At 62.5% G+C, this 55,607-nt stretch carries 53 protein-coding genes and 3 pseudogenes (1 of these 56 running past the window's edge); 25 read left to right on the forward strand and 31 right to left on the reverse strand.

Features of this window, described 5'->3' with window-relative positions; genetic code table 11:
• The 5 genes and pseudogenes from BLQ55_RS32315 to BLQ55_RS25190 all read left to right on the forward strand — a co-directional run.
• Positions 1-256 (forward strand): annotated as a pseudogene (locus BLQ55_RS32315) (IS481 family transposase); the annotation flags it as partial.
• A 497-nt stretch (positions 257-753) separates the two neighbouring features.
• The gene (locus BLQ55_RS25175; protein ID WP_092257912.1) at positions 754-2,769 is read left to right on the forward strand and encodes a ribonucleoside triphosphate reductase; all 2,016 of its coding nucleotides are present in this window, start codon (positions 754-756) and stop codon (positions 2,767-2,769) included.
• Positions 2,770-2,800: 31 nt separating this feature from the next.
• Positions 2,801-2,962 (forward strand): anaerobic ribonucleoside-triphosphate reductase, encoded by a 162-nt coding sequence (gene nrdD, locus BLQ55_RS25180; RefSeq protein WP_092174522.1) that lies wholly within the window; start codon positions 2,801-2,803, stop codon positions 2,960-2,962.
• Positions 2,959-3,654, forward strand: coding sequence for an anaerobic ribonucleoside-triphosphate reductase activating protein (locus BLQ55_RS25185; RefSeq protein ID WP_256326648.1), 696 nt, complete (start codon positions 2,959-2,961; stop codon positions 3,652-3,654). The genes nrdD and BLQ55_RS25185 overlap by 4 nt, the downstream gene beginning before the upstream one ends.
• Positions 3,655-3,766: 112 nt before the next feature.
• The gene (locus BLQ55_RS25190) at positions 3,767-5,386 is read left to right on the forward strand and encodes a methyl-accepting chemotaxis protein (protein ID WP_092257918.1); all 1,620 of its coding nucleotides are present in this window, start codon (positions 3,767-3,769) and stop codon (positions 5,384-5,386) included.
• A 151-nt stretch (positions 5,387-5,537) separates the two neighbouring features.
• Here the strand turns inward: BLQ55_RS25190 and BLQ55_RS25195 are convergent, their stop codons facing one another.
• Genes BLQ55_RS25195 through BLQ55_RS25210 form a run of 4 tightly spaced genes read right to left on the reverse strand, consistent with a single transcriptional unit; the run spans position 5,538 to position 8,632 of the window.
• Positions 5,538-6,905 (reverse strand): 4Fe-4S binding protein, encoded by a 1,368-nt coding sequence (locus BLQ55_RS25195; RefSeq protein ID WP_092257921.1) that lies wholly within the window; start codon positions 6,903-6,905, stop codon positions 5,538-5,540.
• Entirely contained in the window at positions 6,893-7,747 is an 855-nt protein-coding gene (locus BLQ55_RS25200) for an FTR1 family iron permease (RefSeq protein WP_092257924.1), read from the reverse strand. The genes BLQ55_RS25195 and BLQ55_RS25200 overlap by 13 nt, the downstream gene beginning before the upstream one ends.
• Before the next feature lie 22 nt (positions 7,748-7,769).
• Complete coding sequence (locus BLQ55_RS25205) at positions 7,770-8,099, reverse strand: cupredoxin domain-containing protein (protein WP_092257927.1); 330 nt, start codon at positions 8,097-8,099, stop codon at positions 7,770-7,772.
• 2 nt (positions 8,100-8,101) lie between these two features.
• Positions 8,102-8,632, reverse strand: a complete 531-nt coding sequence (locus BLQ55_RS25210; RefSeq protein WP_092257930.1) for an iron transporter — start codon at positions 8,630-8,632, stop codon at positions 8,102-8,104.
• 204 nt (positions 8,633-8,836) lie between these two features.
• Between BLQ55_RS25210 and BLQ55_RS25215 the strand changes: the two genes are divergently transcribed.
• Positions 8,837-9,064 (forward strand): DUF3079 domain-containing protein, encoded by a 228-nt coding sequence (locus tag BLQ55_RS25215; protein ID WP_060742110.1) that lies wholly within the window; start codon positions 8,837-8,839, stop codon positions 9,062-9,064.
• Positions 9,065-9,209: 145 nt separating this feature from the next.
• Here the strand turns inward: BLQ55_RS25215 and BLQ55_RS25220 are convergent, their stop codons facing one another.
• The 3 genes from BLQ55_RS25220 to BLQ55_RS25235 all read right to left on the reverse strand — a co-directional run bounded on the left by BLQ55_RS25220 (position 9,210) and on the right by BLQ55_RS25235 (position 14,987).
• Positions 9,210-10,949 carry a dipeptidase gene (locus BLQ55_RS25220; RefSeq protein WP_092257933.1) on the reverse strand — a complete coding sequence of 580 codons (1,740 nt, stop codon included), beginning with the start codon at positions 10,947-10,949 and terminating at the stop codon, positions 9,210-9,212.
• A 350-nt stretch (positions 10,950-11,299) separates the two neighbouring features.
• Positions 11,300-13,300 carry a peptidase U32 family protein gene (locus tag BLQ55_RS25230; RefSeq protein ID WP_092257938.1) on the reverse strand — a complete coding sequence of 667 codons (2,001 nt, stop codon included), beginning with the start codon at positions 13,298-13,300 and terminating at the stop codon, positions 11,300-11,302.
• Positions 13,301-13,418: 118 nt separating this feature from the next.
• The gene (locus BLQ55_RS25235) at positions 13,419-14,987 is read right to left on the reverse strand and encodes a sensor domain-containing diguanylate cyclase (RefSeq protein WP_092257941.1); all 1,569 of its coding nucleotides are present in this window, start codon (positions 14,985-14,987) and stop codon (positions 13,419-13,421) included.
• A gap of 127 nt (positions 14,988-15,114) precedes the next feature.
• Between BLQ55_RS25235 and BLQ55_RS25240 the strand changes: the two genes are divergently transcribed.
• From BLQ55_RS25240 to BLQ55_RS25255, 4 genes are all read left to right on the forward strand, one after another.
• Positions 15,115-15,573, forward strand: coding sequence for a metallophosphoesterase family protein (locus BLQ55_RS25240; RefSeq protein WP_092198467.1), 459 nt, complete (start codon positions 15,115-15,117; stop codon positions 15,571-15,573).
• Positions 15,574-15,694: 121 nt separating this feature from the next.
• Complete coding sequence (locus tag BLQ55_RS25245; RefSeq protein WP_092257945.1) at positions 15,695-16,312, forward strand: chalcone isomerase family protein; 618 nt, start codon at positions 15,695-15,697, stop codon at positions 16,310-16,312.
• Complete coding sequence (locus BLQ55_RS25250; RefSeq protein ID WP_092257948.1) at positions 16,257-16,796, forward strand: DUF3833 domain-containing protein; 540 nt, start codon at positions 16,257-16,259, stop codon at positions 16,794-16,796. Before BLQ55_RS25245 ends, BLQ55_RS25250 begins: the two co-directional genes overlap by 56 nt.
• A complete protein-coding gene (locus tag BLQ55_RS25255; RefSeq protein ID WP_092257951.1) occupies positions 16,793-17,098 on the forward strand; it encodes a DUF6482 family protein in 306 nt (101 codons plus the stop codon). Before BLQ55_RS25250 ends, BLQ55_RS25255 begins: the two co-directional genes overlap by 4 nt.
• Before the next feature lie 20 nt (positions 17,099-17,118).
• Here BLQ55_RS25255 and BLQ55_RS25260 read toward each other — a convergent pair whose 3' ends face one another.
• From BLQ55_RS25260 to BLQ55_RS25295, 8 genes are all read right to left on the reverse strand, one after another.
• Positions 17,119-17,607 carry a DUF2878 domain-containing protein gene (locus tag BLQ55_RS25260; protein WP_092198479.1) on the reverse strand — a complete coding sequence of 163 codons (489 nt, stop codon included), beginning with the start codon at positions 17,605-17,607 and terminating at the stop codon, positions 17,119-17,121.
• A 6-nt stretch (positions 17,608-17,613) separates the two neighbouring features.
• A complete protein-coding gene (locus tag BLQ55_RS25265) occupies positions 17,614-18,876 on the reverse strand; it encodes an SAM-dependent methyltransferase (protein ID WP_092257954.1) in 1,263 nt (420 codons plus the stop codon).
• Positions 18,848-19,663 (reverse strand): DUF1365 domain-containing protein, encoded by an 816-nt coding sequence (locus BLQ55_RS25270; protein ID WP_092257957.1) that lies wholly within the window; start codon positions 19,661-19,663, stop codon positions 18,848-18,850. The genes BLQ55_RS25265 and BLQ55_RS25270 overlap by 29 nt, the downstream gene beginning before the upstream one ends.
• Positions 19,660-20,907, reverse strand: coding sequence for an NAD(P)/FAD-dependent oxidoreductase (locus tag BLQ55_RS25275; RefSeq protein ID WP_092198488.1), 1,248 nt, complete (start codon positions 20,905-20,907; stop codon positions 19,660-19,662). The genes BLQ55_RS25270 and BLQ55_RS25275 overlap by 4 nt, the downstream gene beginning before the upstream one ends.
• Before the next feature lie 3 nt (positions 20,908-20,910).
• On the reverse strand, positions 20,911-21,666 hold the full coding sequence (locus BLQ55_RS25280) for an SDR family NAD(P)-dependent oxidoreductase (protein ID WP_092198490.1): 756 nt from the start codon (positions 21,664-21,666) through the stop codon (positions 20,911-20,913).
• Positions 21,663-22,085 carry a nuclear transport factor 2 family protein gene (locus BLQ55_RS25285; protein WP_092257960.1) on the reverse strand — a complete coding sequence of 141 codons (423 nt, stop codon included), beginning with the start codon at positions 22,083-22,085 and terminating at the stop codon, positions 21,663-21,665. The genes BLQ55_RS25280 and BLQ55_RS25285 overlap by 4 nt, the downstream gene beginning before the upstream one ends.
• Before the next feature lie 181 nt (positions 22,086-22,266).
• Positions 22,267-23,352, reverse strand: a complete 1,086-nt coding sequence (locus BLQ55_RS25290) for an alkene reductase (RefSeq protein WP_092257963.1) — start codon at positions 23,350-23,352, stop codon at positions 22,267-22,269.
• Between the two features lie 50 nt (positions 23,353-23,402).
• The gene (locus BLQ55_RS25295) at positions 23,403-24,242 is read right to left on the reverse strand and encodes a pirin family protein (protein ID WP_092257966.1); all 840 of its coding nucleotides are present in this window, start codon (positions 24,240-24,242) and stop codon (positions 23,403-23,405) included.
• A 123-nt stretch (positions 24,243-24,365) separates the two neighbouring features.
• Between BLQ55_RS25295 and BLQ55_RS25300 the strand changes: the two genes are divergently transcribed.
• The 6 genes from BLQ55_RS25300 (at position 24,366) to BLQ55_RS25325 (ending at position 30,333) form a co-directional block, all read left to right on the forward strand.
• The gene (locus BLQ55_RS25300; RefSeq protein ID WP_092257969.1) at positions 24,366-25,280 is read left to right on the forward strand and encodes a LysR family transcriptional regulator; all 915 of its coding nucleotides are present in this window, start codon (positions 24,366-24,368) and stop codon (positions 25,278-25,280) included.
• A gap of 248 nt (positions 25,281-25,528) precedes the next feature.
• Positions 25,529-26,854: a flavin-containing monooxygenase gene (locus BLQ55_RS25305; RefSeq protein ID WP_092257972.1), complete on the forward strand. Its 1,326-nt coding sequence runs from the start codon at positions 25,529-25,531 to the stop codon at positions 26,852-26,854.
• Positions 26,854-27,264: a RidA family protein gene (locus BLQ55_RS25310; RefSeq protein WP_003182257.1), complete on the forward strand. Its 411-nt coding sequence runs from the start codon at positions 26,854-26,856 to the stop codon at positions 27,262-27,264. The genes BLQ55_RS25305 and BLQ55_RS25310 overlap by 1 nt, the downstream gene beginning before the upstream one ends.
• A 10-nt stretch (positions 27,265-27,274) precedes the next feature.
• On the forward strand, positions 27,275-27,949 hold the full coding sequence (locus BLQ55_RS25315; RefSeq protein ID WP_092257975.1) for a DUF1028 domain-containing protein: 675 nt from the start codon (positions 27,275-27,277) through the stop codon (positions 27,947-27,949).
• The gene (gene argE, locus BLQ55_RS25320) at positions 27,942-29,111 is read left to right on the forward strand and encodes an acetylornithine deacetylase (protein ID WP_092257978.1); all 1,170 of its coding nucleotides are present in this window, start codon (positions 27,942-27,944) and stop codon (positions 29,109-29,111) included. The genes BLQ55_RS25315 and argE overlap by 8 nt, the downstream gene beginning before the upstream one ends.
• Positions 29,112-29,292: 181 nt before the next feature.
• The gene (locus BLQ55_RS25325; RefSeq protein ID WP_092257981.1) at positions 29,293-30,333 is read left to right on the forward strand and encodes an ABC transporter substrate-binding protein; all 1,041 of its coding nucleotides are present in this window, start codon (positions 29,293-29,295) and stop codon (positions 30,331-30,333) included.
• Between the two features lie 154 nt (positions 30,334-30,487).
• On the opposite strand, the gene BLQ55_RS25330 is transcribed toward BLQ55_RS25325, so the two are convergent.
• From BLQ55_RS25330 to BLQ55_RS25365, 8 genes are all read right to left on the reverse strand, one after another.
• Positions 30,488-31,399 (reverse strand): LysR family transcriptional regulator, encoded by a 912-nt coding sequence (locus BLQ55_RS25330; protein ID WP_092198517.1) that lies wholly within the window; start codon positions 31,397-31,399, stop codon positions 30,488-30,490.
• Between the two features lie 210 nt (positions 31,400-31,609).
• Positions 31,610-32,812 (reverse strand): NAD(P)/FAD-dependent oxidoreductase, encoded by a 1,203-nt coding sequence (locus BLQ55_RS25335; RefSeq protein ID WP_092257984.1) that lies wholly within the window; start codon positions 32,810-32,812, stop codon positions 31,610-31,612.
• 231 nt (positions 32,813-33,043) lie between these two features.
• Positions 33,044-33,418 carry a response regulator transcription factor gene (locus BLQ55_RS25340; RefSeq protein ID WP_092198523.1) on the reverse strand — a complete coding sequence of 125 codons (375 nt, stop codon included), beginning with the start codon at positions 33,416-33,418 and terminating at the stop codon, positions 33,044-33,046.
• 187 nt (positions 33,419-33,605) lie between these two features.
• Positions 33,606-34,424, reverse strand: coding sequence for a helix-turn-helix transcriptional regulator (locus tag BLQ55_RS25345; RefSeq protein ID WP_092257987.1), 819 nt, complete (start codon positions 34,422-34,424; stop codon positions 33,606-33,608).
• Between the two features lie 5 nt (positions 34,425-34,429).
• Positions 34,430-34,969 (reverse strand): kinase inhibitor, encoded by a 540-nt coding sequence (locus BLQ55_RS25350; protein ID WP_092198529.1) that lies wholly within the window; start codon positions 34,967-34,969, stop codon positions 34,430-34,432.
• 101 nt (positions 34,970-35,070) lie between these two features.
• Positions 35,071-35,730: a response regulator transcription factor gene (locus BLQ55_RS25355; protein ID WP_092257990.1), complete on the reverse strand. Its 660-nt coding sequence runs from the start codon at positions 35,728-35,730 to the stop codon at positions 35,071-35,073.
• Entirely contained in the window at positions 35,727-37,178 is a 1,452-nt protein-coding gene (locus tag BLQ55_RS25360; RefSeq protein ID WP_092257993.1) for a sensor histidine kinase, read from the reverse strand. The genes BLQ55_RS25355 and BLQ55_RS25360 overlap by 4 nt, the downstream gene beginning before the upstream one ends.
• A gap of 325 nt (positions 37,179-37,503) precedes the next feature.
• On the reverse strand, positions 37,504-38,514 hold the full coding sequence (locus BLQ55_RS25365) for a GlxA family transcriptional regulator (protein ID WP_092258066.1): 1,011 nt from the start codon (positions 38,512-38,514) through the stop codon (positions 37,504-37,506).
• Between the two features lie 204 nt (positions 38,515-38,718).
• Here BLQ55_RS25365 and BLQ55_RS25370 point away from each other — a divergent pair, with 204 nt between their 5' ends.
• The 5 genes from BLQ55_RS25370 to BLQ55_RS25390 all read left to right on the forward strand — a co-directional run bounded on the left by BLQ55_RS25370 (position 38,719) and on the right by BLQ55_RS25390 (position 44,576).
• On the forward strand, positions 38,719-39,726 hold the full coding sequence (locus tag BLQ55_RS25370; protein ID WP_092141298.1) for an ABC transporter substrate-binding protein: 1,008 nt from the start codon (positions 38,719-38,721) through the stop codon (positions 39,724-39,726).
• A gap of 111 nt (positions 39,727-39,837) precedes the next feature.
• Positions 39,838-40,830, forward strand: coding sequence for a helix-turn-helix domain-containing protein (locus BLQ55_RS25375; protein WP_092257996.1), 993 nt, complete (start codon positions 39,838-39,840; stop codon positions 40,828-40,830).
• Positions 40,831-40,899: 69 nt separating this feature from the next.
• Positions 40,900-41,832, forward strand: coding sequence for a SphA family protein (locus BLQ55_RS25380; protein WP_092198541.1), 933 nt, complete (start codon positions 40,900-40,902; stop codon positions 41,830-41,832).
• A gap of 12 nt (positions 41,833-41,844) precedes the next feature.
• The gene (locus tag BLQ55_RS25385; protein WP_092257999.1) at positions 41,845-43,101 is read left to right on the forward strand and encodes an MFS transporter; all 1,257 of its coding nucleotides are present in this window, start codon (positions 41,845-41,847) and stop codon (positions 43,099-43,101) included.
• Positions 43,102-43,118: 17 nt separating this feature from the next.
• Positions 43,119-44,576: an amidase gene (locus BLQ55_RS25390; RefSeq protein ID WP_092198547.1), complete on the forward strand. Its 1,458-nt coding sequence runs from the start codon at positions 43,119-43,121 to the stop codon at positions 44,574-44,576.
• A 317-nt stretch (positions 44,577-44,893) separates the two neighbouring features.
• On the opposite strand, the gene BLQ55_RS25395 is transcribed toward BLQ55_RS25390, so the two are convergent.
• On the reverse strand, positions 44,894-46,381 hold the full coding sequence (locus tag BLQ55_RS25395; protein WP_092258002.1) for an aldehyde dehydrogenase family protein: 1,488 nt from the start codon (positions 46,379-46,381) through the stop codon (positions 44,894-44,896).
• 628 nt (positions 46,382-47,009) lie between these two features.
• Here BLQ55_RS25395 and BLQ55_RS32995 point away from each other — a divergent pair.
• Positions 47,010-47,549 (forward strand): annotated as a pseudogene (locus BLQ55_RS32995) (PAS domain-containing methyl-accepting chemotaxis protein); the annotation flags it as partial.
• Positions 47,550-47,613: 64 nt separating this feature from the next.
• Here BLQ55_RS32995 and BLQ55_RS25405 read toward each other — a convergent pair.
• Positions 47,614-48,179: pseudogene (locus BLQ55_RS25405) on the reverse strand (hypothetical protein); the annotation flags it as partial.
• Between the two features lie 323 nt (positions 48,180-48,502).
• Here BLQ55_RS25405 and BLQ55_RS25410 point away from each other — a divergent pair.
• From BLQ55_RS25410 to feaR, 3 genes are all read left to right on the forward strand, one after another.
• The gene (locus BLQ55_RS25410; protein ID WP_072347849.1) at positions 48,503-50,002 is read left to right on the forward strand and encodes an APC family permease; all 1,500 of its coding nucleotides are present in this window, start codon (positions 48,503-48,505) and stop codon (positions 50,000-50,002) included.
• The gene (locus tag BLQ55_RS25415) at positions 49,947-50,567 is read left to right on the forward strand and encodes a DUF3156 family protein (protein ID WP_176814252.1); all 621 of its coding nucleotides are present in this window, start codon (positions 49,947-49,949) and stop codon (positions 50,565-50,567) included. Before BLQ55_RS25410 ends, BLQ55_RS25415 begins: the two co-directional genes overlap by 56 nt.
• Before the next feature lie 123 nt (positions 50,568-50,690).
• The gene (gene feaR, locus BLQ55_RS25420) at positions 50,691-51,653 is read left to right on the forward strand and encodes a transcriptional regulator FeaR (protein ID WP_092205217.1); all 963 of its coding nucleotides are present in this window, start codon (positions 50,691-50,693) and stop codon (positions 51,651-51,653) included.
• A 172-nt stretch (positions 51,654-51,825) separates the two neighbouring features.
• On the opposite strand, the gene BLQ55_RS25425 is transcribed toward feaR, so the two are convergent.
• The 6 genes from BLQ55_RS25425 to BLQ55_RS25450 all read right to left on the reverse strand — a co-directional run.
• Entirely contained in the window at positions 51,826-52,593 is a 768-nt protein-coding gene (locus BLQ55_RS25425; RefSeq protein ID WP_092258005.1) for an SDR family oxidoreductase, read from the reverse strand.
• Complete coding sequence (locus tag BLQ55_RS25430) at positions 52,586-53,386, reverse strand: SDR family NAD(P)-dependent oxidoreductase (RefSeq protein ID WP_092258008.1); 801 nt, start codon at positions 53,384-53,386, stop codon at positions 52,586-52,588. The genes BLQ55_RS25425 and BLQ55_RS25430 overlap by 8 nt, the downstream gene beginning before the upstream one ends.
• Complete coding sequence (locus BLQ55_RS25435) at positions 53,379-54,200, reverse strand: molybdenum cofactor biosynthesis F family protein (RefSeq protein WP_092258011.1); 822 nt, start codon at positions 54,198-54,200, stop codon at positions 53,379-53,381. The genes BLQ55_RS25430 and BLQ55_RS25435 overlap by 8 nt, the downstream gene beginning before the upstream one ends.
• Before the next feature lie 79 nt (positions 54,201-54,279).
• Positions 54,280-54,936, reverse strand: a complete 657-nt coding sequence (locus tag BLQ55_RS25440) for a helix-turn-helix transcriptional regulator (protein WP_092205213.1) — start codon at positions 54,934-54,936, stop codon at positions 54,280-54,282.
• 49 nt (positions 54,937-54,985) lie between these two features.
• Positions 54,986-55,351, reverse strand: coding sequence for a cupin domain-containing protein (locus tag BLQ55_RS25445; RefSeq protein WP_053122428.1), 366 nt, complete (start codon positions 55,349-55,351; stop codon positions 54,986-54,988).
• 44 nt (positions 55,352-55,395) lie between these two features.
• Positions 55,396-55,607 carry the final stretch of an NAD(P)/FAD-dependent oxidoreductase gene (locus BLQ55_RS25450; RefSeq protein WP_092205212.1) on the reverse strand. The gene runs 1,087 nt beyond the window's last position, so only the last 212 of its 1,299 coding nucleotides appear in the window; its start codon lies beyond the right edge, outside the window; it ends in the stop codon at positions 55,396-55,398.

The raw sequence follows: 55,607 nt of genomic DNA on the forward strand, positions 1-55,607 counted from the left end.
TCGAGCTTATCCGGAGAAGCTACCGGAAATGGGGTATGCGAGCCACATTGAGTGTTACCTGGCAGATGGTAGCGGAATTATTAATCGAGCCGGTCTGCGGATATACGTGGGGAATCTGCTCAGGCATCAGAACATTGGAATGGAGATGATCAAGGACGGGGTATGGAATGTGATCTTCGGTCCGGTGATCCTAGGTCACGTCAATGCCAGGGACGCAAAGAACGGCTATGTTTCAATAAAAGTGTCACCTATGTGAATGCACTTTTTTGTAACCCATGTGGTTGTCCCGTACATGCCCCACCACTCGGTGCCTCGCCTAGGCTCGGCATGCCCTCTCTCCGGCATTGCTCCGTGGGCCGCCGCGAAGGGCCATCCATGGCCCAGCGCGGCTACCTCGGCATCCATGCCGAGGTGCCCACTACGCAATGCCTGCGTTCGGCCAGCGTGGTCAACGGGGCCCAGATCAAAAGCCAGCGCGAGGCGGCCTGCCAGCCGGCCTGGCTCTCACTGTCGTGCTCCGATCCAACTGTGGGAGCGAGCTTGCTCGCGAATGCGGCCTTATAGCCGACCTCGTTCTCACGGTCGTGCTCCGAGCCCATTGTACGAGGCGCATTGCCCACCCTTCCAAGCGGGTTGGCAGTCGCCCCCGATTCTTGATATCGATCAATTGCATCTCGAACATTTAGCCGTACTCTCCACTGCATATTGTGTTTATACGAATTAAAAAGCCTATATGTAGTATCTGGAGCCAAAATGCAGAGCACGTTGATCTCAGTAGGGTGTAACCGCTTGCACAAGCGCGATGGCAGTGTGGTCGCTTTTGATGCGGACAAGATCCGCCAGGCGCTGATCGCCGCCGGCAAGGCCACCGATGAGTACGCCGAAGCTGAGGCCGAAGGGTTACTCGAGGCGGTATTGGCGCGGCTGGAAGGGCAGACGCGGTTGAACGTCGAGCAGATCCAGGACCGCGTCGAGCGGGTTCTGATGGACGCCGGGTATTTCCTATCCATGCGTGCCTACATCGTCTATCGCGAGCAACACGGACGCCTGCGTCGGGATCGCCGTACACTGGTGGAAGTCGCCACTTCGATGAACGAATACCTGGATCGCGAAGACTGGCGCGTGCAGGCCAACGCCAACCAGGGCTATTCCCTCGGCGGGCTGATTCTCAACGTATCGGGCAAGGTCACCGCCAATTACTGGCTCGACGAAGTCTACAGCCAAGCCATCGGCGAGGCGCACCGCGAGGCGGACCTGCACATCCACGACCTGGACATGCTCGCCGGCTACTGTGCCGGCTGGTCGTTGCGCACCCTTTTGCATGAAGGCCTCAACGGCGTGCCAGGGCGGGTCGAGGCCGGGCCGCCCAAGCACCTGAGCAGCGCCCTGGGACAGATGGTGAATTTCCTCGGCACCTTGCAAAACGAATGGGCCGGCGCCCAGGCGTTCAGCTCGTTCGATACCTACCTGGCGCCTTATGTGCGCAAGGACCAGCTCAACTACGACCAGGTTCGCCAGTCGCTGCAGGAGTTCATCTACAACCTCAACGTGCCGTCGCGCTGGGGCACGCAAACCCCGTTCACCAACCTGACGTTCGACTGGGTCTGTCCCCAGGACCTGCGCGAACAGATCCCGGTCATCGGCGGTGAAGAAATGCCGTTCGCCTACGGTGACCTGCAAGCGGAAATGGAATTGATCAACCGCGCCTACATCGAGGTGATGCAGGCCGGCGATGCGAAAGGCCGGGTCTTCACGTTCCCGATCCCGACCTACAACATTACCCATGACTTTCCGTGGGACAGCGAGAACGCCGACCGGCTGTTCGAAATGACCGCCCGCTACGGCTTGCCGTATTTCCAGAACTTTCTCAACTCGGACATGCAACCCAACCAGGTACGGTCGATGTGCTGTCGCCTGCAACTGGACGTGCGCGAGCTGCTCAAGCGCGGCGGCGGCCTGTTCGGTTCGGCGGAACAGACCGGGTCCCTGGGCGTGGTGACGATCAACTGCGCGCGCCTGGGCTACCTGTACAAAGGCAACACCAGCGGGTTACTGCAACGCATCGATACCCTGATGGAACTGGCGAAAGAGAGCCTGGAGGTCAAGCGCAAGGTCATCCAGCATCACATGGACGCCGGTTTGTATCCCTACACCAAGCGCTACCTCGGCACGTTGCGCAATCACTTCTCCACCATCGGCGTGAACGGCCTGCATGAAATGCTGCGCAATTTCACCGATGACCAGCAAGGCCTGCACATCGAGCAGGGACGGGCGTTCGCCCTGAAACTGCTGGATCACGTTCGGGCCACGTTGCTGCGCTTCCAGGAGGAAACCGGCCACCTCTACAACCTGGAAGCCACGCCCGCCGAAGGCACCACGTACCGCTTCGCCAAGGAAGACCTCAAGCGCTACCCGGATATCCTGCAGGCTGGCAGCCCGGTCGCGCCGTATTACACCAACTCGTCGCAACTACCAGTGGGGTTCACCGAAGATCCGTTCGAAGCCCTGGAGCTGCAGGACGAACTGCAATGCAAATACACCGGTGGCACTGTGCTGCACCTGTACATGGCCGAGCAGATTTCCTCGACCCAGGCTTGCAAGCAACTGGTGCGCAAGGCCCTGGGCCGGTTCCGCCTGCCGTACCTGACTATCACGCCGACCTTTTCCATCTGCCCGGTGCACGGCTATCTGGCCGGCGAACACGAGTTTTGCCCCAAATGCGACGAGGCCTTGCTGCTGCAACAGCAGTTGGCAGGCAGCGTTCACTGATCCGATCCATCGACCGCAAGGAGCTTCACCCATGAATGCATCACAAAGCCTTCCACCCGCACAGCGTCAACGTTGCGAAGTCTGGACCCGCGTGATGGGTTATCACCGCCCGGTGGCGGCCTTCAACCCTGGTAAGCAATCCGAGCATCGTGAGCGGGTGCACTTCACCGAACGCGCGGCCGGGCGTCCATGAGTCGAGTGCTACGGGTCGGGGGCATGGTGCCCCTGACCACCCTCGATTATCCGGGCCAACTGGCCTGCGTGCTGTTTTGCCAGGGATGCGCCTGGCGTTGTCGTTATTGCCACAACCCGCAACTGATCCCACCGCGTGGCAGCGAGGAGGTGGAGTGGTGCCGGGTATTGGCGTTCCTGCAACGCCGTCAGGACCTGCTCGACGCAGTGGTGTTCAGCGGTGGCGAACCGACCTTGCAGGACGGCCTGGCGCCAGCGATGGAGGAGGTGCGGCAAATGGGGTTTCGCATCGGCCTGCACAGCGCCGGTATCAAGCCGGCGGCCTTCGCCAAAGTGGTCGGGCTTGCCGACTGGGTGGGGTTTGACATCAAGGCCTTGCCTGAAGATGCCTTGGACGTGACACGGGTCGAAGGCAGCGGCGCCGCCAACTGGCGCAGCCTCGACCATCTGCTGGCCAGCGGCGTGGATTATGAGTGCCGCACCACTGTGCACTGGCATCTGTTCGATCCCGAACGCCTGTTGGCCCTGGCCCGACGTTTGAGCGAGCGCGGCGTCACCCGGTTTGCCGTGCAACTGGTGCGCACGGCGCGGATGCTCGATCCGCATCTTTCCAGTGTCTCGGCACACGCCTTGCAACCAGAGTTGTGGGCCGCCCTGCGCGAGCTGTTTCCTTCGTTCGTGTTGCGCAGTTGACCGAGCGTTGGCACGAGCGACCGACAGCGGCCCGGGATGACCGGGCCACTCTTTTTTCATGGTTTTCAAATGCGCTGCCAGTCGGCAGGTAATTGAACAGGGAGCATTTGACATGACCAGATTCACCACCGCCCAACGCATCGTGATCGGCTTCACCATCGCGCCACTGGCCTTGATCGCTTTGGCCTTGTACGCCTTGAACGACCTGGCGATGCTGCGCGACCAGGCTGTGCAGATCGTCAAGCAGGATTGGCCGAAGATCGACCCGATCATGGTCATCGCTACGGGCGTGCGCGATAACGCCAGGAACACCCGGGACTTGTTGATCGACAAGAACAATACGCAAGTGCAGCAGTCCATCGACGCCACCCGGCAACGGATTACCCAGGCTTTCGCCACGCTGGAACCGCTGTTCGATCAGCCCGAAGGCAAAGCCGCGTATGCCGAGCTGAAGAAGCGCCGCGAGGCCTACGTGGCGGCGTTCGTCCAGGTGCAGGCGTCGATCCGCCAGGGTGCGACGGAGGCGGCGCTGATGCAGCTCAAGCAAGGCGTGATCCCGGCGGAGCTTGAGGTGTACAAAAGCCTCGAAGGCATGATGGCGATGCAGGGCAGGGTTTTTGTCGAACGTGAACAGCAGGCTTCGGCGCGATACAACGATGCACGGCGCAACGTGCTGGCGCTGGTGTTGGGTTGCCTGGTCCTGGTGAGTACCGTCGCGTTGCTGGTGACCCGCAGCGTGACCCGCCCACTGGGCGGTGAGCCCAATGATGCGGCGCGGCTGCTAAGTCTCATCGCCCAAGGTGACCTGACCATCCGGGTGCCGGTGGGGATTGGCGCGAACGACAGCTTGATGAGCAACATGCACGACATGCAGCAGAGCCTCAACGCCATGGTCCGGCACATTGCGGCCTCGGTGGATCGGGTGGCCAGTTCTTCCGAAGAACTGAGTGCTGTGAGCAGCCAGACCAACAGCACCTTGCAGTTGCAAGGGCTGGAAATCGAACAGGCTGCAGCGGCGGTGAACCAGATGACCGCTGCAGTGGATGAAGTGGCACGCAATGCCGTAAGCACTAGCGAAGCTTCACGAGTGTCCGAGCAAACCGCCCACCGCGGCCGTGAACAGGTTCAGGAAACGGTGGCTTCCATTTCGGCGCTGGCGGACGGTGTGACGGACAGCTCAGGGCGAATCCAGCAACTGGCCGGACGCGTCCAGGACATCAGCTCAGTCTTGGATGTGATCCGCAGCATTGCTGAACAAACCAACCTGCTGGCCCTGAACGCCGCCATTGAAGCGGCCCGTGCCGGTGATGCCGGGCGTGGTTTCGCGGTTGTGGCCGACGAAGTCCGGGCGCTGGCCCATCGTACTCAGGTTTCGACCCGGGAAATCGAGGGCATGATCGGCAGTATTCGCTTGGACAGTGGGCAGGCAGTGACCTCGATGCAAAACAACAGCGAACTGGTGCAGGCCACCCTGCAGGTGGCCCAGCGCTCCGGCGATGCCCTGGATGAAATCGCCCATTCGATCTCGCAGATCAACGAGCGCAACCTGATGATCGCCAGCGCCACGGAACAGCAAGCCTTGGTGGCTCGAGAGGTGGACCGCAACCTGGTGGGCATTCGCAACTTGTCCGAACAGGTGTTGCTGGGTGCCCGGCACACGGATACAGCGGGGCAGGACCTGGCACAGATGGCCGGTTCGCTGCATGAGACGGTGGCGCGGTTCAAGGTGTAGCCGGTATGGCACCAGAACGCTACAGCAATTGACCTCGCCGCTAAATTTCCTGTGGGAACGGGCTTGCTCGCGAAAGCGGTGGGGCAGCCACAGTGATGTTGGCTGTGCCGACGTCATCGCGAGCAAGCTCGCTCCCACAGGATCTAGTGTGTCACCACCCCCAAAACTGCAACCACCACCCATAACCCACCCAACCGCTGGCCGCTATCAGGCAGGCCGTGGCGACCAGTCGCCGAACGGGCGATGCAGTCGTCTGCGCCAGGCGTTTCCAGCCCAGCCACAGGCTCCAGGTCATCGCCGCCACCAACACCCCGGCTCGAGCCGGCTGCACCCATGCCAGCAACAGCCCTTCATAGCGCAGCAATTTGACGGTGGTGGCCGACAGACCGAGGAACAGGCCTGCACCCCCAAGGGGCGTCAGGGTGATGGCTAAGGGCCAATATTGTGCGGAATCGCCCACGAGTCGTGCTGCCAGGCGCATCAGCAGCATCAGCGAAGTCCCCAGTAACAGGGCACTCATGCCCAGATAGCCGACGATGCAAAAGCCATCGAGCCAGCTGAAGCTGTCGTTGAGTTGCGGATAGTGCGTCAGCAACCACCAGGGCGCGTTGTCTTGTAGCGGCCAGAGCAGGTCGTGTGCCACCAGCCATTGCGCCAGTGCCTGCTTCAGGGCGATGAACCAGGGGCTGACGGTCCATTGAAAGGCGCCCATGGCCAGGCCGATGACGCCGAACAGCAGCAGGCGCACATCCCAGGGCGAGAGTGTGGTGGGCGTTGACTGAAGGATTTCCTGGTTGCTGGAGCGGGCGATCAGGCGCACCGCATCACGCTGGCCGCTGCAGCGACCACAGGCGTGGCAATCGGTGGCCCCGCGCAGGCGGCGGATGTCCAGCAGTGGCGCGCAGTTGGGGGCAGGGCGCCGGGGTGCCGGGTTTTCCAGCCAGCGTTGTTCGTCCACCTGAAAGTGCACCGGGGCCAAGCGGGCGAGCAGGGCAAACACACCACTGACCGGGCACAGGTAACGGCACCACACCCGCTTGCCCCGGGCGAACAACAGGCCGACGACCACCGCGGCGACGGTCGAGCCACCCAGGATCAGCAGCGCCGCCTGGGCATAGTCGTAGACGCTGATGAGTTGCCCATAAATCGTCGTCAGGCAGAACGCCAGGGTCGGCCAGCCGGCCCAGCGCACGCTTCTCGGCACACCCAGGCCCTTGCCGTAGTGACTGGCCCATTCACTCAAGGCGCCTTCGGGGCACAACACGCCGCACCAGAGCCGACCGAACAGCACGATCGAGAGCAATACGAACGGCCACCACAGGCCCCAGAACAAAAACTGCGCCAGCAGCGTGAGGTTGTCGAACAGGTGTGCCTGATTGCTGGGCACTGGCAACAGGGCGGGTATCACCAGCAGCACCGCGTAGAACAGCACCACCGCCCATTGCACGGCGCGAATGGTCGCGCCGTGGCGCCGCATGCCGTCGCCCAGGCGCTGGAGCCAGGGATTCAGGTGGGGCATGGCAGGTTTTGCGCCTTGCTTGGCCGCAGCCATCCCGCGACGGTCAGCCAATAGCCTATCCACACCAAGAGTGTCAGCGCGCTGGGGCTGGCGCGATACCCGGCGAAATCGGCGAGGAATCCGCCCAAGCCATGGCCGTCGTCCAGTATCGCGCTGCTGTTCCACAGTGCATCGCCAATGCCACGGTACACCGGCTCGGGCCAATCCATCGCGAGCAATTGCCCGCCGATCCGCTCGATGCCGCTGACCAGCAACGCCGCACCCAACAGCAGCAGGATCGCTTCGCTGATGGCGAAGAAACGCGGCCAGGAGATGAACCGGCGACTGCCGTGGAGCAAGGAAACGGTCAGCAGCGCCAGCACCAGGCCAGCGATTGCACCCACGGCGAACAGGCCCAGTGACGGCCCTTGCAAGCGGGCGCCGGCGCCGTACAGGAAGACCACGGTTTCACTGCCTTCGCGGCTGACCGCCAGTAACGCCAGCACCATCAGGCCCAGGCCACCCTGGCGGTTCAGGCGCTGGTCGGCTTGGCGCGACAGGTCCTGCTTCAGTGTCCCCGCGTTGCGATGCATCCAGCCGACCATTTGCACGATCAACAGACTCGCGATCAACGCCAGCGAAGCCTGGAACCATTCATTGGCGCTACCGCTCATGGCTTCGCCGGCCAGCAGGATCAAACCCGCCAGCACGCCCGACAACAGCAAACCCAGGAGTGCGCCGCTCCATAGGTACCGCAACAGATGGCTGGCCTGTTGTTGCCGGCTGACCCAGGCCTGGAGAATCCCGATCACCAACAACGCCTCGACGCTTTCGCGCCAGACAATAAACATCGATTGAGTCATGCAAATGCCTCCTGCAGGCCGATCATTGGGCGAGAATCCCGCCCTCGGGCAGTTGCGGGTTGAATTCATCGAAAAACGGATAGTGCCCGGGGCGCAGCGGATGGATGACCACGAAGGTCGTGACGCCGGGCGAGAGCACTTTTTCGACGCGCAATGGCGTGCTTTCGAATTCCGCAGGGCCCTGGCCGACATTCTTCAGCACGATCTTGAAGCGTTGCCCGGCCGGCACTTCCAGCTGCGACGGCGTGAAATGCCCGTCGCGCATGCTCAACTCATAGGTGGGCAGTTCGGCCTGGGCGATTGACGGCAGCAGCAGCCAGGCCAGGCATGACAGCCAGGGGCGGCGGCGCATGTTCAATACCCGCCTTTTTTACCGATCCCGGCGTAGACGAATTCGTAATGCAGCTCGCAGCGTTCGAACCACGGCGCCACGCCGGTTTCCTTGTCGGTATGACGACCGAGGGACGCATGGCCAGCCGGTGGCAGGACGGTGAAGGTCAATTGGTATTTGCCAGGGCCGAGCAGCTTGACGTTGTCACCGTAGTGCGGCCCGTCATTGGCGACCATGGCGTGGAAGCCGCCCTTGAGCTCGGTGTCGTTGCCTTGTTTTTTCAGCTGGAACGACACGTTGAGATAGGGTACGAAACTGCCTTCCTGAAAGCCTTGCTGGTTGTCCGCCGTGGCGCGGATGTCGGCTTCCAGGTGCACATCCGAATCTGCGGTGGCGCGCATCATGCCGGCGGGGGCCATTTCGATCGGTTGCAGGTACACCGCACCGACTTCCAGCCCCGGGCACAGTTGCGGTTCGCCGATGGGGTATTCCTTGGCTTGGGCCAGCGGTGCGAGCAACAGCAGGGCGAGGGACAACGGAGCAACGGAGCGCATGATGACTTCCTGGTTGGCTAAATGATGGCGCCGAGTCTAGGAAGCTTCGCTGCGAATAATAATGATTCTTGTCAATTTCCAGCGCGAAATTCTGCTCGGGGAGCATCCGTTCGCTCCCGCGCGGGTGTTCTTGATCGGGATCAAGGGTGGCGCTGTCCCGACGGGGTAGGGTACGAGCACACCCATCTGTTATGCGGGGTCGCCATGGCAAAGCCTTTTCCCATCAGTCCCAAACATCCCGAGCGTATTTGCTGGGGCTGTGATCGTTACTGTCCGACCACTGCGTTGGCCTGTGGCAACGGTGCCGATCGAACCATGCACCCGGCCGAGATGATCGGAGATGACTGGTACTTGCATGGTGATTGGGGGCTGGAGCTGGTCGACATTACCGCCAAGGTCATCGACCCCAGCGCCACTCACATGAAGGAATGAAGTAACCCTGTGGCGAGGGGATTTATCCCCGCTGGACTGCGAAGCAGTCCCCAGAATTTTGCGGTCGCTGCGCAACCGAGCGGGGATAAATCCCCTCGCCACATTAGAACCAGAAAACCTCACTGGCTTTCCCGAGCAGGGATATTTACAACTTCGGCAACTGCCCGATCCGCCCCATCATCTCGGTCACGATCTGCAAGTCCAGCAGGAACTGCTCCACCGTCTTGAACTCGTTGTCGTTGTGGCCGGTGTACTTGACGTCGGGCATCGCCAGGCCGAATTGCACGCCGTTGGGCAGGTCATGGACCGAGGTGGCGCCGGCGGAGGTGCCGTATTTGTGTTCCATGCCCAGGTTCTCGCTGGCCACGGCCAACAGCGCCTTGACCCATTCTCCCTCGGGGTTGCGGTACATCGGCTCGTCGATGGAATAGTCGAAAGCCACCGCAATGTGGGATTTCTTGCTCCAGGCGGCCAGCTTGTCGGCAATGTCAGTCTTGATCTCTTCGGTGGGCTTGCCGACCGGTACCCGCAGGTTGACCGCCAGTTTGAAGGTCTTCTCATCCATCCCGACGAAGGTCAGGGATGCGGTCAGCGGGCCCATGAAGTCATCGGAAAAGCCAATCCCCAGTTTGTTGCCCAGATAGTCCAGGCCCCAGTTGTCGGCGGCGTAGCGGGCGGCGTCGGTGATGTGGTTGTGTTTGAGCGCGACCTTGCCGTCCAGGCCATTGATGAAGTCCAGCATCCGCGCGACCGGGTTGACGCCTGACTCGGGCTCGGAGGAGTGGGCGGATACGCCGGTGAAGGTCAGTTGCACGTCCTTGCCGACGACCTGGGTGCCCACTTCGAAATTGCCGCCGTTGCGCTTGGCATAGTCGGTCGCGGCCTTGAGCAGCTCGGCAGCCAGTTCGGCAGGCTTGTCGCTGGCGAAGGTGGCCACGGAGGTCGATGGAATCTGATTGGTCGCCAGGCCGCCGGTCAATGCGGTGATTTGCGCGCCCTTGCCCTGTGCCGTACGCCGGGCGAAGTTCGCCATGACGGTGCCGTAGCCTTTCTCGGCAATCACCACCGGGTAGCCGCCATCCAGCGCCAGGTTGTAGTTGGGCGTCGGGTTGCGCTCGAAATAATAGGGAATGGCGTCGCCGGTGGTTTCCTCGGTGGTGTCGACCAGCAGCTTGAAGTTGCGCGCCAGTGGCAGTTTTTCTTCCTTGATGATCTTCATGGCGTAGAGGGCCACGACGATGCCGTTCTTGTCGTCCTCGGTACCTCGGCCATACATGCGGTCGCCCACCAGGGTGACCTTGAACGGATCAAGGCGGGTGCCGTCTTTCAACACCCAGTTTTGCGGCGTGACCGGCACCACGTCGGCATGGGCATGGATACCGACGACTTCGTCACCGCTGCCTTCGAGGGAAATCTCATAGACGCGGTTGTCGATGTTGCGGAAGTTCAGCTTGAACGCCTCGGCCAGGCTCTTGATCTTGTCGGCGATCTTGAGGAATTCCGGATTCTCGTGCTGGGCTACACCGTCCTTGCGAAAGGTCGGGATGGCGACCAGTTCCTTCAGCGTCTCGGTGGCGGCTTTGCCGTATTTCACCCGGGCGTAGAGACCCAGCAGGCGATGGATTTCGTTCTGTTGTTCAGCCGACAGGGTTTTGTTGTCCTGGAAGGCGCTGATGGCCGGGCCCAGGTTCGCGGTTTTGGCGAGGTCGCTTTTGGCCACTTCTGCGAGGAACTGCCGGAAATCGGTGACGGAAGTGTCGGAGAAGGTTTTGACGAGGGTCGCGCTTTGTTGTGCGGTGATATTGGCGTTGGCCGACATCGCGAATGACGACAGGCTGGACAGTACGAGGGTGGCAACGGCAAGACGCTTGAACGGAAAGTTCATGTTGGCAGGCATTCCTTTGCAGGGGAGAAGTGTCGGTTGATGAAACAATCACTTACAACCTAACACCCCGAACCCGCGGCGGGGGAGCCCTTGAACAGAATTTGTCGCCCGGAAAAGCGAAAACGGCGCAGAAATGAAAAATCCATTCCAACCAGCCGACACTCAGTGTGGGAGCGGGGCACACGCTTTGTGAACACCCGTAACCCAATGTGGGAGCGAGCTTGCTCGCGATAGCGGTGGGTCAGCTTGCATCCATGCTGATCCTGTTGACGCCATCGCGAGCAAGCTCGCTCCCACAGGGTATCTGTGGTGGGCACCCACTCCCACAAGGAAAACGGGGGGGTAATGGTTTAATGCGGTGCGCGTGGAATTGTCTTGAGCAGATCTTCAGGGCTGATATGGCCCACCACGGGCTGCGCCGTGCTGCCGGGCAATGGCAGGTCAAGGATGTGTCCCTTGATCTTGCCGACCACATGCATCTCGCAGGGTTTGCAGTCGAACTTCAGCGTCAGCACTTCATCGCCGTGTATCAGTTGCATCGGCGCGACCTTGGTGCGCACGCCGGTGACACCCTTGGCCTGCTTGGGACAGAGGTTGAACGAGAAGCGCAGGCAGTGCTTGGTGATCATCACCGGCACTTCACCGGTTTCCTCGTGGGCCTCGAACGCCGCGTCGATCAGCTTGACCCCGTGGCGATGATAGAAGTCCCGGGCTTTCTGGTTGTAGACGTTGGCCAGGAACGACAGGTGCGACTCCGGGTACACCGGCGGCGGGCTGGTCTCGGCCTTGCGGCCACCGCGTGGGTGGGCTTCGATGCGGGCGGCGGTCAGGGCTTCGATGACTTCGCGGCGCAATGCCTTGAGCTGCGAGTTGGGAATGAAGAATGCCTGGGGCGCATCCAGCTCGATGGCGGTGGCGTGGTATTCGGTGGTGCCCAGTTGGCCGAGCAGGTCGTGCAGTTGCTCCAGGGCCTGTTCCGGCTTGTTGGCCAGGCCGAACGGCCCGTCCAGGGCGATGCTGGCGCTGATGCCTTCCTCGCTGGTGGCGGTCAGTTCCAGGCGCTCTTCCCGCAGGCGCGCGACCCAGGCCAGGCCGACCCGGCGCTCGGAGGAGGTCTTGAGCAACGCTTGCTGCCAGTTGTGATCCAGGTTGCGGCTCAACGGGTGGTTGGGACGCAGCTGGTACATGCCGGCCGGCATTTCGTTGGGTTCGACGCGGTAGCGGTAGCGCTTCTGGCCGTCCTCTTCGAATTCACCCTTGGGCTCGGCGATGTTGGCGCGGAAACCGACCACTTCGCGCTTGACCAGCACGTTGAGACCGTCGCCGTTGGACAGCGGATCGAAGGTCACCACTTGCAGGTCGCGCTTGCCGACTTTTTCCACCACGCCCACCGGCACGCCGGTAAAGGTTGGCGAATCAAAGGCACCGATGTCGATCTTGCGCTCGCTGACGAAATAGTCGGTGCTGCCGCGGTGGAAGGTCTTGTCCGGGTCGGGGACGAAGAAGTGCGCGGTGCGGCCGCTGGACGCGCGGGCCAGGTCCGGGCGGTCTTCGAGGACATCGTCCAGGCGCTGGCGGTAATAGGCGGTGATGTTCTTCACATAGCCCATGTCCTTGTAGCGCCCTTCGATCTTGAACGAACGTACGCCGGCTTCGACCAGGGCACGGATGTTGGCGCTCTGGTTGTTGTCTTTCATCGACAGCAGGTGTTTTTCATAGGCGACCACCCGGCCCTGGTCATCCTTGAGGGTGTAGGGCAGGCGACAGGCCTGGGAGCAGTCGCCACGGTTGGCGCTGCGGCCGTTCTGGGCGTGGGAGATGTTGCACTGGCCGGAAAAGGCCACGCACAGCGCACCGTGGATGAAGAACTCGATGGCCGCATCGGTCTCGTCGGCGATGGCGCGGATTTCCTGCAGGTTCAGCTCACGGGCCAGGACCAGTTGCGAGAAACCGGCCTGGTCGAGAAACTTTGCCCGGGCCAGGGTGCGGATGTCGGTCTGGGTGCTGGCGTGCAGCTCGATGGGCGGGATATCCAGCTCCATCACCCCGAGGTCCTGGACGATCAACGCGTCGACGCCGGCGTCGTACAACTGGTGGATCAGCTGGCGGGCCGGCTCCAGTTCATTGTCGTGCAGGATGGTGTTGATGGTCGTGAACACACGGGCGTGGTAGCGGTGGGCGAACTCCACCAGCCGGGCAATATCGCCCACCTCGTTGCAGGCGTTGTGACGCGCGCCGAAACTCGGGCCACCGATGTACACGGCGTCGGCGCCATGCAGGATGGCCTCGCGGGCGATGGTCACGTCGCGGGCGGGGCTGAGCAATTCCAGATGATGTTTGGGCAAGGACATTTGTTTTTAGTCAGGCTGGTCACGGTCGAAGCGCGCATTGTAGCCGCCAGGCGCCTCGCCGGCACCTGTGGACTTGGTTTTGCACGATCCTGACCGATGCGCGGCGCTCCCGCGGCGTTCACCCCGGCGTCGAGTCGGCGCTGCACCAGCGGTTTCGCCCGGTGTTTTTCGCCAGGTACAAGAAGGCGTCTGCGGCCTTGATCAGCATGGCCGGGGTAACGTCCTCGCCGCTTGGCTGGCAGGTGGTGATGCCCGCGCTGATGGTCACGATGCCCAAGGGATGGTCGCCATGTTCAATGTTCAAGGCCCTGACCGCTTCGAGGATCTGCTGCGCGACCTTGATGGCCCCAGTGCTGTCGGTGTTTGGCAGCAGCACGGTGAACTCTTCACCGCCGTAGCGGACCGCCAGGTCGCCCGGCCTTTTGATGGTCTGCCCGAGCGCGGCTGCAATCGCCCGCAGGCAATCGTCCCCGGCGGCATGGCCGTATCTGTCGTTGAAACGCTTGAAGTAATCGACGTCGAGCATGATCAGGGCCAGGGACGAACCCTGGCGCCTGGCCAGGCGGAGCTCATCGGCCAGGGCGATGTCCAGCCGCCTGCGGTTGCCCAGCCCGGTCAGGCTGTCGGTCAGCGCCATGTCGCGCATGGCCTGGTGGGCGCTGCGAATCTGCTTCTCCATGGCCATGCGATAGCGCAGCTGGCTCAACACGATGAGCCCGAAGCCCACCAGGATCGCGATCAGGAAAATCAGCACCAGACCGGTCTTGAATAGGTCGCGGCGCCAGGGCGCGATGATCGATTCGCGGGACAAGCCGGCTTCCACCACCAGCGGATAAGTGGTCAGGGCCCGGTAGCCGTACAGGCGCTCGGTGTCGTCGACGACGGCCTTGGCTTCGGCGACCCCTTGGTTGGAGGTGGGTAAATGTTCCCTGAAAATCACGCTGTTGACGAGGCTCTTGCCAATCACCGAAGCGACGAAGGGACGTCGGACCAGGATCGTTCCGCTGCGCTTGGCCAGGACCAGTGCGCCTTTGCCATCGATTTTGAAGTCGCCGTAGTAGTCGACGAAATAGCTGACCTTCACGGTTCCCAGCAATACGCCGGCAAACGAGCCATCAGGGTTGTTCAGGCGGCGGGAAATGGGAATGATCAAGTCGTTGGTGGAGCGGCTCTTGACGACGTCACCGATGCGCACGCCTTGATCCTCGTGGGTACGGTGGTATTGGAAGTAGTCGCGGTCGGCGTTGTTCGCCATTTCCGGGATCGTTTCCTTGTCCGTCACCAGCCATTGGCCGTCCGGGCCGTAGATAAACAACCCGTGCAGTTGCGGCATGATGGCGGCCTGCTGCACCAATAGCTTATGGATGCGCGGGATGTCCATGTTCTGCAGGCCATCGCCCTCCACCCGTTCGGCGAGGGCGGCGGTGACCACATCCACTTGTCGAATGGTATCTTCAGCGTGCTGGGCCGTCGCCCGCGCCAGGTTCGTCACCGAATCCCGGGCAGACGCAAAAGCGGCGCGGTAGTCGCGCCAGGCCCTCCAGCCTTCGACGGCCAGGAAGGCGATGACGACCACGAGCATGAAACTCACGGTCAGCCGGAATGCCGCTCCTGCCCGCACGGCTTGCTGGGAGAAGGCCTCATCGGGGCTTTCGATCTTGGGCTCTGGCTGCTTGCGTCCGAGCATTGACGTATCCTTTCCACGACGGGTCCGCACTTTTCACGGCGCAGCCTATCCTATTCGAATTCAGCATGTTAGCTGACTGCGACGAGGCAGGTACGAGCGGCGACACACGATTGGGGAGAAAGGTTTCATGAAAGTCGGTGTCATTTCCGATACCCACGGCCTGCTACGCCCCGAAGCGCTTGCCGCGCTGCAAGGCTGTGAGCGGATCATTCATGCCGGTGACATCGGCAGCCCCGATATTCTGGCGCAACTGGCATGCCTCGCTCCGTTGTACGTGGTGCGTGGCAATAACGACCGGGGTGCCGAGTGGGCGGGGCAGCTTGCCGATCGCCTGCAATTCGAACTGGACGGCTGGCCGGTCCTGTTGGTGCATGACATCGCCGATGTCCAGGCGGCACTGGACCCGGCCGTGAAGTGGGTGATTACCGGCCATTCCCACAAGCCGAGCATCGAATGGCGCGGCGAACGGCTTTACCTCAACCCCGGCAGCGCTGGCCGGCGGCGTTTCAAGCTGCCGGTGACGCTGGCGTTGGTTGAGGTGGAGGCTGGGCTGATCGAGCCGCGGATCGTTCAGTTACTGGAATGACCGGCGGAGTCTTGCCTGAAGGCGTGTAGCCCTCGTCTTTTCTCGTTGGCACAGAAAAGCTGTACAAATACATATCCATGTACAATTATTGGGGCGTCCTCGAGAAACTGGTGGCGTGCCCATGATCAGGTCGTTCGCGTTCAGGAAAAGCCTGGTCCGATGCATGGTTGGCCTGCTTGTACTGTATTGCGCCCATGCCTTGTCCGATTGGCGGGCCGCACTGCCGGGCACACGGCTGGTCGGGCAGGCCGATTTCACCTGGTTCGGGTTCGAGGTGTATCAGGCGCGATTATGGAGCGCAGCCTTGCAGCCCGGCCTTGAAACGGCGTTTGCCTTGGAACTCGATTACCGGCGCGCCATCAGCGCGCAAACCCTGGTCGAGACCAGCCTTGCGGAAATGCAACGCATCAGGGGCGCGCCCTTGGACGCCGGGCGTCTGGAAGCATGGCGAGGTCACATGCAGCAGGCCTTTGTCGACGTAAAGCCGGGAAGTCGCATTACCGGCGTCAACCTGCCGGGGCGCGGTTGCCGTTTCTATGTGAATGGGCAGCTGTCCCACGAGGTAATGGACCCAACATTCGCCCGAGCCTTCTTCGCCATTTGGCTTGACCCGGCGAGCAAGGATAAAAAGCTTAGGAGTCAGCTACTTGGGCTTCAAACTTCACGTGATACAGGAGTCGCCCATGACCCGTTTTATGTTGGCGTTGCTGGTGATGTTGGGTCTGACCAGTTGCGGTAATGTCGATGTCGACCGCTACGCCGACCAGCAACCCCGGTTGGACCTGGCGCATTTTTTCAGTCAGCCCGTCAAGGCCTGGGGCATTTATCAAAAACGCTCGGGTGAAGTGATCAAGCGTTTCGAGGTGGACATTGCCAGCCACCACGAGGGGGATCGATTGATCCTGGATGAGCGTTTCCTCTACAGCGACGGCACACGTCAGCGGCGGGTCTGGACGTTGACACCCGAGGGGGCCGGACGCTGGCGCGGGCGTGCCGACGACGTGATCGGTGAAGCCCGGGGAGAAGTGGCCGGCAATGCACTGCGCTGGCAGTATCGATTGAACCTGCCGGTGGACGGTTCGACCTATGAAGTGACCTTCGATGATTGGATGTACCTGATGGATGACGACACGCTGATCAACCGTTCGAGCATGAGCAAGCTGGGTGTCGAGTTGGGCCAGGTGACCCTGTTTTTCCGGCGTCAGGCCGCAGGCATGCCATGACCTTGCAGGACTTGACCGACCTGGCCGTTGATGGCCGGATCCACGAACTGGAACTCTTGTCCCTGGAAGGCGGGCTCTACGTATTGCTCGCCCGGATGGACAGCGGATGGCATAGGCTGCTCGACGAGTCGGGCAAGACGTTGCCGGTACGCTCCACCACCCACCTGAGGGAATTGCTGCGTTTCGTGCCGCGCCTGCCGTGCATGTTGGTGCAACAGGTGGTCCATGATGAGATGTGTGGTCAGCGTGAGGGCGTCGTCGAGCCATTGCGCATCCCGTTGTTTCTGGACGAACCCTGGTAGCGTCTCGCTGGCGCCCTGGGTCAGCGCGATTCGGCCAGGCGCAACGCCAGCGGCAGCCATAAGCCCCACAGTGGTGCCAGGAGCAGAGCGGTTGCGAGGGGGCCGAGGGGGAGCGTTACCCCGGCCAGCGGCGCGCCCACCCAATAGGCCAGCGGCCCGCCAACCATCCCCGCCAGCACACCGCGCCAGGCCGGTCTTGTGGCCCAGGCCAGGCTATGGCGCAAACCGGTGGCGAAGACCAGCCAGAGCAGCGCCAGCCAAAATGGCAACGGACCTTGCTCGAACACGAACACGCCCAGCGCACCCAGGCTCCAGTCCAGCAACATGCCGCAGAGGCCGACGCTGATCACCGCGTGGCACTCGGCCCTGGGCGCCGGGCTGAATGCCAGGTGGGCGAGCAGGCCACCGGCTACAGCCAGCAGCCAGCCCGGCTGATGGGCACCGGCCACGCAGCCCCACCAGCCCAGTTGCAGCCAGAGCGCGTTGATCAGCAGGCCGCTGCGGCTCATCGGGCTTTACCGTTGTTCCGGCAGGAACGACGGGCGGGCAGCGGGACCGGCGAACAACAACTGGGCAACGCCGATGGCACGTTCCTGGAAGCCCCCTTCGCAGTAGCACAGGTAGAACTCCCACAGGCGCTGGAAGGTTTCGTCATAGCCCAACTCCGACAAAGCCTGGCGCGATTGGCGGAAGTTCTCGTGCCAGTGGCGCAGCGTGCGGGCGTAGTGCGCACCGAAATCCTCGAGGTGCAGCAGGTTGAGTGGCGTCTGTGTGCTGGCGGTGCTCAACAGGATCGACAGCGATGGCAGGGCGCCGCCGGGAAAGACATGGCGCTGGATAAAATCCACCGAGCGCCGGGCTTGGGCATAGCGCTGGTCACGGATGGTGATCGATTGCAGCAACATCAAACCGTCATCCTTGAGTCGTGCGGCGCAGCAGCGGAAATACTCAGGCAGGTAGCGATGCCCGACGGCCTCGATCATTTCGATGGACACCAGCTTGTCGTAGCGTCCCTGCAAGTCGCGGTAGTCCTGGCGCAGCACCTGCACACGGGGTTGCAGGCCCAGCGCCTCGACACGCTGCAACGTATGGCGGTATTGCTCGTCGGACAAGGTCGTGGTGGTGACCTTGCAACCATAGTGTGTCGCCGCATGGATCGCGAGGCTGCCCCAGCCCGTACCGATTTCCAGCAAGTGGTCGCCGGGACGCAGGTCAAGCTTGCGGCAAATGCGCTCCAGCTTGTTGCGCTGGGCGTCTTCCAGGCTCTGCTCGGGGCTTTCGAACAGCGCGGCGGAATACATCATGGTGGGATCGAGCAGTCGTTCGAACAACTCATTGCCCAAGTCGTAGTGAGCCATGATATTGCGCCGCGAGCCTTGGCGATTGTTGCGGTTGAGCCAGTGCAACCCACGCATCAGCGGGCGGCTGAGGCGTGCCAGGCCGCTGTCCATGGCGTCGAGCACTTCCAGGTTGGCCACGAACAGGCGTGTCACGGCGCTCAGGTCGGCGCTGCGCCAGTAGCCGCGGATATAAGCCTCGCCGGCACCGATGGAACCGTTGCCGGCGATCATGCCCCAGGTGGCGTCGTCGAGAATCTCGACCTCGGCCACCAATGGGCTGGCGAGGTCGCCGAAACTCAGCGGCGCGCCATCGACCGTCAGGCGCAGGTGGCCGTGACGCAGGCGGCGCAATTGGCCGAGCACGGCCTGCTTGAAGAAGCCGCCGTTGAACAGGCAGAAGCTGCCGGCCTTAGTGACGCTCAGGGTGGGTTCGGGCATGGTCGGAGTCCTTGTGGGCTGTTTCGCCAATACTCAGGTCGCCCTGGCTGGCCTGGTGTGCGTGCAGGGGGGTGCGTTTGAACAGCAGGCGCAGGGCCTGCCAGTAGATGGCGCTGACGGTGCGCAGGCTCATCCATGGGAATGCCAGGACATGACGGCGCAGCGACCGGCCATCGAGAGGCTGGCGCTCGAGCGTGAGGTGGGCCTCGAACACTTTGTGCCCGGCGCGCCAGTTCTCCATGTGCACACGGATACGGGCGTCCTGGACCAGGAAACGCATGCGGTAGTCCATGTCCCGGGGCAGGAACGGTGAAACATGGAACGCCTTGGCCACCTGGAATGCCTGGGGCTCGCCCGGGCGCACGGGCAGCACATAGTGGTAGCGTTCGCGCCATGGGGTATTACGCACTTCGCAGAGGATCGCTGACAGGCGGCCATCGGTTTCGTGGCAGAAATAAAAACTCACCGGGTTGAACGACAGGCCCCAACTGCGTGGCTGGGTCAGCAGGTGGATCGCACCTTGCGGAGCCGTGCCCAGGCTTTCGGCGAGGATCTCGCGTACGGCGTCGACCAGGGGGACGCCCAGGTGGGTGCGCGCTGGCAGGTAATCGCGCTCGCGCCAGCACAGCGGCGCCAGGATCCATGGTTGCAGCAGGCGCGACAGGCCCAGCACGTTCTGCTGTTCGGCGAGATCCAGGTACAGCATCCCGATCGGATAACGAAAGGCGTGGACGCGCGGGGTATGACGCCGATGGTCGATCCAGCCGCGACACAGGCTGCTGTTCACAGGTGCTCTCCGAAATGCTCCGCGACGTGGAGTGCGCTGACCACACCGTCTTCATGAAAACCGTTGGCCCAATAGGCTCCGCAGAAATAGCTGTGCCGCTGCCCTTGCAACTCACCCTGGCGGACCTGTGCGGCGACGCCGGCGAGGCTGTACTGGGGATGGGCGTAATCGAAGCGTGCGAGCACCAGGGCCGGGTCGACCGCATCGCTCTGGTTCAGGCTCACGCAAAAGGTCACCGGCGCGTCCAGGCCCTGGAGGATGTTCATGTTGTAGGTCAGCGCGGCCGGTGCCTGGGGTGGTCCGCCGAGGCGGTAGTTCCAGCTTGCCCAGGCCTGGCGCCGCCTTGGCAATAGTCGGGTGTCGGTGTGCAGCAGCACTTCGTTGCTGGCGTAGGCCAAGGCACCGAGGACCTCGGTTTCTTCAGCGCTGGGAGCCTCGAGCAGGGCGAGGGCCTGATCGCTGTGGCAGGCGAACACCACTTTGTCGAAGCGCTCGGTGCCTGCGGCGCTGGTCACACTGACCCCGGCGGCGTCCCGGCTGACGCATTGCACCGGGCAGTCGAGTCGGATGTGTTGGCGGAACCCGGCGCACAACGGGGTGATGTAACCGCTCGAGCCGCCTTCGATCACGCGCCATTGCGGACGGTGGTTGACTGACAGCAGGCCGTGGTTGTGGCAGAAGCGCACGAAGAATTGCAGTGGAAACTCCAGCATCCGGGCCGGCGACATCGACCAGATCGCCGAACCCATGGGCACGATGTAGTGATCGATGAAACGCTGGCCGTAACCGCGGCTGTGCAGGTAGTCACCGAGCCGCGTGGCGCCGTCGATGCGTTGCGCCTGCAGATCGGCCGTTGCCTGCCGGTTGAACCGCAGGATGTCTCGCAGCATGCCCCAGAAACCGGGTGACAGCAGGTTGCGTCGGCGGGCGAACAGGCTGCTCAGGGTGTGGCCCTTGTATTCCTGCCCGGTGGCCGGGTCGTGCACCGAGAAACTCATTTCCGTAGGGCGCGAAGCGACACCCAACTGGTCCAGCAGGCGAATGAAGTTCGGGTAGGTCCAGTCGTTGTACACGATGAAACCGGTATCCACGCCATAGCGTCGGCTTTGCCAATCGACCTCTACGGTATGGGTGTGGCCCCCGATCCGGCCGTCGGCCTCGAAAAGGGTGATCTGATGGCGACGGTTCAACAGGTAGGCGCAGGTCAACCCGGAAATACCGCTGCCGATGATTGCGATGCGCATGTCTCAAGATTCCTTGGAGGGGCGTGCCAGGCGCCGGCCCAGGGCCAGCCGCCAGCGGGCGGGCAACTGTCCGAGCAGGCGCAGGACGGCGGTGAAGGCCCAGGGAAATGCGATGTCCAGCGGCCGTGCCGGCAAGCGCCGGGCGATATGCCGTGCGGCCCGTTGCGCTGACCAGCGCATGGGCATGGGGAAGTCGTTGCGCCGGGTCAGCGGGGTATCGACGAAACCGGGGCTCACCAGCGTGACGTCGATGCCTTCGGCGGCCAGGTCGATGCGCAGGGATTCCACCAGGTAGCGTAACGCCGCCTTCGAGGCACCGTAGGCGCCAGCGCGCGGCAGGGCCAGCCAGGTGACCGCGCTGCCCACCACCACCAGATGCGGGCGTTGGCCCCGGCGCAACAAGGGCAAGGCCGCCTCCAGGCAATGGCTGGTGCCGAGCAGGTTGGTGGTGATGACACGTTCGACGAGGCGGGTATCGAAATACCCAGGCTCCAGGTATTCGCAGGTCCCGGCGTTGAGGATCACCAGATCCAGCGTCAACCATTCACGCTCGATCTGCTGGCAGACCAGGGCGACCTGGCTCGGGTCGGTCAGGTCGCCCGGCAGTGCCAGCACGTGGTCCGGATAGCGGGCCGCCAACGCCTGCAAGGGTTCTGCCTGGCGCGCGCTCAATGCCAGGTGATGGCCTTGTTCCAGCAACTGCGCCGCGAGGGCCGCGCCAATGCCGCTGCTGGCTCCGGTCAGCCAGATGCGGCTCATGCCAGCCTCCGCTTGAGCCAGCGGACCGCCGGTCCCAGCAATGGCAGGTGTTCGTAGAGCAGGGCGCCGGCGTCGAAGAAATCCTGGTGATGGTAGACACGATCCGTCCAGCGCAAATGGCTGCAGCCCTGCAAGGCAATGGGGGCGCCGCCTGCCAGGCGTGGGTGCCGAAAATGCAAGGTCCAACGCAGATAACCTTCACCGGAATCGACCTCATCGAACGCGTGGAAGTCGTAGCGCACGTCACTGGCGTTGGCATACAACTGCGCAAAGTACTCACGCAAGGCGGTCAGGCCTTCGATCCGGTGCAAGGGGTCCTGGAAATGGATGTCGACGCTGTAGAGCTCATCGAGCTCGCCGAGGCGACTGGCGTCCAGCTTGGCGAAAGCCTGGGCGAAACGCTGGAGATAGGCGGACATGCTAGGCTCCGAAATATTGTACAGAAGACTATTTCTGTACAAGTTTTAGCAGCCTACTTCAGGGGTTGTACATTTGAAAGTTTTTTGTACAAGAAAATGCAAATTTGTACAATTCTAGTCGAGACAGGAGCAGGGCGCCGCAAGCCCTGCTTTGCGTCTTGCGGGCTCCCGTTCTACTGGATCATTGCGCCCGGGCTTCGGCCAGGGTCGGATAATCCGTGTAGCCACGTTCTTCGCCTTGGTAGAAGGTCGCTGCGTCGGGTGTGTTCAATGACTCACCCTGTTTGAAGCGCTCCACCAGGTCCGGGTTCGCCAGGAATGGGGTTCCGAACGCGACCAGGTCCGCTTCGCCACGACCGATGGCATTGCCCGCACGTTCCGCGCTGTAACCGCCGTTGGCAATGTAGGGGCCACCGAAGCGGCGCTTGAGTTCGAGGAAGTCGAACGGGCCTTCACCCAGTTCCACGATGTGCAGGTAGGCCAGGCCATAACGGCTGAGCATCCGGGCTGCGTATTCGAATGTCGCCTGTGGGTTGCTGTCGCTCATCGAGAAGTAACTGAAGATCGGCGACAGGCGTACGCCGACCCGGCTGGCCCCGAAGACTTCGATCACCGACTCGACCACTTCCTTGAGGAAGCGGGCACGATTCTCGACCGAGCCGCCGTAGGCATCGGTGCGTTGGTTGGTGCCGTCACGCAGGAACTGGTCGATCAGGTAGCCATTGGCGCCATGGATCTCCATGCCGTCGAAGCCGGCCAGCTTCGCGTTGACAGCGGCCTGGTGGAAGTCGGCCACTACTTCGCTAATTTCATCGAGGGCCAAGGCCCGTGGCAGTTCGTAGGGCTTGAGGCCTTCGGCGGTGTAGATCTCGCCATCGGCCTTGATCGCCGAGGGCGCTACCGGCAGTGCGCCGTCCTGCTGCACCAGCGGATGGGAGAGCCGGCCCACATGCCACAGCTGGAGGAACATCTGTCCGCCTTGGGCGTGGACCGCGTCGGTCACTTGCTTCCAACCGGCGACTTGTTCGCTGGTGAAGATGCCGGGCGTTCGCAGGTAGCCCTTGCCCTGGGCCGAGACCTGGGAGCCTTCGCTGACGATCAGGCCGGCGCTGGCGCGTTGGCTGTAGTACTCGGCCATGAGCGGCGTGGCCACGTCACCCGCACCTGCACGGCTGCGGGTCATCGGCGCCATGATCATGCGGTTTTTCAGGGACAGCTTGCCGAGTTGGACACGGGACAGCAGAAGATCGAGACCGATGTCAGTCATGATGCACCTCTAAGGAATGGGGGATGGACAGGTATTGAGTCGAGGGTCGGTCAGCCCAACCGACCCTCTTGCTGCAAAAGGGCGCCGATGCGCTGGATTTCTTGCTCGCCTTTTTCCAGGGCTGCCTCGCTGGTGTGCACGGAGTAATCACCCATCACCAAGTCGTGGGGATGCTTGACCGCCGAGCCGAGCACGAAGGAGGTCGCGCCCCGGGCAATGATGTCGATGGCTGCGCCGGACTCTTCGAAGACCACTATTTCCCCGGCATTGACGCGACCGCCGGCGTCGAGGCTGCCGTCGTTGACCGCCAGCCAGGCAACGGTGTGCCCAGCCGGTGGCGTATAGCGCCAGCGTTCCTGGTCTTTCAACTGCACGGCCAAGTAGTTCATGCCCGCCGGGGCTGCAACGCTGCTGCGAGCCGCGCCATGTTGACCGAGCAACACCCGCGCCGGACCTTCCCGGGGGATATCGGCGGGTGCCAGGTAGACGCTGTGGGCTGGAGCGTTTTCTGCAGCGGCCGGTAGTGCGACCCAAAGCTGGAAGCCATGGATCGACGAGCTGCCGACCGGCCGGGCGTCGTGCCATACGCCGTTACCGGCTTGCATCCACTCCATGCCACCGCTGGGCAGTACACCCGATTGCCCGGTGGTGTCTTCGTAGGCCACCTGACCTTCGATCATGTAGGTCAGCGTCGCGATCCCGGAATGCGGGTGCATGCCGAAACCTCTGTGCATGGCGTCGGCCTTGAAGGCGAAGAGGTCGAGAAACACAAAGGGCTTGCAGAGTTGGCCGAGGTCGCCCGGACTCATGAGGCGGGTGATCGGCCCGTGGCGGTTGCCCCGGGTGCGGTGGACGATGGTGCGCGATGGTGCTGCGACGATGCTGTTCATGGGTGACCTCGGATGCTTGAGCGTTGGTGGCCTCGATGCGAGCAGGATAAGTGCCTGGAAATAGATTGATTAGTCGATACAATCGGATTGAACTCATCCAAGAAATGAAGGAATGGCGACCTGATGCTCGATCTGAATGATGTCGCCCTGTTTGTCCAGGTGGTGCGCAGCGGCAGCTTTGCCGAAGCCGCCAGGCGGCTGGGCATGCCGTCCAATACCGTGAGCCGGCGCGTCCAGCAGTTGGAGACGCAATTGGGGACGCGACTGCTGCAACGCTCCACCCGCAAACTCACGCTGACTCAGGTGGGGCAGGGGTTCTATGAGCGCTGCGTCGGCGCTGTGGACGGGTTGACCGAGGCGGGGCAGGAACTGATGAAGGGCAGCGATGAGCCCAGTGGCCTGGTGCGTATCGCGGCGATGGCGGATTTCTTCGATTTTTTCCCGATGCAATGGGTGGCCGATTTCCTCGCTGCCCATCCGCGAGTGCAATTGGATTTCGTCCTCAGCGACGATCGTGTCGACCTGATTGCCGACCGCATCGACGTGGCCTTTCGCGGCGGCCCGCTACAGGACTCCGGCTATGTCGGTCGCCAACTGCTGAGCAACGAAGGCGACGGCATGGTCGCCAGCCCTGCCTACCTCGCCGCACGGGGAATGCCTGCGGCGTTGCAGGACCTGGCTCACCATGACAGCGTGAGCTTCGCCCATCCCAGCGGCTTGAGTCACTGGCGGCTCATTGGTCCGGACGGCACCGAAGAGGAGGTGCAGGTCCCCAGCCGTTTCAACGCCAACACCGCTCAAGCCTTGCGCAAGGCGGCGGTGGCGGGCCTGGGCATCGCCGTGCTGCCTTCGGCGGTGAGCAGCGTCGACCTGGAAGCCGGAAGGCTGGTGCGTGTACTGCCACAGTACCGGCGCATCGGCTTTGGCCTGAATGTGCTTTACCCCAGTCGGCGGCAATTGCCCCTGGCGGTCTCGGCGTTCATTGCGCTGGTGATGGAAAAGCTGGAGCTCAAGGCGTTTCCGGCGCGGTTGGAGTAGGCCGGTCAGTAACATCCATTCCCTTCAGATCTTGACCCCTCTTGAAACGCCTGATCCCTCGTCGGGCGTTCACCCAGTTTTTTCCTTCCCAGCAACGATAAAAACCCTCGTTTCGCAAATTCCCGCCTGCCAACACAATCGCCTCGACACCTCATCTCGATAACCGCAACCGCGGAACAACAAGAACACCGAACCCGAGGCGGCGCCATGCCGGCCTGAATCGAACCTATTGTCGGAAGTGCACAGACATGCCTGTTGAAACTCTACACATCGATACGCTCGTCATAGGCGCCGGCCAGGCCGGCGTGGCCATGAGTGAGCACCTGAGCCGGCAAGGCGTGCCTCACCTGGTGGTCGAGCGCGACCGGATTGCCGAGGCCTGGCGCACGGCGCGTTGGGATTCGCTGGTGGCCAATGGGCCGGCCTGGCACGACCGCTTTCCGGGGTTGGAATTCGAAGGGCTCGACCCGGATGCCTTCGCGACGAAGGACCAGGTGGCCGATTACTTCGAAGCCTATGCCCGTCAGTTCAACGCACCGATCCGTACCGGCGTGGAGGTCCGGGGCGTCGAGCGCAATATCGGCCGTCCTGGCTTCACCGTTGAAACCTCCGAAGGCCTGATCGAAGCGATCCACGTGGTCGTCGCTACCGGGCCCTTCCAGCGGCCGGTGATTCCACCGATTGCGCCGGACATGGCGACGGTCACCCAGCTTCACTCGGCTCAATATCGCAACCCCGGGCAATTGCCCGAGGGGGCTGTGTTGGTGGTGGGTGCCGGGTCGTCAGGGGTGCAGATCGCCGACGAACTGCAGCGCGCCGGCAAGCAGGTCTATCTCTCGGTAGGGGCTCATGATCGTCCGCCCCGGGCTTATCGCAACCGCGATTTTTGCTGGTGGCTGGGCGTGCTCGGCGAATGGGATGCGGAGGCCGTCAAGCCTGGCAAGGAGCACGTCACCATCGCGGTAAGCGGTGCCCGTGGTGGGCATACCGTGGATTTCCGTCGGCTGGCCCACGAAGGCATCACCTTGGTGGGCCTGACGAAAGCGTTCAAGGGCAGCGTGGTGACCTTCGAAGACAACCTGGCCGAGAACATCGCCCGCGGCGACGAAAACTACCTGGCGCTGCTGGATGCCGCCGACGCCTACATCGCCCGCAACGGCCTGGACCTGCCGCTTGAACCTGAAGCTCGTCACCGGCTGCCTGATCCGCAATGCCTGACCCAGCCGATCCTGGAACTGGACCTGGTCGCCGCCGGCGTGACCAGTGTCATCTGGGCCACCGGCTACTCGGTGGATTACAGCTGGTTGAAGGTCGACGCTCTTGGCGCCAATGGCAAGCCTCGGCATCAGCGTGGTGTTTCCAGTGAACCGGGCCTGTATTTCGTCGGCTTGCCCTGGCTGTCGCGACGGGGTTCGGCGTTCATCTGGGGCGTCTGGCATGACGCCCGGCATATTGCCGACCACATCGTGAAACAACGCATTTACCTCGCCTATCAAGATGCTGCCCAGCGCCAGGCTTCGGCACTCGACAGCGATTCACACCGTTCGAAAACCGGTCTCACGGGAGTTCGTTGATGCCTACTCACACGCGTATTCGCATGTTCAATACCAAGGACACCTACCCGAACCAGACGCTGGACAACGACCTGTGCCAGGCCGTGCGCGCCGGCAACACCGTCTATGTGCGCGGCCAGGTCGGCACCGATTTCGACGGCCAGTTGGTGGGGCTGGGCGATCCTCGCGCCCAGGCCGAGCAGGCCATGCGCAACGTCAAGCAATTGCTGGAAGAGGCCGGCAGCGACCTGAGCCACATCGTCAAGACCACGACCTACCTGATCGACCCGCGCTATCGCGAGCCGGTGTACCAGGAGGTCGGCAAGTGGCTCAAGGGCGTGTTTCCGATTTCCACCGGCCTGGTGGTCAGTGCCCTGGGCCAGCCGCAGTGGCTGATGGAAATCGACGTGATCGCGGTGATCCCTGAGTAAGGAACGGAACATGACCTTTTCCATCGTTGGGCGCTGTGCCGAAACCGGCCAGTTGGGCATCGCCATCAGTTCCTCGAGCATTGCCGTCGGTGCCCGTTGCCCCTGGTTGCGCGCGGGCGTCGGCGCGGTGTCGAGCCAGAACATTACTCTGCCGGCCCTGGGCCCGCAGGTTCTCGATGAACTGGCGGGCGGCCTGGCGGCGCAAGCGGCGCTGGAGCGGACCTTGGCGCGCAACGGCTACAGCCAATACCGGCAAGTGGCGGTGATCGATGCCGAGGGCCGCACGGCGATTTTCAGCGGCGAGCATACCCTGGGCACCCACAACGCCGTGACCGGTGAGCAATGCGTGGCGGCCGGCAATCTGTTGGCCAACGCTGCGGTGATCGAGGCCATGGTCACGGCCTTCGAACAGAGCGGTGGTTGTCTTGCCTCACGCTTGATGAGCGCGTTGCAGGCCGGGCAGGCGGCGGGCGGGGAGGCCGGGGCGGTGCATTCGGCGGCGCTCTCGGTGGTCGATGACCTGACCTGGCCCATCGTCGATCTGCGGGTGGATTGGGCCGAGGAAAATCCCATCGGCGAGCTGGAAAAACTCTGGCTCGCCTATCAGCCGCAATTGCAGGATTACCTGACCCGTGCGCTCAACCCGACCCTGGCGCCGAGTTATGGAGTGCCGGGCGATGAGTGAGCCGCGCAGTCGCGCGCTGCTGGCCGAGCTGGTGAGCTTTGCCACGGTCAGCCGCGATTCGAACCTGGCCTTGATCGAGTTCGTGCGCGACTACTTGCAAGGGCTGGGCGTGAACAGCGAGCTGATCTACAACGCCGAGCGAACCAAGGCCAACCTGCTGGCGAGCATTGGCCCGGCGGTGCCCGGTGGCGTGGTGTTGTCCGGGCACACCGATGTGGTGCCGGTGGACGGGCAGGCCTGGACGGTCGAGCCGTTCTGCCTGACCGAGATGGACGGTAAATGGTTCGGGCGCGGCACGGCGGACATGAAGGGTTACCTGGCCTCGGTGCTCGCGGCGGTGCCGGTGTTCTTGTCCAGCCCGCTTCGGCGACCGGTGCACCTGGCGTTTTCCTATGACGAAGAGGTGGGTTGCCTGGGCGTTCACAGCTTGCTGGAGGCGTTGGTCCGGCGGATTGCACAACCGGCCCTGTGCCTGATTGGCGAGCCCACCCAACTCCGACCGGTGCTGGGGCACAAAGGCAAGCTGGCGATGCGTTGTCATGTCCGGGGGGCGGCTTGTCATTCGGCCTATGCCCCTTACGGGGTCAACGCCATCGAACAGGCGGCGCGCCTGATCGGACGGTTGGGCGAGATCGGCGCGCAGCTGGCCGAACCCTCGCGGCACGACCCGCGCTTCGACCCGGCGTTTTCCACAGTGCAGGTCGGGGTGGTCCACGGCGGCACGGCGCTGAACATCGTTCCGGCGGACTGTCGTTTCGATTTCGAGGTGCGCGCCTTGCCGGATTTCGATCCCCTCGTGGTGGCTGAGCAGTTGCAAGGTTATGCCGAGCAGACCCTGCTGCCGGCCATGCGGGCGGTGGCGGGGGATACGGCGATCCGCTTCGAACCGTTGTCGGCCTACCCGGGCCTGGCCACTTCGCCTGACAGCGCGGCCGCCCGACTGGTTGCGCAACTGTGCGGCAGCGACGCGTTCGGCACCGTCGCCTTTGGCACCGAAGGCGGCCTGTTCCATCAGGCCGGGGTGCCGACGGTGGTCTGTGGCCCCGGCAGCATGGACCAGGGGCACAAGCCCGACGAATACGTGAGCGTTGAGCAAATGGCCGCCTGCGACCGCTTGATGGATCGGCTGGCGAGCTATCTCTGTGAGCCCAATGATTGCTGACCGCAAGGTGCCTGAGGAGGACGATTTCAATGGAAGGAGATTCCTCGCGGTCAGCCAGGCGACACCTATGAACAGGCCGACAAGAGCCTTTGCTGTAGACCTTGCCGCCCGTATTTACGGTCACTTTTGAGTCCCGTCACCGGCTCGTGCGGGCGAGCCGGTATTTTCGAGGAACCGCTTCATGTCCAGATCCTTGCGTTGCAATATTGCGTGTGCCCTGGCGTTGCTGAGTACCAGTGTCCTGGCCGCGCCACAGAGCCTGACCGTGATTTCCTTCGGCGGCGCCACCAAGCAGGCCCAGGACAAGGCCTACTTCCAACCTTTCAACGCCAGTGGCGCGGGAAACATCGTGGCTGGCGAATACAACGGTGAATTGTCGAAGATCAAGGCCATGGTCGCCGCCGGCCACACCAGCTGGGACGTGGTCGAAGTGGAAAGCCCCGAGCTGTTGCGCGGCTGTGAGGAGGGGCTGTTCGAGAAACTCGACCTGGCCGGCCTTGGCGACCCGGCGAACTATGTACCGGGAGCGCTCAATGAATGTGGGGTCGCCACCTACGTCTGGTCGATGGTCCTGGCCTATGACCAGAGCAAGCTCGCCAAGGCACCCAAGTCCTGGGCGGACTTCTGGAACGTTGCCGAGTATCCGGGCAAACGCGGCCTGCGCAAGGGCGCCAAGTACACCTTGGAAATCGCCTTGCTGGCCGACGGGGTCAAGGCGCAGGACGTGTACAAGGTGCTGAACACCCCGGAAGGCGTGTCCCGGGCATTCGCCAAGCTCGACCAGATCAAGCCGAACATCCAATGGTGGGAAGCCGGCGCGCAACCGGCCCAGTGGTTGGTGGCGGGGGACGTGGCGATGAGTGCGGCCTACAACGGGCGCATCGCGTCGGCGCAGAAAGAAGGCATGAAACTGAGCATCGTCTGGCCGCAGAGCCTCTACGACCCGGAGTACTGGGCCGTGGTCAAGGGTACGCCGAACAAGGCCCTGGCCGAGCAGTTCATTGCCTTTGCCAGCCAGCCGCAGACCCAGAAGGTGTTTTCGGAAAACATCCCTTATGGGCCGGTGCACCGCAAGACACTGGCGCTGTTGCCGACGGCGGTACAGGAACAGTTGCCCACCGCCGAGGCCAACCTGGCTGAAGCCCAAGCCGTGGACGCGGAGTTCTGGGTCGACCATGGCGAGGAACTGGAACAACGCTTCAACGCCTGGGCGGCTCGCTAGACACCGAACCGAGCTTGCTCGCGCAGGGACGCGCAGAGGTCGTGTAGGAGCTGTGTAGGAGCTGACGAGTGCAACGAGGCTGCGATCTTTCCCCAGACACTTGAATCTCAAGCGAAAGATCAAAAGATCGCAGGCTTCGCCAGCTCCTACGCCCTCAGGCCAGCCATTGCCTGAACTGTTCCTTGCAGTAGTCCACAAATAACTGCGCCGGTTTGGTGAGGTGCGCGCGCTTGAGCCAGCCTGCCACCAGCGCCGAACCGGTCACGTCCTCGGCGATGTCGACGCACACCAGGTGTTGCCCATCGTAGGTGCAGGCGGACTGCGGCCGGGTCACCAGTACGGCAAAACCAAAGGACTGGCCGACCATGCCCCGCACCATCTCGATGGACGGCGAGCTGAAGACAATGTTGGGCGTCAGGCCCAGCTCCTCGAAAATGCTCACGAAATAGGTGCGACTGGGCTGCACGTCCAGCAGGATCATCGGTTCGAGGGCCAGGTCGCGCAGCGATACCTGGGCCTGATCGGCGAAGCGATGCCCCGCCGGCAACAACGCGTAGGGGCGTTGCGGCGCCGTCAATGCTTCGGTCTCGATGGTACTGTCGAGGTCGTGTTCATAGAAAATCGCCAGGTCGAAACGCCCCCCCGTGAGGCCCTGCACCAGCTCCTGTTGCTCGCCATCCTGCACGCGGATTTCCACCCCCGGGAAGCGCTGGCGAAAACCCGCGATCAGCCGTGGCAGGTAGAGCGGGGCGACGGTTTCGAAGCAGCCGATGTCGATCTGCCCGCTGACCACATCGTTATCGGCCAGTGCGTTCTGCTCGAACTCCCGGGCCATGCGCAACAGCTCCTGGGCCTTGCGATAGAAGCGCGCGCCGCCGGGCGTCAGCGATACGCCCTGGGCGTGATGACGAATGAGCAATTGCACACCGAAACTGTCTTCCAAGCCCTTGATGGCGGAGGCGATCGACGGCTGGGCGATGTACAGCTTGCGAGAGGCTTCGGCGACGCTGCCACATTCGACGGTGGTGACGAAGTACTTCAGCTGACGCAAGGAATAGGACGCCACGGCACACCTCGATCCGGATGATTTCTGCCTACCTTACCTTGTGCACGGAGGACGGTGGGCGGGCATTGATACGGATTTTGCTGGGCAGTGACGATATTCAGGCTGGCTTGGTGACGAGCGCCGAAAAAAACGCCTGCCCAAGGATCGTTGGCAGGCGTCCGGGAAAGACCGGCGCAGAAAGGAGGGACTGGCCGGGGGCGGAAACGGGTTTCAGGCTACCGGGATCGACGGGTCGGCGGCGGCCAGGGCGGTTGCGCGATCAGCCGCGGGCGGGTAGATCCACACCGTGTTGATCCGGGTCTTGAGCTCCTTGGCTTCCTGCCCGACCAACTTGAGCTGGCGATCCCAGCCTTCCGTGTACACCGCGCCCCAGGCACCTAGGTCCAGGCAGGTCACATACTTGGGTTGGCTGTAGGCCATCGGCGCGACGCCCAGCAAGTCGGCCGCGACGTTGTTGCCGGCATAGCGGCCCAGGGCGATGGCGTGCTGGCAGGACATCACCGCATAGTTGCCCAGCGTGTCGGTGGCGGCGTAGGCCACGTCACCGCTGGCAAATATGTCGTTCTGGCCCAGGACTTTCAGGTTGGCATCGACGTGCAGGCGACCCTGGCGATCGCGGGTGGCGGGTACCTGCTGGGTCAACGGACTGGCGCGGAACCCCACGGTCCAGATCACGGTATGGGACTCGATACGCTGGCCGCTCGACAGGGTGACACCCCTGGCGTCCACCGATTCGACCGAGGCGTTGAGGATCCACTCGATACCCAGGTGCTCGGACGCTTCGACAATGGATGGACGTATGCCGTCGCCCAACGCTGCGCCAATCTGCGGCCCGCGATCCACCACGATGACCCGGATGTCCGCGTCTTCGCCGAGGACCGCGCGCAGGCGTGCGGGCATTTCGGTGGCGGTTTCGATCCCGGTAAAGCCGCCACCGGCCACCACCACGGTGTTACGGGCCGGGCTGTCCGGCAGATTTTTCAGCGACTTGATATGGGCTTCGAGACGGGTAGCCTGTTCGATTTCATCAACGTCGAAGGCATGCTCGATCATGCCTTCAAGTTCGGGACGAACCAACTGGCTGCCCGCCGCGAGCACCAGTCGGTCATAGCCCAGGGTGCCCTGGGTACCGAACACATCCACATAGCCCACCCGTTTGTTGTCGACATCGATACTGCTCGCCGAGCCTTGTACGAATTTCACGCCCACCGCGTCGAACAGACTACCCAGCGGCGCAGCCATGGTGTGAACGTCCGGCTCGTAGAAACGAGGACGAATGCGCAGTTCAGCCTGGGGGGCCAGGACACTGATCTCCACGTCATGACGACCGTGTCGGTCCAGCAGCCGGGCCGCGCTCAATGCGCTCCAGACCCCGCCGAAACCTGCGCCGACGACCAGAATACGTTGTTTCATGATGAGCTCCCGAAGACAAAATCGTTGAATGGTTCAACTGTTTCAGCGTGACCGTGTCGCGAAGTACTCCAAAATCGCCTGGCTGCAATGAGTTGCCATCGAGCACATTCAGTTTCGGTTCGCTGTAGGGAAGCTTATTGGCAGGACCTGTGGTTAACACTTCTACATAAGGTCATCGCGCCTATGCCTGGGTAGGAGGGATCTATACGAAGGTATGAGGGCGCGACGCAGTCAAGCAGACCGGGCAAGTACCGCTTCGATGCAGGCGATCAATTCGGCGCAGTCGAAGGGTTTCGGGAAAAACGCCACCGGCTCGGGTGTACCGGCGCTGACACGGGGGGGCACGCCAGGGTATCCGGTGATGAAGATGATCGGAGGATGAATGCCCAGGGTCGACAATCGATCGTACATCTGGATGCCCGTCATGCCAGGCATTTGAATATCCGATATCAGGCACGCTGTGTTTTCAAGTTCGCAGGAAGATAAGAAATCCAAGGCGCTGGCGTATGTTTTAACCCGATATCCGTGGGAACGTAACAAACCATCCAATGCAATTCGAACTGACTCATCGTCATCAATGATTGAAATGATTGCAGTGCTGGACATGTCGATACCTGGAGTTTGATATCAGGTAGCCATAAAGGCGCCCGTGTCACTGCAAGATACGCTGTCCAATGGCCCCGCCAAGTATACGTGTGTATGAACTTTCAACTGCTCGCCGCGCCATTCCCCCGCCCCGAAGATACCGATGGTGGGCCCGGTTATGTCGAGCGGAGGAATCTCACTGGAATGCTTAAATCGTTGCCCGCAATTCACGTGGCGACAGGCCATAGCGTGAGCGAAAGCGCACCGCAAAACGTGAGGCCGAGGCGTAACCGCAGGCTCCGGCAATTTCACCGATGGGACGAGACGTCGTTTGCAACCATTGCAATGCCGTCGCCAGTCGAACGCCCTCCAGGATGCTCCTGAAACTGTCCCCTTCATTCGCCAGTTGGCGGCGCAACGTCGACTCGCCCAGGTTAAGTTGCTGTGCAACGCTCGCAACCGTCCAGTCTCTCTCCGGGCTGCCCATCACCATCTGTTGCACACGTTCGCAAATGGGATCGTTGCGACCCATCAGCAGAGGGCCGATCTGGCCACCAAGGCACAGGCTCAGAAGAACCGCTTCCCCATAGAGCGTGCGTAACGCGCCCGGCGCGTTCCCATTGATAGAGACCAACAGCTGATTCCATGCCTGTGTCGTGTGCTTGTCCAGAGGGATGCATAGATCGGTCTTCAGTGCACCGCGACGGCTGATGATCTGTTGGCTGTATCGGCTGCTGAAGTTACGCAGTGTCGAGAGGGGAAAGGTGATCGCATCGGCGATGTAGTGGCCGTGAGGGCCGGGGAAGTTCGAGATACCAAGCTCGCGTCCGGCCGGCATCAGAATCAGATGTTGCGGCCCCGCGCGCATCTCCCGATCATCCCATTGCAACAGTTTTTCCCCCTGTCGCACTCGACACAGGGTGGTCACGAACACCGGTACCCTTGATAAGGTAAGGGGCTGTCGCGCCTGTATGACACACGCATCGATAATGTTTTCCCGGTGCTGTATGCCGTCACAAGGGCGCATCGTTTTTAACGTCCGTAAGTTGAAGTGATCGTCGCTTTGGCCAGGACGTTGGCATTGAGCATGTACCCAACCAAGGCGCCACTGGCCTCGCCGTCGAGGGGTAGCTTATCGACTTTCAATGCCCATACGGTGAATTGATAGCGATGGGGTTTATCCCCTACAGGTGGGCAAGCCCCGCCAAATCCTGGCTGGCCATAATCGGTTCGCCCTTGTACTGCACCGGCAGGCAGGTTCGCTCCCACTCCGCTTGGCAAGCTATGGGTAGAAGTGGGCAGGTTAACCACCGTCCAATGCCACCAACCGCTCCCAGTCGGCGCATCGGGATCGTAGACCGTGATCGCGTAGCTTTTGGTTCCTGCGGGGGCGTTTGTCCAGGAAAGTTCAGGGGACGTGTTGCCACCTTCGCAACCGAAGCCCTGGAACACTTCGCGACTGGTCAGCGGACGGTTGTCGGCAATATCCCGGCTGGTCAGTGAGAAGTCGGCAGCGTATCCACTGAATGCTGCTGCCAGGGTAAGTGCAGGCAGGATTGATCTGATTTTCATCGTGATTCCATCCGGGTCTTGAGTGAAATTCGAGTCTAGGCTGAACAAAGAGTGGTTACTGTGCCGAAACGCTCGGACAAAGTGCCGAAATGCTCGATTGACTATCGGCCTTTGTCAGCCGGGCGCCATTCCAGCACCTGGGCCATGCGTACCAGATCGGCAAACGAGTGTGCGCACATCTTGCGCATGGCCTGGCCACGGTGAATCTTGACCGTGATTTCACTCAAGCCCAGTTCCCCGGCGATCTGCTTGTTCATCAGGCCTGACACCGCCAGTGCCATGACCTGCTGCTCCCGGGGCGTCAATGTGGCGTAGCGGCCAAGCACTTGCTGATGGCCACGTTCGGCGTCGCGCCGCTGGCGGTCCTGGTGATGGGCGGCAGTCACCGCGTCGATCAGGTCTTGTTCGCGCAACGGTTTGGCGAGGAAATCCACGGCACCGGCCTTCATCGCTCGCACGGTCATGGCGATGTCACCGTGACCGGTCATGAACACAATCGGCAGTCGAACGTTGGCGGCGGCCAGCTCCCGCTGGCAATCCAGGCCGCTGGTGCCTTGCAGGCGCACATCCAGGACCAGGCAACTGGGCTGGTCGGGCCTGGGATGGTTCATGAACTGCGCGACCGAACCGAACAGATGGACCTGCAAGCCGATGGAGCGCAGCAGGCTGCCGAGGGATTGGCACAGCGGTGCGTCGTCATCAACGATATAGACGATGGGGGCGTTGTCGATGATCGGGCTTGAGGACTGTCTGGAGGTCATAGTCCGCTCCCCGACAGAACGGTGCCGGTGAGCCGCGGCAGCGCGAACCTGAACGAGGTGCCCTGGCCGGCCTCGCTGGTTGCCCAGATCCTGCCGTCATGGAAGTCGATGATGGACCTGCAGATGGACAGGCCCATGCCCAGGCCGTTTTCCTTGGTGGTGAAAAACGCATTGAACAAGGACGGCAGGTCCTCGGGGGCAATGCCGGTTCCGTGGTCAGTCACCTCCAGCAGCACTTCGTCACTCTCCGTCCAGGTGCGTATATGCAGGGTTCGTGCGTGTACCCTGACCCCGTCCATGGCATGACAGGCATTGATGATCAGGTTGATGATCACTTGCTGCAGTTGCACCCGGTCTGCGCTGACCTGGTCGTTTGGCGCTGCCAGGTCCACCTTGGCCCGGACTTTATGATGAGCCAGTTGCTGCTGGACCAGGTTCAGGGTCTCGCAGACGATGTCGTCCAGTCGCTCGGGCTGGCGCAACGGGTCGCACTTGCGCGACAGCGCCCTGATACCGCTGATGACCTCGCTGGCGCGACAGCCGTTGGCGACGATTCGGTCGAGGCAATCCAGGGCTTCCCCGAGATCGGGTTCCGGGCGTTTGAGCCAGCGGCGACAGGCCTCGCCGCTGCTGGTGATGGCCGTCAGTGGCTGGTTGACCTCATGGGCAATGGACGCGGCCATTTCCCCCAGGGAGGTCAAGCGAGTGACATGGGCCAGTTGGCTCTGGGCGCGAAACAATGCTTCTTCGGCCTGCTTGCTGGCCGTCACGTCCATGAGTGCGCCGAGATACTGGAAACGGCCATGCTGGACGAGCAGGGGGCTGGCGATCATGTGGATGTGCTTGATCCGCCCATCAGGCATCAGCAGCCGCAGCTTGACCTCGATCTGCGGTTCGCCAGCGATGGCCTGCTGGAAAACCCCGCGTGCCAACTCCAGGTCTTCAGGATGGGTGCGCTCCAGCATCATCGACACCGTTGGCGTCTTGCTGGGCGGGTACTCGAAAATCCGTGCCGATTCCTCCGACCAGGACAACGTTTGTCGATCACCGCGAAAGCCCATGCTGCCGGTCTGGCTCAGGCGCTGGGCGCCGGTCAGGTAAGCCTCGTTGTGCCGCAGGCTGTCGGAAGCCTGCTTGCTGCGCAGGGCCAGGAAAGCAATGGCGGACAGTGCGGTCAGGCAGCGGAAGAAGCCGGTGGTCGATTCCCAGCGGTGATAGCCGCCGTTGAACAGGAACATCGCGGTGAGCAAGCCCATGCACATCAGCGCGACGGTGATCACCAGATTGATGGAGAACAGGTTGGCCGCCATCAACAGCAAGGTGATGTACAGCAGGGTTGGCGCCAGGTCGGAATGGGTTTGGGAGTTGATGATGACAATGCCGCAGGCCACCACTAGGCCCACCGCCCAGCCGAGGGCGTTCACCAGTGGGTGGGTGCTGATTCCCATCGACGGCCGAGGCCCGCTCTGGCTTGGGCTGTATCGAAGGCTGTCATAGACGTTCTTGAGCATCGCGGAGGGTAGGGGCACGCTGGCAGACCTTTGGTTTTTTACGTGGTCTCGCTCTGGGATGTCGGGGCGACAGAGCATCGGTTCGTATCTTAGAAGCGCCGCTTTGCCTGAGGTAGGACATAAAACCCTGAAATCCCGCCAAGCGGTGCCAAAGAGAGGGGACCGCTGCGCGGCCCGGCGGGAGCAAGCTCCCTCGCCACTTCTGCCGTCGGCCCCAATCCAGGCGAGTAGCCTGACGGACAGTTGCGCAAGGGTTTCGCACTCAGCGAGAAAATCGGCTGCGATACTCCCGGGGGGATATCGAGAGATGGCGCTGAAATGTGTGGCGCATTCGTTCCTCGTCACCGAAACCGCAGGATCGGGCGATCTGGTCGATGTTGCGCGGGGAGTCTTCGAGCATTCGACGCGCCGCTTCAAGGCGGAACATCTCGATGGCTTTGGCCGGGGTCCGGCCGGTCTGGCGTTTATAGACACGGGCAAAATTGCGCGGGCTCATCCTGGCCTGCCGGGCCAGCCGTTCGACGGTGAGGTCGTTGTCGTCCAGGTGCTGGGAAATCCACACGTGCAGTTCATCGAAGCCGGCGCTCTCTTGCATCTGCAATTGCAACAGTTGGCTGAACTGCGCCTGCCCGCCGGGGCGCTTGAGAAACACCACCAGCTCACGGGCCACCTGCAAGGCCACATCGCGACCACAGTCGGCTTCGACCAATGCCAGGGCCATGTCGATGCCGGCGCTGACACCGGCCGAGGTCCACACGTTGCCCTGCTGGACGAAGATCGCATCGAGGTCCACCTCAACCGACGGGAAACCGCTCTTGAGCATCTCGCACATGGCCCAATGGGTGGCGGCACGGCGTCCGTCCAGCAAGCCGGCCTGGGCCATGAGGAAGGTGCCGCTGCACACCGATGCGGTGCGCCTGGCCTGGACCGAGGCCTTGCGCAGCCAGTGCACCAGGTCGACACAGTCGATCATCGCCTGCCGAATGTCCGGTGCGCCGGGGACGATCAGCGTGTCGATGAGTGTCCCGTCGAGCTCATGCAGGGCACGGGTGTTCACGACCAGGCCTTCGGCGCTTTGCATCAACCCGCCGGCCAGGCTCGCGGTGTGCATGGCGTAGCCGGGCAGGCCGCGCTCGGTCATGGCTTTGGTGGCGGCCCAGAACACGGTCTGGGCCCCGGTCAGGTCCAGCAAACCCATCTGCGGGTAAGCCAGGAATACCAGGGTGCGCGGCTGGGAAACGGACTCGGCGGCGATGCCGATATCCAGGCTCATCTCGTTCATGTTCGCTTCGCGCTGGTGTTCGTCAGGGGAGGTCTGCAAGGTTATCAAGGGAACGTGCCCATGAGGGCGATTCATGGGCTCGGATGCCGGACATTTAGGTGCTATTGATATGCTATTAAGGTATTTAAATTAATATTCTTATAGCTTTAAAGTCGTAGTCTTCAGTCTTTCACCTACTGTGAGGTTCACCAGACCATGGCTTTCAAGCGTCCTGCGCTCACCTTGTTGGTTTCCCTGGCGGCCACCGCGCTGCTCAATCCCTTGGCCCACGCCGAGGGCAAGATCAGCATCGCCCAGCAATTCGGTATCGGCTACCTGATCCTGGATGTGGTGCGTGACCAGCAGCTCATCGAGAAGCATGGCAAGGCCCAGGGCCTGGATATCAAAGTGGACTGGAACAGCATTTCCGGCGCGACGGCGATGAACGAAGCCTTGCTGACCGGCGCCCTGGATGTGGTGTCGGCAGGCGTTCCACCGATGCTGACGATCTGGGATCGGACCCGCGGCAAGCAGAACGTCAAGGCCATCGCCTCGCTGGGGTCGATGCCCAACTACCTGCTGACCAACAACCCGAACGTGAAGAGCCTCAAGGACTTCACCGACAAGGACCGGATCGCTGTCCCGGCCGCAGGGGTCGGATTCCAATCGCGCACGTTGCAGATCGAAACCGCCAAGGTGTTCGGCAACGATCACTTCAAGAAATTCGACGACATCTCGGTCAGCCTTCCGCACCCGGATGCGACGGCGGCGCTGATCGCCGGCCAGTCGGAGATCAATTCGCACTTCTCCAGCCCACCGTTCCAGTACCAGGCACTGCAAAGCCCCAACGTGCACAAGGTGCTCAGTTCCTATGATGTGCTGGGCGGGCCGGCGACGTTCAACGTGCTCTACACCACGGAAAAATTCCACGACGAAAACCCCAAGACCTACAAGGCGTTCTACGATGCCCTGGTAGAGGCGCAAGGCATCATCAAGGCCGACAAGCCGGCCGCTGCCCAGACCTACATCCGCGTAGAACAGTCCAAGTTGCCGCTGGCGTTGGTGGAAAAAATCGTCACCGACCCCGAAATCGACTTCACCGTCGTTCCGCAACGCACCTACATCTATGCCGAAAAACTGCATGAACTGGGCGTGTTGAAAAACAAGGCTGACAGCTGGAAGGACTATTTCTTCGAAGAGGCCCATGCCGACGCTGGCAGCTGAATCCGGGCCGGTTATCCGTTTTTGGCACAATTGCACGACCGCTCCACGGGGCGGAATGGAACTTGCCTGAGCTTTGACCCATAAGCCCTGGAATCATCAAAGGTCGGGTCAATGAACAATGACAACATGGCGCAGCCAGCGGTCTCGTCGGATGGGTTGCCGATGCTGCCGATCAATCGGTTTCGTACCACGGACATCGACGAGCACGCCCGCAACATGGGGGGCTGGCAGGTTTGCTATGACCAGTTGACCCCCGGTCGCTTCGACGGCGAGTTGATCGAGTTCCGCTCGGATTGGATGCAGTTGGTGCGCGACCGCTCTAATCAGGCCCTGACCAAGCAAGGCATGGCCTGGGAGGGCGCCATCACCTTCAGCGTGCCACTGAGTGCGGATGGGCCGGTCTTTTGCTCCGGGCACCCGATTGTCGAACCCAGCCTATTGGTCGCCCATGGGCATAACCTGCCTGAGTTGCGCACGCCCCAGCATCTGGATCTGCTCGGTGTCGCCATCGACGAGCAGGCGTTGGAGCATGTGCTGGAGCGGCAAGGCAGTCGCTTTCGAATTACCGATCTTCCCAAGTGTTACCGTCTTGGCAACTCGACGCTGCCCGCCGAGCTTGCGGCGTTGTTCGATGAGCTTGAAGGGGGCGAGCAGGGGCGTGATTCGTTGCTGGGGTACGAGTCGATTCGCCGGGGCCTGCGTGACACGGTGATGCTGCACATACTGGAACTGGTGGCGCCGGACGAGGCGCCGCCGCTCAGTCCCACGGCGCGCAAACGTATGGTCGACCGCGCCCGGGAGTACGCCCTGGCCCATGTCGATGAGCCGCTGTCGATCCTCGACCTGTGCAACCACATCGGTGCCAGCCGACGCAAACTGCAGTATTGCTTCCAAGAGACCCTGGGCATCAATCCGGTGGCTTATCTGCGGGCGTTGCGCCTCAATGCGGTGCGCCGTGAGCTGCGCAATGGCAATCAGGTGCTGGGGGTGCAGGAGGTGGCGGCACGCTGGGGGTTCTGGCATTTGAGCCGGTTTTCCAGTGATTACCGGACCCTGTTTGGTGAAACCCCGTCACACACCTTGCGTCGCACGCATCTGTGCTGAAAACGGATAACGGCTGACCGGCCGGCTCCCTAGGATGACCCCGACACCACATGGTCGGAGGGGCATTCGATGTACCAAAACAAAAAAACAAACGTCTGGCACTGTACGTGGTTAACCCTGGGGCTGATCGGTGCCTGCACCGCTGCCCATGGCACCGAAAACGGCGCGCCGACCACGGCGGTCGGGGTCTATGATTTTGGCGCGGGCATGATGCCGCCGGCCACACCCTTTGGCACCGTCGGCCTGCGTACTGCGTTCTATTCGGCCAACGTGCAGAAGGATCGCCACGGCAAGTCCGTGGACAACAATTTCTCCCTGGATGTCTTGTCCATCGGCGTCGCCTACATGCGCATGACCGATTACACCGTGCTGGGCGCCAAGTATGGCTTCGGTGCCGTCGTACCGTTCTTCCAGATGGACGCGTCGCTACAGGTGCAGACCCCTGTCGGCCCACTGAACCTGGAGGCCGATCCGTTTCGCATGGCCGACATGCAGGTGCTGCCGGTGATCCTGCAGTGGACCCTTTCGCCGAACCTGTTCGTCAATGCCCAGTTCCAGATCCAGGCCCCCACCGGCGACTACGACCAGGATCGCTTGATCTCGCCGGGTCTCAACCACTGGACCTTTTCGCCGATCCTCAACGCCACGTACATCTCCGACAGCGGCTTCGAGGTGTCTTCGAGCTTTGAAGCCGACATCAACACCCGCAACCACGCCACCGACTACAAGAACGGCGTCGAGTACCGTCACGAATTTGCCGTGGGCCAGCACGTCGGGCCATGGACCTTGGGCGTGGGCGGGTACTACTACCGTCAGTTCACCGATGACGACGCGCCGGGGCTGGAAACCGGCAATCGCGCCCGGGTGCTGGCCGTCGGGCCGGCGGTGAGCTACTTCAAACCCGGCATTCCACCGGTGTGGCTGCATGTCTACAAGGAGCTCGATGCGCGCAACCGCGCCGAGGGCTATACCGCGGCGCTGCGTATTTCCCACAGTTTCTAATAGGGGCTCGTCATGAACCAATCAAGTTCCGTTTCAACGGCGGCCATCCCGTCGCGCCAGGCCAGTTGGCGCGAAGGCGGGGTGCTGATGCTGGGCAGCAGCCTGACGATCATGGGCGCGGTGATGGTCACGCCGATCCTGCCCCGGTTGGGTGCCGAATTCGGTCCCTTGGAACCGCGCGGCGATCTGTTGGTGCCGTTGGCGATTACCGGTCCGGCCCTGGCGATTGCCGTGTGCGCGCCGTTGGCTGGCTGGTTGGCCGACCGGGTTGGACGCAAGGCTTTGCTGGTGATTGCCACGGTGCTCTACGCCTTGCTCGGCGCCTTGCCGGCCCTGCTCGATAACCTGCCTTCGATTGTCGGTGTGCGGCTGTTGTTCGGGTGCACGGAGGCGGCGGTGATGACCTGCTGCGCGACGCTGATCGCCGACTATTGGCAGGGCGAGGAGCGACTGCGCTACGTCAACCGGCAGGTGGTGACTATCGGCCTGGTGGGGGCGCTGTTTTTCGTGGTGGGCGGTGTGCTCGGGGAGCACTCGTGGCGTGCGCCATTCCTGTTGTATCTGCTGCCACTGCTGCTGGTGCCGGCCATGATGAAAGTGCTCTGGGAACCGCCGGTGGCGAAGCGGCAGAAGGTCGAGCAGCACGTCGATGAGTCGGCTGCGGCGAAGGTCGCCGTACTACCACTGCTGGTCGGCTACCTGATGATCCTGGGCGGCATGGTCCTGACGTTCATCATGCCGATCCAGGCGCCGACGCTGTTGGTCAGCTTGGGCATCACCTCCAGCACGATGATCGGCCTGGCGGCGGGACTGAGCCTGTTGGCGACCTTGGGTGGTTCGCTGATGTGGCCGTTGCTGCGCCGTCGCTTCGGCATCGCCGGTTGCAACGCATTGTTGCTCGGCCTGATGGGCGTGGGGCTGTGGTTACTGATGCGCGGGCAAAGCTACAACGCTGTGCTGGTGGCGGTGTTCATCCAGGGCCTGGGGGCCGGGTTGCTGGTGCCCAACGTGATGGCGCCGGTGATGAATGCCTTGACCGCCAGCACCCGCGGCCGGGGCTTGGGCGGGTTTACCTCGTGCCTGTACATCGGCCAATTCATCAGTCCACTGGTGGTGGCGTTGGTGGTTGTCTTCGCCGGTGACCTGCGTCACGCCATTCAGTGGCTGGCCCTGGCCAGTTTTGCCTTGGCACTGCTCTGGGTCATTGCCGGCCTGCGCGCACGGGGCCAGGGGCAGGCGAGCACCGTCGGATCACATCAATCGTCGTGACATAAGGAATCTGAAACATGGGTATGCAAGACATCCACCATCTGATGGACAGTGAAGACGCCACGGCGCTGGCCGAGTGGGTCAGGCGTGGCGAAGTCCAGCCCGGCGAACTGCTGGAAACCGCTATCGAACGCCTGGAGCGGGTCGAGCCGCAGCTCAATGCGGTGGCCGAGCGGCTGTACGATTCGGCCCGGCAAGTAGCGCGCACGCCACAAGTTGGCCAAGGCCTGCTGGCCGGTGTGCCGACCTTGATCAAAGACCTGTTTTCGCCGGTCCACGGCGCGGCGATGACCAACGGCTCTCGCGCACTGGGCGACTTTCGGGCGGATTTCGAATCGGAAGTCGTGACGCGCCTGCGCCGTGCCGGATGCCAAGTGATGGGCACCAGCACTTCGCCGGAGTTCGGCACGTCGTACTCCACCGAGTCCGCGCGCTTTGGTGCTACCCGCAATCCTTGGAGCAGCGAGCACAGCGCCGGTGGCTCCAGTGGCGGCGCGGCGGCGTTGGTGGCGGCCCGCGTGGTGCCGTTCGCCCATGGCAACGACGGCGGCGGTTCATTGCGAGTGCCGGCGTCTTGCTGTGGTGTGTTCGGGTTCAAGCCCAGCCGTGGCCTGATGCCGTCGGGGCCGATAGTGGGCGAGGGCTGGGCGGGCATGGGCACGCCCCATGCGATTACCTTATCGGTGCGTGACAGTGCGGCGTTGCTGGACGCCACCGCCGGCATGGACCTGGGCGCGCCCTATGCCGCGCCGATCCAGGCGTTGCCGTATGCGATGGCGGTGCAAGCCGATCCCAAGCCGCTGCGCATTGCCCTGGTCGAACAGCTCGGCCCTTGGCCCACCACGCCGCAAAGTCTCCAGGCCGTGGGCGAGGCGGCCCGGCTGTGCGAGGCCCTGGGGCATCGTGTCGAACCGGTGAGCCTGCCGGTGGGGTTGCTGGAGTTTCTCGACCACGTGTTCACCATCATTGGCGCCAGCTCTCGTCACTATGTCGACCTGCTGGGCCAGATGCGTGGGTTTGCCGTGCAGGCCGAAGAACTGGAGGTGCGCACCCGGATCATCTTGCGGGACAAGGGCAACGTCAGCGGCGCTCAATATGCCGCGGCGGTGGAATGGATTCATGCCCTCGGCCGGCAGTTGGCGGTGTTCATGCAGGATTACGACGTGATCCTGACCCCGGTCCTGACTCGCGAGCCGGTGCTGATTGGCGAGCTGGACCTGCAGGATGTGTGCATGAGCCTGGATCAACTGATCGAGCGCTACCACAGCTATTCGCCATTCACCGCGCTGTTCAATGCCAGCGGCCAGCCGGCGATGTCAGTACCGTTGTCCTGGAGTGCCTATGGGTTGCCGATGGGGGCGCATTTTGCCGGACGCTTTGGCGAGGAAAATACCTTGCTGGCCCTGGCCGCCCAACTGGAACGCGCCCAACCCTGGCGCGGCCGCGTCCCAGCGGTCAACGCCTGCCAGCGGTGAAACTGTGGTGGTCGCGGATGCCTTGGACGACTCGGAAAAACTGTGGGAGCGAGCTTGCTCGCGAAGGCGTTGGGTCAGTCGGCATCATCATTGCTGACGCTCCGCTATCGCGAGCAAGCTCAGCTCCCACAAGGGATTGCGGGCGGATACTGGATCTGTGGACACCGAAGAACCCATGTGGGAGCGAGCTTGCTCGCGATGGCGGAGCGTCAGTCGGCATCATGGTTGGCTGATAGTCCGCTATCGCGAGCAAGCTCGCTCCCACAAGCGGGATTTTTGCTGGTAGGGCTCTGGGATCGTCACAGAGCCCTTGAAGGTCAGTAGCGGATCATCACCGATTTCAGTTCGGTGTAGTCGTCGATGAATGCACTGCCGAATTCACGGCCCACCCCGGAAGACTTGCTGCCACCAAAAGGCACGGCCGGGTCGAGCAGGGTGTGCATGTTCACCCATACCGTGCCGGCTTCGATGGCGGGGACCATGCGCAGGGCCTTGCCCAGGTCGTTGGTCCAGAGGCTGGCGCTCAGGCCGTAGGGCGTGTCGTTCATCAGTTCCAGCAGTTCCTCCTCAGTGTCGTAAGGAAAGAACGTGGCGATCGGGCCGAAGGTTTCTTCGTTGAGCAAGGCGTCGTCGCGGCGATTGGCGAGGATGATGGTCGGCTCGACGTAGCAACCCGGCCCATCGATCAGCTTGCCGCCGTGGATAATGGTGTTGTTCTGCGCGTGGGCCTTGGCGAAGAACTCCGCGAGTTTGTGCTGGTGCTGGCGGTTGGTTACCGGGCCGAACTCGGTGCGCTCGTCCAGGGGCGAGCCGATGATGAGTTTGCCCAGGCGCTGGGCCAGTTTGTCCATGATCGACTCGATCTGCGAGCGGTGGACGAAGAACCGTTCCGCCGCCGCGCAGATTTGTCCCGAATGCAGAAAACCCGCCTCGATGATGCCGTTGACCGCCGCCTCGGAGTCGATGTCACGCAGGAACCCCGCCGCATTCTTCCCGCCCAATTCCAGGGTCGCCCGGGTCAACCCGGCACCCATGGCCGCCTGGCCCACCGCCAGGCCGGTGGGCACGGAGCCGGTGAATGAAACCTTGTTGGTGCCCGGGTGTTCGATCAGCCCTTTGCCCACCTGGCCGCCGCCTGTCAACACATTCAGGGCCCCGGCCGGCAGGCCGGCCTCCATGGCCAGTTCGGCGATGCGCAGAATGGTCAGGGGGGTGAACTCGCTGGGCTTGATGATGACGCTGCAACCGGTCACCAGGGCTGAGGCCAGTTTCCAGATGGCGATCATGGTGGAGAAATTCCACGGCACGATACCGACTACCACCCCAACCGGTTCGCGCAGGGTGAATGCGGTGTAGCGTTCGCCAGCGAAGGAGGGCAACGAGGGAGTGATCGTCTCGCCGTTGATCTTGGTCGCCCAGCCAGCGTAGTAACGCAGGAAATGAGCGGCCTGGTCGACTTCGAAGGCCCGGGAGATGTGGATGATCTTCCCCGACTGGCAGGTCTCGATCTGCGCCAGCTCTTCGCGGTTGCGTTCCAGCAGGTCTGCCAATTTGAGCAGCACATGGCCGCGGACCGCGGGTGCCGTTTGCGACCACTGCTTGAAGCCGCGGCGGGACGACTCCACCGCCACATCAATGTCGCCGGAAGTGGCGTCGCTGACCTGGGCGATGACTTGGCCGTTGGCAGGATTGACGACGTCAAGTGTCTGGCTGCTCTGGCTTTCTACGTAGCCACCGTCGATGAACAGGGCGTGATGTCTGCCGAGGAAGGCTTCGACCTGAGGCAGCAGGGCAATATCGCTCATGAGGGTTTCCTGATCACGAATAGGGAAAGCCTTGAGGGTAATCCCGGCAGGACCATCCAGCTTGACTGAGCCTGCCGCGCCGTATGTCTGTGGCTGCCAGCCTGGGTGGTTGGCAGCCAGGAGCAAGGCCTCGTGCAGGCAGGGACAAGCCAGCCTGGCCGGTTTGCGATCAGATCCGGGTTTCGACTTGATGGCATAGGGGCGGGCGATGTTTCTCCAGACCAACAAACAGAGACTGGCGTTGACTGCGCAGGTGCAACGCGTGCTGACCGGCGAAACGGAGCACACGCCGCAGCTCGACGCGTATCCGCAACTGCGCACCGTCCTTGAGCAGCATGCACGGCAGGTGGCGAGCGCAACTGCACATCTGCATCAGGTCGAAGCACAACTACAGGCGCAAACCCTGCAATGGCAGCACTGCGAGGGTGAGATGCACAGGGTTCGCCAGCAATTGGAGCAAGCCCTTGAGCGCGAGCAGGCGCTTGAAGTTCGACTGGGCGAACACAGCCGGCAGCTACAGCAACAACGCCAGGATGCGCAGATCTGGGAGTTGCTGCAATCGACCCTGACTGAAGGCTGCTGGGATATCACGGTCGTCAACGGTGACCTCCAGCATCCGGCCAGTGGCATGCGCTTTTCCAGTCAGTTCCGTTCGCTGCTGGGGTATGGGCCGGATGACTTGCCCGATGGCTGGGATGCCCAGGTCGGCATCACCCACCCGGACGACTTGCCCAAGATCATGGCCATTTTCGACCGGGAAATCCTTGGCTCCCAGGGCAGCGGTGAATACGTCTTCGAATACCGGATGCGCCACAAGACCCGGGATTACATCTGGTGTCGTGAACGCGGTCGGGCGGTACGCGACTCGCATGGGCAACTGGTGCGAGTCATTGGTGCGGTGCGTGATATCAGCGATGAGCGCTCGGCCCAGTCCACCCATCAGCGCATGCTCGAACAGAACCAGGTGACCTACGCCCAGATTGCCACGGTGGTAGGGGTGATCAAGGGCATCGCCGACCAGACCAATCTGCTCGCCTTGAACGCCGCGATTGAAGCCGCCAGGGCCGGAGATGTCGGGCGCGGTTTCTCAGTCGTGGCCGATGAGGTGCGCAAGCTGGCGCAGAGCACCCGGCAGGCGACCCATCAGATCCAGACCATGTTGCATCAGCACAAATAGTAGGCCGAGCGGGAGCTGCCGTCTGAGCAGCTCCCGCCACGTTCAGAAGGCAACCGCCACGGTTCTGGCCGTTGAACATCGAGTCCCAGTCCTTGGAGTAACGGCTGTAGCGATAGGTCAGGTCCGGTATCCAGGGCAGGTCGGAAGGTGTAGCCGGCTTCGCCGTACCAGGCTTTCTCCGGGCCCGCGTCCTTGTCCTGCCAGGCGTACTCGAAGGAGAAGTGGGCGTTTTCGATGCCAGCATTGCCGGCGCCGCGCAGGCTGTAGATGTCCATGCCTTCGCGCTGTTTCTGGAAGTTGCTGGCGTAGCGGTCATCGACATCGATGCCATGGATATAGGCCAGCCCCAGGGTGCCAGGCGCGGCGGTGTATTCCAGGGTTGGCCGTCCCGTAGAAACTGCCCAGGTTGCCGAGTGTCTGGTCGATACTCAGGCCATACTTGATGAAGCCTTCGCGCCAGCTTGAACCACCGGTGTAGCCGTCGTAGTTCTTGCGGCTGTTGAACAGCCCGTAGACCTCCAGGAAGTTGCCGATGACGATGGTGTCTTCGTCGGAATAAAGCTCATAAGCCTGGGCCGGTGAATCGGCGACCAGCAGGGCGATGCCCAAGCCGATGGGCATTGCGCAGCAAAGGTGTACGGTGTGTGCTCCATGGTGGATTCCCCAGTGTGATAGGACAGCAGAGCGCGCATTAAAGGGAGCGACACCCGGGGAAGTCTTTCACCTGCCTGCCATGGAGTTGATCCAGGCCGCCAGCGTGGCAGCGTTGGCAGGCAGCAACAAAACCGGCGGCAGACACGGGCAAGACGCCCGGGGCGGGGCGGCGCAGAGTAAGGCTGCACGCAACGCCGTTTCGATCAGGGACCGGTTGGGGAAGGCATGATCGCCGGCTCCTGGACGGCTGTGGCATCCATACTAAAAATCCGCTTTCGAGGATCCGCACGATGTCAATCAATGACAGGCTCACCGAGCACTTGAACCGGGGTTCGGTGGGTTTTCCCACCGCGTTGGCCAGCACCATTGGCCTGATCATGGCAAGTCCCGTGATTCTCACCGCGACCATGGGCTTTGGTATTGGCGGCAGCGCCTTTGCCGTGGCGATGCTGATCGCCGTGGTGATGATGCTGGCCCAGGCGACGACGTTTGCCGAGGCGGCGTCGATTCTCCCGACCACCGGCTCGGTCTATGACTATATCAACTGTGGCATGGGACGTTTCTTCGCGATTACGGGCACCTTGTCGGCCTATCTGATTGTCCATGTGTTCGCCGGCACCGCCGAGACTATCCTGGCCGGTGTCATGGCCCTGGTGAACTTCGAACACCTCAACACCCTGGCTGAATCGGCAGGCGGCTCCTGGTTGCTGGGCGTGGGGTTCGTGGTGGTCTTTGGCGTGCTCAACGCGTTCGGCGTCAGCGCCTTTGGCCGGGCCGAAATCATCCTGACGTTCGGCATGTGGACCACCCTGATGGTGTTCGGCGTGCTGGGCCTGATCGCCGCTCCGGCAGTGGAGCTGGAGGGCTGGTTTGGCGCGTCCGTGGTGGGCACCGATATGGTCACGGTGCTGTCGCTGGTGGGCATGGCCATGTTCATGTTTGTCGGCTGCGAATTCGTCACGCCGCTGGCACCGGACCTGCGCCAGTCCGCCCGGACCATGCCCCGGGCCATGATGCTTGGCTTGTTCAGCGTCGCCACCTGCATGTTCATCTACGGTGCGGCGATGAAGCGCCAAGTGGAAAACGTGCTGCTCGATGCCACCAGCGGCGTGCATCTGCTGGACACCCCCATGGCGATTCCACGCTTCGCAGAACAGGTCATGGGCGATATTGGCCCGATGTGGCTGGGCATTGGCTTTCTGTTTGCCGGTGCGGCGACCATCAACACCCTGATGGCCGGCGTACCGCGGATTCTCTACGGCATGGCGGTGGACGGTGCGTTGCCGAAGGTCTTCACTTATCTGCACCCACGCTTCAAGACGCCGTTGCTGTGCATCCTGGTGGCGATGCTGATTCCGTGCCTGCACGCGTGGTGGCTGGGCGGCAATACCGACAACATCATGCACCTGGTGCTGGCCGCGGTGTGCGCCTGGAGTTTTGCCTACCTGCTGGTGACCGTGTCGGTGGTCAGCCTGCGGATTCGTCGTCCCGATCTGCCGCGGGCCTATCGCTCGCCGTGGTTCCCGTTGCCACAGATCCTGTCCAGTGTCGGCATTATGCTGGGCATGTGGTTCATCACGCCGCCCGGCATGAACCCGGCAGACATCTACGTGCCCTTCGCGGTGATGCTCGGTGGCACGGCAGCGTACGCCTTGTTCTGGACCCTGGTGGTACAGAAGGTCAATCCATTCAAGCCAGCGTCGGTAGAAGACGTGTTGGCCAAGGAGTTCTCCCATGAGCCAGGGCAACTTGCGGGCGAGTTTGTCGACCCTGCTGCAAAAACTGTCTGAGTTGTTCAGCGCCCAGCGCACCCCGGCTGGTTATCGGCCCGGGGTGACCCTGGAGCACCTGCGGCGCAACCTTGCATTGGCACGATTGGAGGTCACGGGCCCGGCTATGGCCACGGCAGTCACCGACGACGGCAGCTTGCACTTGGAGATCGTCGAACGCACCGAGTCGCAGTTGTTGATGCACCTGGTAATGACCGAGTTTGTCCTGCGCGTGCCTGCCTCCCGAGAGGGCACGGCGCGCCTGGAACTGCACCACAGCGGGGCTGTTCGGCGCAGTGGTATTCGCTGCCGGCAGCGGGACGGGCGCAGTGACCTGGCGGCCCGGTTGCAGGCGGCGGTGGAGCAGGATCCTGCGTTGTATCAGGCCCTCATGCCGCTGGATTTCAAACGGTTGAGCATCGATTTGCAGGGACGCCAGTGGTGCGTGCGCCTGGAACACATGGGCGGTAGCGAAGTGGTCAATCGCATGCCGGCCTTTCGTCGGTATATCCCGTTGAGCCGCGAGCAGCGCGGCGTCTTGCTGGCAACCTTGAGCGGCCTGCAGCGGGTGCTGGCAACGCTCTGATTCTGTTGTGCTGCCCTGGCATCATTCCTGCTTCTGCTCTGGCGATCAGGTACTTGTTGCGTGCATATAGATAACATGTTAACTATTGCCGCACAAAAACAATAAGCCACTGCGGAGAATGCCATGAGCATGCAACAGGTTGGGCAGGACGGTCTGGACATCTGGAACCGGGATCTGCGGGCGACTTGCGGCCACTTCGATACCGAGCTGGCCTTTAATCGTTCGCTGTTTATTGGTGAAGTGTCGAATTTCCATCGGGGTGGCCTTGCCCTCGCGAACCTGCGCACCAACGCCGGTAGCATCAAGCGTCACCTACCCAACGCGGATCACGACGATGACCAGGATTGCTTCCTGGTCAGCCAGCGCAGCGGCTACTGCCGCATTACCCAGAACGGCTTGAGCATTCAGCTGGCCCCCGGTGAACTGCTGCTGATGGATTCCGTGGGGGCGCTTGAGATCAGCCCGTTCGGCCTGATCGAACACGCGGTGCTGTCTTTGTCTCGCCAGGACGTGTCGCGACAATTGGGCGGAGAAACCAAGACCTTCGGCAAGGTTTCGTCCAGCAAGGCGTGTGGGCGGATGCTGCATGTGTTGATGGACCAACTGTGCAAGGACACGCCGGACGGCGAGGGCGCCGCGGGCGAGGGTGAAGCCTTGCAGAGTGCCTTCGTTTCACTGTTGGGCTCGGCCCTGGAACAGGGGAGCGATGGCCGTGACGAAGGGGTGGCCTTGCAGGGCAGTCACCTGCGCAGCTATGTGCAGAGGGTCATCGACGAATCACTCACCCAGCCCGGTCTCAGCCCGGTTGGCCTGGCCAATCGACTGAATATCTCGGTGCGGCATCTGTATCGCTTGTTCGAAGAGCAGGATGACAGCGTTTGCCGCTACATCCAGCGGGCCCGCCTCAAGCGCAGCGCCGATGACCTGACCAACCCGTTCCTGCGGGACGAGTCCATTACTTCGATCGCCTACAAATGGGGCTTTACCGATTCGGCGCACTTCAGCCGTTCGTTCAAGAAGCAGTTCGAGCTGTCGCCCAAGGAGTTTCGCTCCAGCCGTTTGCAGGTGGGGCAGGGGGTGGCTTGAATGAGGCCGTCGTTGACTGGACGATCGCTATCGCGAGCAAGCTCGCTCCCACAAAGGGATTTGTGATGAACATACTTTTTGTGAGGGACACTGGAAAGTGTGGGAGCGAGCTTGCTCGCGATGACGGCGGTACATTCACCACCATCGTCAGCGAGGCACCGCTCCCATCGGTTCAAACCTCCGGCAACGTCGAACCCCCATCGACCACCAACGTCTGCCCGGTCACATAACTGGCCAGGCCCGAAGCCAGGAACAGCATGGCGCCGGCGATGTCGCTCGGTTGGCCCAATCGACCCAGCGGCACCCGGCGGGCAATGTCCTGGTTGACTTCATCGTCGCCCAGGTTGGCCATGGCCGGTGTCGCGATCATGCCCGGCTCGACCCCGTTGACGCGGACATTCTCGGCCGCCAGCTCCAGCGCGGCGTTGCGAATGAAACCATTGACCCCGGCCTTGGAGGCCGCGTAGTGGCTGAGCCCCGGATACGCCACCCGCGGGCCGGTGACCGAGGAGGTCACCAGCACGCAGCCTCGGCCCTGGCGCCGGAACATCGGCAGCGCCGCCTGGGTCAGCCAGAACAGCGCCGACAGGTTCACCGCCAGCGTCCGTTCAAGCATCGCCGGGGTAATCTCGGCGAACGGCATCAACGGAAAATACCCGGCGTTGTGCACCAGGGTATCCAGCCTCCCCAAGCGCTGTTCCAGCGCGGTCATCATTTCGAAGATCGCCGTCGCGTCGGCCAGGTCAACGCCCACCGCCTGCACCTGACAACCCACGGCCGTCAGTTCGTCGGCTAGCGCCTCGGCGCGCGCCAGGCCCAGGTCGGCAATGACCACGCGTGCCCCGCGCAGGGCAAACGCTTCGACGATGGCCCGGCCAATGCCCTGGGCGCCGCCCGTAACCAGTACGGTCTGGCCACTGAAATCCAGATCCTCAGACATCGCTGGCCTCCATCCGGCTGAAGGCCAGTGTCGGCACGTCGACGATGCTGGAGCCGCCATCGGCCACCAGCGTCGCCCCGGTGATGATCGACGCATCGGGCGAGGCCAGGAAGCGGCAGACGTTGGCGATTTCCTCCGCACTGGCAGCCCTGCGCAACGGCACGTCGGCGCAGACCCGGTCATAGGCCTGCTGCAACGTTTCGCCATGGAACTGCATCAACGCCTGCATTTCTTCATCGGCCATGGGGGTGCGGACCCAGCCTGGGCAGACCGCATTGACCCGTACGCCGTGAGGCCCGTAATCCCTTGCCAGGGAGCGGTTGAGGCCCAGCAGGGCGTGCTTGGCGGTGGTGTAGCCGCACACGTGGGGGCCTGCCGCCAATGAAGCGATGGAGGCGATCAGCACAATATTGCCGGCGCTTTCCTGCAGCAGTGGCAGGCACGCCCGGGCGCTGTAGAAGGCGCTGTCGAGGTTGCTGCGCAGGGCCGCTTGCCAGGCCGATGGCTGAGTCTCAGTGGCGCTGCCCATTCCCAAGCCACCGGCACAGGCGAGCAGCACGTCGAGTCGGCCATGACGGGTGCGAATCTGCTCGACGAAGCCATCCCAGGCGTTTGGACAGGCCGCGTCGCCCACCAACACCAGGCCGCCGATGTCCCCGGCGAGGGCTTCGAGGGGCGCGTGACGACGGCCGATCAGCACCAGGTTGGCGCCTTCGGCGGCATACAGGCGGGCGCAGGCGGCGCCGATACCGGTGCCGGCACCGGTGATCACCACGGTACGTGATTCAGGCATCGGGATACTCCGTCTGATTGAGCACCTGGCAGTAGGAACTGACCGGGAAATTGGAAAACTCGTCGAAGGACTCACCGGCATAGCCGAAGATCTTGCCGTCACTGCGGTGCTGCTGCAGGTCGATCAGCACCAACCCCAGGGTCGGGATGATCTTTTCTCGCCACACGAACAGATACAACTGATCGGCGATCTTGTAGGTGTCGCAACGATCGGTGTCGCACAGGCCTTGCTCAACGCCTTTGAGGCACTGCCAGGAGTAGAACTGGTCGTTGAGGTAAATGTGTTCGTAGACTTCGCTCGGGCTGTAGCGATACAGGTTGCGCAGCCCCACCAGCTCCGTGGTCGATGCGTGCGGGCACAGGCCCGGCTGCCAGGGACGGTCGAGGCTGCCGTGCAGGAACTGCACTTGAACCGAGGTCAATGGTTTGCCGGCCAATGCCCGGCTATAGAGGCCTTCGCCGGTTTCCGGCTGGCTTGGCATGCGGCCGATCACGGCGGTGAAGGCGGCGCTGGCGGTATCGAGCACGAGGCTTATCGACGAGGTCAGCTCGCCTTCGCGCTTGATGAAGTCCACCAGGTACAGGCCCGGGCGTACGGATGTGGCCCGGTAGGTCGCGGTGCCGCTGGAGTGCCCATCGGCGACGTTCCAGGTCAGGGTGTCCCGCTCGAAGCGATGCTCGATCTGCCAGCCATTGGCGAAAAGCAGGGTGAACGTCTTGCCGTCCAGATCGGCCAGGTTTGGCAGGATGAAGGCTTCGGGGGCAAAGCCATCGGCCAGGGCGCCGACGGTGATCCAGTCTGTAGAGGTGCTCATTTGCAAGGTTCCGATGGTTGAATTAGCCAATCGGATCATGCGGCGCCGCGCAGTGGCGGCCTATCAACCAGATGGTTGATCAGAGGAACAGTGCGCTGACCAACTCGGTACGACTGCTCACACCGACTTTGCGGAACAGGTGGATCAGGTGAGTCTTGATGGTCGGCAAGCCCACCCCCAGTTCCCGGGCCAGTTGCTTGTTGCTGACGCCTTGGCGTAACAGCCAGGCGATCTGGCGCTCCTTGGGCGTCAAGTCGCCCAGTGCATCCTCATGGGCCGGCAAATGGGCCACGGCCAGTTGCAGCAAGGCCTGCAACGCGCTGAGTTGGCTCAACTGCTGACCGGTGAAGACGCCTTGCTCGGCGGTGCGCAACAACGAAATCGCAGCTTGGGGCTGACCATCGCGATGGGCGAAGACTTCCACCACGTCGACCACGCCGTAGCGCTGCAGAAAGTCGCGATAACGATGGTTGTCACGCAACGGTTGGCGGGCCATCGCCAGGCCCAGCGGCACCACGGCCAGTTCGCTGGAGGTGCAGTGGCGCGGTTGCAGGGGGTCGAACTGGCGGTAATTGTCCAGGTAGTCGCGGTGCATCTCGCCGCTCATCCCATGGAGGCTGAAGTCGTGGGCTTGCAACTGCCGATCGACGCAGTAGAACGCCGCCCGGCTGACGGGAACCAGTTGGGTGAAGGCGTGCAGGCAATGGCCGGCGATGTCCTGGGCGATGACGTTCATGGTCAACCTTCGCAAGCGGGCTGCCGGGTGGGCCGGCAGCCCTGTCCGGTCAGACTACCGCGAAGTAGTGCTTGACGAAACTTTCGCTGACCACTTCCCACAGCACCGGCGTGCCCTTGGTCACGAACCAGCTGTCGCCTGCCTTGTAGCGGGTGCTCTGGCCGGTGGCCTCGTCGGTGAGGACCACTTCACCGGTGACCACGGTGGCTTGTTCGGCGAAGGGGTAGACCATCCGGAACTTGCCTTGGGTAGTGCCGAAGTAGGCGCTGCTGACCGGGTCGGTGGGGGCGCCGAAGGTCATCTTGCCGAAGGCTTTGACTTCGCCTTCGAGAATCTGCGAACCCAGGTCGGCAACGGTGCCCCAGGCGTCCAGGTCGGACAGCTGGATGTCTTTTTCGAGGGTGATGAGGGGCATGGCAGGTGACTCCTGATGATTGGAAGAAAGAAGAAGGTTGGCCGTCAGCGACGGCCGTTCCAGTAGCCCGACAACTGGTGCCAGGACTTGCCGGCGGTCAGCAGCAATGGGCGAATGGCGTCTTTGCCGATGATGGTCGGGCGGTGGATCGAGCTGACCAGGTCGTAGCGCGCCGAGCCTTCGCTCATGCCTTCGGCCAGCACCTTGCAGATGATGTGGCTCGGGGTGACGCCAAAGCCTGAGTAACCTTGGACGA

Origin of the sequence: Pseudomonas sp. NFACC13-1, from assembly GCF_900104425.1 — a bacterium.
GTDB classification, from domain to species: Bacteria; Pseudomonadota; Gammaproteobacteria; order Pseudomonadales; family Pseudomonadaceae; genus Aquipseudomonas; species Aquipseudomonas fluorescens_AA.

Excerpts from the sequence above, each read along its gene's own strand:
- BLQ55_RS25175 (WP_092257912.1), top strand. The coding sequence starts at position 754 with ATGCAGAGCACGTTGATCTCAGTAGGGTGTAACCGCTTGCACAAGCGC.
- nrdD (WP_092174522.1), top strand. The coding sequence starts at position 2,801 with ATGAATGCATCACAAAGCCTTCCACCCGCACAGCGTCAACGTTGCGAA.
- BLQ55_RS25185 (WP_256326648.1), top strand. The coding sequence starts at position 2,959 with ATGAGTCGAGTGCTACGGGTCGGGGGCATGGTGCCCCTGACCACCCTC.
- BLQ55_RS25190 (WP_092257918.1), top strand. The coding sequence starts at position 3,767 with ATGACCAGATTCACCACCGCCCAACGCATCGTGATCGGCTTCACCATC.
- BLQ55_RS25195 (WP_092257921.1), bottom strand. The coding sequence starts at position 6,905 with ATGCCCCACCTGAATCCCTGGCTCCAGCGCCTGGGCGACGGCATGCGG.
- BLQ55_RS25200 (WP_092257924.1), bottom strand. The coding sequence starts at position 7,747 with ATGACTCAATCGATGTTTATTGTCTGGCGCGAAAGCGTCGAGGCGTTG.
- BLQ55_RS25205 (WP_092257927.1), bottom strand. The coding sequence starts at position 8,099 with ATGCGCCGCCGCCCCTGGCTGTCATGCCTGGCCTGGCTGCTGCTGCCG.
- BLQ55_RS25210 (WP_092257930.1), bottom strand. The coding sequence starts at position 8,632 with ATGCGCTCCGTTGCTCCGTTGTCCCTCGCCCTGCTGTTGCTCGCACCG.
- BLQ55_RS25215 (WP_060742110.1), top strand. The coding sequence starts at position 8,837 with ATGGCAAAGCCTTTTCCCATCAGTCCCAAACATCCCGAGCGTATTTGC.
- BLQ55_RS25220 (WP_092257933.1), bottom strand. The coding sequence starts at position 10,949 with ATGAACTTTCCGTTCAAGCGTCTTGCCGTTGCCACCCTCGTACTGTCC.
- BLQ55_RS25230 (WP_092257938.1), bottom strand. The coding sequence starts at position 13,300 with ATGTCCTTGCCCAAACATCATCTGGAATTGCTCAGCCCCGCCCGCGAC.
- BLQ55_RS25235 (WP_092257941.1), bottom strand. The coding sequence starts at position 14,987 with ATGCTCGGACGCAAGCAGCCAGAGCCCAAGATCGAAAGCCCCGATGAG.
- BLQ55_RS25240 (WP_092198467.1), top strand. The coding sequence starts at position 15,115 with ATGAAAGTCGGTGTCATTTCCGATACCCACGGCCTGCTACGCCCCGAA.
- BLQ55_RS25245 (WP_092257945.1), top strand. The coding sequence starts at position 15,695 with ATGATCAGGTCGTTCGCGTTCAGGAAAAGCCTGGTCCGATGCATGGTT.
- BLQ55_RS25250 (WP_092257948.1), top strand. The coding sequence starts at position 16,257 with ATGACCCGTTTTATGTTGGCGTTGCTGGTGATGTTGGGTCTGACCAGT.
- BLQ55_RS25255 (WP_092257951.1), top strand. The coding sequence starts at position 16,793 with ATGACCTTGCAGGACTTGACCGACCTGGCCGTTGATGGCCGGATCCAC.
- BLQ55_RS25260 (WP_092198479.1), bottom strand. The coding sequence starts at position 17,607 with ATGAGCCGCAGCGGCCTGCTGATCAACGCGCTCTGGCTGCAACTGGGC.
- BLQ55_RS25265 (WP_092257954.1), bottom strand. The coding sequence starts at position 18,876 with ATGCCCGAACCCACCCTGAGCGTCACTAAGGCCGGCAGCTTCTGCCTG.
- BLQ55_RS25275 (WP_092198488.1), bottom strand. The coding sequence starts at position 20,907 with ATGCGCATCGCAATCATCGGCAGCGGTATTTCCGGGTTGACCTGCGCC.
- BLQ55_RS25280 (WP_092198490.1), bottom strand. The coding sequence starts at position 21,666 with ATGAGCCGCATCTGGCTGACCGGAGCCAGCAGCGGCATTGGCGCGGCC.
- BLQ55_RS25285 (WP_092257960.1), bottom strand. The coding sequence starts at position 22,085 with ATGTCCGCCTATCTCCAGCGTTTCGCCCAGGCTTTCGCCAAGCTGGAC.
- BLQ55_RS25290 (WP_092257963.1), bottom strand. The coding sequence starts at position 23,352 with ATGACTGACATCGGTCTCGATCTTCTGCTGTCCCGTGTCCAACTCGGC.
- BLQ55_RS25295 (WP_092257966.1), bottom strand. The coding sequence starts at position 24,242 with ATGAACAGCATCGTCGCAGCACCATCGCGCACCATCGTCCACCGCACC.
- BLQ55_RS25300 (WP_092257969.1), top strand. The coding sequence starts at position 24,366 with ATGCTCGATCTGAATGATGTCGCCCTGTTTGTCCAGGTGGTGCGCAGC.
- BLQ55_RS25305 (WP_092257972.1), top strand. The coding sequence starts at position 25,529 with ATGCCTGTTGAAACTCTACACATCGATACGCTCGTCATAGGCGCCGGC.
- BLQ55_RS25310 (WP_003182257.1), top strand. The coding sequence starts at position 26,854 with ATGCCTACTCACACGCGTATTCGCATGTTCAATACCAAGGACACCTAC.
- BLQ55_RS25315 (WP_092257975.1), top strand. The coding sequence starts at position 27,275 with ATGACCTTTTCCATCGTTGGGCGCTGTGCCGAAACCGGCCAGTTGGGC.
- argE (WP_092257978.1), top strand. The coding sequence starts at position 27,942 with ATGAGTGAGCCGCGCAGTCGCGCGCTGCTGGCCGAGCTGGTGAGCTTT.
- BLQ55_RS25325 (WP_092257981.1), top strand. The coding sequence starts at position 29,293 with ATGTCCAGATCCTTGCGTTGCAATATTGCGTGTGCCCTGGCGTTGCTG.
- BLQ55_RS25335 (WP_092257984.1), bottom strand. The coding sequence starts at position 32,812 with ATGAAACAACGTATTCTGGTCGTCGGCGCAGGTTTCGGCGGGGTCTGG.
- BLQ55_RS25340 (WP_092198523.1), bottom strand. The coding sequence starts at position 33,418 with ATGTCCAGCACTGCAATCATTTCAATCATTGATGACGATGAGTCAGTT.
- BLQ55_RS25345 (WP_092257987.1), bottom strand. The coding sequence starts at position 34,424 with ATGCGCCCTTGTGACGGCATACAGCACCGGGAAAACATTATCGATGCG.
- BLQ55_RS25350 (WP_092198529.1), bottom strand. The coding sequence starts at position 34,969 with ATGAAAATCAGATCAATCCTGCCTGCACTTACCCTGGCAGCAGCATTC.
- BLQ55_RS25355 (WP_092257990.1), bottom strand. The coding sequence starts at position 35,730 with ATGACCTCCAGACAGTCCTCAAGCCCGATCATCGACAACGCCCCCATC.
- BLQ55_RS25360 (WP_092257993.1), bottom strand. The coding sequence starts at position 37,178 with ATGGGAATCAGCACCCACCCACTGGTGAACGCCCTCGGCTGGGCGGTG.
- BLQ55_RS25365 (WP_092258066.1), bottom strand. The coding sequence starts at position 38,514 with ATGAGCCTGGATATCGGCATCGCCGCCGAGTCCGTTTCCCAGCCGCGC.
- BLQ55_RS25370 (WP_092141298.1), top strand. The coding sequence starts at position 38,719 with ATGGCTTTCAAGCGTCCTGCGCTCACCTTGTTGGTTTCCCTGGCGGCC.
- BLQ55_RS25375 (WP_092257996.1), top strand. The coding sequence starts at position 39,838 with ATGAACAATGACAACATGGCGCAGCCAGCGGTCTCGTCGGATGGGTTG.
- BLQ55_RS25380 (WP_092198541.1), top strand. The coding sequence starts at position 40,900 with ATGTACCAAAACAAAAAAACAAACGTCTGGCACTGTACGTGGTTAACC.
- BLQ55_RS25385 (WP_092257999.1), top strand. The coding sequence starts at position 41,845 with ATGAACCAATCAAGTTCCGTTTCAACGGCGGCCATCCCGTCGCGCCAG.
- BLQ55_RS25390 (WP_092198547.1), top strand. The coding sequence starts at position 43,119 with ATGGGTATGCAAGACATCCACCATCTGATGGACAGTGAAGACGCCACG.
- BLQ55_RS25395 (WP_092258002.1), bottom strand. The coding sequence starts at position 46,381 with ATGAGCGATATTGCCCTGCTGCCTCAGGTCGAAGCCTTCCTCGGCAGA.
- BLQ55_RS25410 (WP_072347849.1), top strand. The coding sequence starts at position 48,503 with ATGTCAATCAATGACAGGCTCACCGAGCACTTGAACCGGGGTTCGGTG.
- BLQ55_RS25415 (WP_176814252.1), top strand. The coding sequence starts at position 49,947 with ATGAGCCAGGGCAACTTGCGGGCGAGTTTGTCGACCCTGCTGCAAAAA.
- feaR (WP_092205217.1), top strand. The coding sequence starts at position 50,691 with ATGAGCATGCAACAGGTTGGGCAGGACGGTCTGGACATCTGGAACCGG.
- BLQ55_RS25425 (WP_092258005.1), bottom strand. The coding sequence starts at position 52,593 with ATGTCTGAGGATCTGGATTTCAGTGGCCAGACCGTACTGGTTACGGGC.
- BLQ55_RS25430 (WP_092258008.1), bottom strand. The coding sequence starts at position 53,386 with ATGCCTGAATCACGTACCGTGGTGATCACCGGTGCCGGCACCGGTATC.
- BLQ55_RS25435 (WP_092258011.1), bottom strand. The coding sequence starts at position 54,200 with ATGAGCACCTCTACAGACTGGATCACCGTCGGCGCCCTGGCCGATGGC.
- BLQ55_RS25440 (WP_092205213.1), bottom strand. The coding sequence starts at position 54,936 with ATGAACGTCATCGCCCAGGACATCGCCGGCCATTGCCTGCACGCCTTC.
- BLQ55_RS25445 (WP_053122428.1), bottom strand. The coding sequence starts at position 55,351 with ATGCCCCTCATCACCCTCGAAAAAGACATCCAGCTGTCCGACCTGGAC.